This is a genomic window from Microcoleus sp. PH2017_28_MFU_U_A (assembly GCF_020738035.1).
Classification (GTDB): Bacteria; Cyanobacteriota; Cyanobacteriia; order Cyanobacteriales; family Microcoleaceae; genus Microcoleus.
Map to the genome: position 1 here is coordinate 1 of NZ_JAEQCX010000030.1, position 57526 is coordinate 57526.

Consider the following 57526-nt stretch of genomic DNA (forward strand, 5'->3'; position numbering starts at 1 on the left):
ATGTCTTTATCTCCACATAAACTGCCTAATTATCAACAAGGCATAAGAGCTATGAGCCTTATTCTATCAGCGTTATAGGCGACTTGTCACCCCGACAGCATAATGCTACAGCATTTTTATTCACAGAAAAACCATTAACTCAAAGGATGATCGCACTCAACGTCCCATCTGGTCTCTTGAAGAAATAGAAACCAAGATCGGCTACGATCTATTCCCTCTTCTTCCTCAAGAAATAAAACAAGATATCAAAGATATCAAATACATCTTTCCCAGTAAAGAATCTATTGGAGATACTTGGGCTAGCCTTCCTTGGAAATCAAATCCACCGCCACTTCCCGAAGACCCTACAGATCCGGAAGAGGAACTTGAGGAACTTGAGGGTGAATCTGAGGAACTTGAGGAGGAATAATAAATAATACCGAATCCGCGTTAAAATCCCCTTTATGTTCTTCCCCAACTCTCTCGATCTCCCTCTCGGCCCTAGTCGCGCTGCGGTTAATTATAAAAGGGATATTTAACGCGGATTTGTATTAATTTATCTGACGCCTATCGACACAGAAATATGATGAATATTCAAACGGAGGGTAGATATGTTTTCAGCAATGTTTAGCATTTATCGCTCTGGGCAATTATCGTTTCGGATCGTTCCATCTGGCATGACAGTATTGCACAAGGTAGCGTCTTCCCATTCTCCGCAAAGATTGATTATTGTATTTGGGCCATATTCAGGCTCTCCTCTAGCTCCCATCAGATTAGCATTGCACAGATTTGAACCATCAAATGATGTTTCCTCTAGAATCGCACCACTGAGGTTTGCTCCAGTAATATCTGAATTAGTAAACCCTGTTTGATGCAACTGGGTGTTACTTAGATTCGCGCCAATTAGAGTTGCTTTATAAAAACCAGCTTCAGTGATATCTGCATCGCTGAGGTCGGCTCCAGTGAGGTTTGTATTTTGACAGTGGAGCCGAGATAAAAAACCATTTTTCAAATTAGCTCCACGCTCGGTTGGCATCAGTTAAGTCGGCATAGTGCAAAGTTGCATTTTCTCTCGCAGGCATTACTTAGATTGGCTCCACTCAAGTCAGCCCCTTCCAACCAAGCTTCTCTCAAGTTAGCACCACTGAAGTTAGCATTAATCAACTGAGCGCCATCCAAGTTCGCATCGCTCAAGTTAGCATTACTCAAGTTAGCATTAATCAAGTGAATACAATCCAAGTTAGCCTCGCTCAAGTTAGCACCACTAAAGTCAGCACCACTCAAATGAGTACTCGTCAAGTTAGCATTAATCAAAATAGCATTGGCGAGATTGATATCAATGAGCTTTGCCTTGTTCAAATCGACACCGCTCAAGTCAACCCCAGCAAAGTCTCTTTCTCCACTGGTATACCGTTCGAGCAATTCTTCAGCGTTCATAAATTATCTAGTCAATTATTTTAATTTTTGAATTATAGTATAATTATCCTATGTTTTGCTAGTCCAATTCGATCGCACTCAACCTCCTAGTCGCGCTGGTGCAGTTAACGACCGAGGGGAGATTTAACGCGGATTTGTATTAATTTATCTGACTCCTATTGAAACATAAATCAGATGAATATCTGTTTTCAGCAATGTTTAGCATTCATCAAGCTGTACAATTATCATTTCGGATGGTTCCATCTGGCATGACAGTATTGCACAAGGTAGCGTCTTCCCATTTTCCGCAAAGATTGATTGTATTTGAGTCGTCATATTCAGGATCGGGTCTAGCTCCCATCAGATTAGCGTGGCACAGATTTGAACCATCAAATGATGTTTCATCCATAATTGCACCACTAAAGTTAGCTCCAGTAAGATCGGAATTCCAAAACCCTGTTTGATGTAGTTTGGTATTACTTAGATTCGCGCCAATTAGAGTTGCTTTATGAAAACCAGCTTCACCGAGGTCTGCATCGCTGAGGTCGGCTCCAGTGAGGTTTGTATTTTGGCAGTTGAGTCTAGATAAAAAACCATTTTTCAAATTAGCTCCACGCTCGGTTGGCATCAGTCGCGTCAGCAGAGTCCAAAGTTGCATTTTCTCTCGCAGGCATTACTTAGATTGGCTCCACTCAAGTCAGCCCCTTCCAACCAAGCTTCTCTCAAGTTAGCACCACTAAAATTAGCATTAATCAACTGAGCGTCACCCAAGTTCGCATCGCTCAAGTTAGCATTAGACCTCTGGCAAAAGTGCGAACGCTCTAGTAAAATAAAAGAAAAAATTAGCTGAATAATATGAATTACGAACAATTACAAAAGTCTACCCCCAAGGACTTCAAACGCTACTGTGGAGTACATCAAGAAACATTCAAGGAAATGGTAAAAATAGTCAAAGCGGAAAAAATATTTCAAAAAAAATCTGGAAGACCAAGCAAATTGTGCTCAGAAGACCAAATCTTAATGACATTATCCTATTTGCGTGAATATCCTACTTTTTTTCATTTAGGAATTAAATGGGGTATCAGTGAATCAAATGCTGATCGAATTGTAATTAGAACTGAGAAAGCTTTAATAAGGTCAGGTTTATTTAATTTACCTGGCAAAAAGATTCTTTATCAAAGTAACAATGAGATAAAAACTGTAGTATTGGATGTGTCAGAGCATGAAATAGAACGTCCCCAAAAAAAGCAAAAAAAATATTATAGTGGCAAGCAAAAATATCATACAATAAAATCGCAAGTTCTAGCCAACCCAAAAAGTGCTGAAATAATATGTACAGCTTTTGGTGACGGGAAGACGCATGATTTTAGTTTGTTTAAAAAAAGCAAGATCGGGATAAATCAAAACCTTGAATTGCTAGGTGATAAAGGTTATCAAGGAATCACAAAGATTCATACTAATAGTAGAACACCGTTCAAAAAAAACAAAAACAAAAAACTGAGTCAAGCCGAAAAACAATTCAATCGACAACTGGCAAAATCCAGAATTATCATGGAAAATATACATCGAAGTTTAAAGATATTTAGAATACTTTCATCTAGATATCGGAATCGAAGAAGACGCTTTGGATTAAGATTTAATTTAATAGCTGGTATTTATAATTATGAACTTTCTTTAAAGACAAATTAGCAATCGCCTGAGACTTTCGCAAGAGGTCTATTGAATCCTCCACCGAAACTCGGTACTACGTCACATCATTAACCGAAACAGCCGCTTCCCTTGCTCAAAGAATTCGAGGCTATTGGGGAGTCGAAAACAAGGTTCATTATGTCCGTGATGTCACCCGGCGTAGAAGATGCTTGTCGCATTCGCACTGTTGGACTCGTTCAATGTTGGACAATCGATCGCAATTTTTCCCTAAATTTGTATCGCGATCGTGGCTTTCAAAACATGGCTCAAGCTCAAGGTCTGGCTGGCTTGAGTTTTAACATACTTAAAGACATCTGTAGAATCAAATAGCCCTGGTGTGGTGTACATCGCTTGACATACACCTTGACCTGTCTGGCACTGCAAACCCTATAAACTAGGGTTATTTTATAAGACTTAAAGGGCTTGAATTTGCAATTGCCAATTACCAATCACCTAATTCCAACGCTTCTTGCGTTGTCGCTGGTTCGCCACCGCCTCCACCAGTCCCAATCCGAGAAAATTACTCAGCAGCGACGCATTCCCGTAACTAAGGAAAGGTAGCGGAATTCCTGTAACCGGGGCTAAGCCGATGTTCATCCCAATATTTACGAATACCTGAAAAATTAACATTGACAGTACGCCGATCGCCAGCAAGGAACCAAAATTGTCGTTTGCAGTTTGTGCGATCGTCACCAAGCGGAAACAAATGATCCAGAACACCAACAGCACTGCAATGCAGCCAATAAAGCCCAATTCTTCGCCGATCGCAGAAAAGATAAAGTCCGTATGCTGTTCGGGAATAAAGTTAAGCTGAGTTTGGGTTCCGTGAAACAAACCTCTGCCTTTGAGTTCCCCGGCCCCGATCGCAATCCGAGATTGAATCAAGTGATATCCGCTGCCTAAAGGGTCTTTCTCGGGGTTCAAAAACCCTGTCAGGCGCATTTTTTGATAATCCTTGAGGACGCCCCAAAATACGTGTCCGACGTGTCCAGAAACCACATTCACCAACACAGCACCGAAAGTCCCCAGCCAAGGCCAAGGTAGGCTACGCCAAGCAATAATACCCGCCACGACTACCCAGGCTACCCAAATCGGTGTGGACACGTTATTGAGGAGAACTGAGAAGAGAGGAGAGAACAACAATATTAACCATCCGGGATTGACATTTCCCCAGTAAAACATCCCCATTGTGATCGCGCCAAACACCAGCGAAGTACCTAAATTTGGTTCAGCAAAGATCAATCCCCAGGGTACGGCCATAATCGCCAGCATTCTCAACATATCGCGCACCGTAGGGACAGTCTTCTCGTGCAGGAGGGCTGCTAAGGTGATAATCATCCCTACTTTGGCAAATTCTGAGGGTTGCAGGTAGAAGCCGCCGATATTGATCCACCGCTGGGCACCGAGCCCTGTAGTACCAATAAACCGCACTGCAATCAGGGACAAATTAATGAATATGTAAATCGGCCATTTCCACTCAATCAGTATTTGGTAGCGACAGCGGGAAATGATGATGGCGAGGAACAAACCGACTCCGCCAGTTACCCAGTGCCGCCACCAGTCGATCGAGCCCTGGTTGATTTCGACGCTGCGGATCATGATTCCGCCGAAGATGGTGAGGCTGATGCAAGCGGCAAACAGCCAAGGATCTGCTTCTTCCCAGGGTTTGAAGATCGATGTCCAGCGGTTTCTGACTTGTATTCTTTGGAACATGAGGATTTTAGATTTTAGATTTTAGATTTTAGATTATCGAGCCGATTTTCGGAAGTTGTGGATATATAGCAGTTGACAGTTGACAGTTGACAGTTGACAGTTGACAGCAATCAAACCGTTTATGCTGTGGGTTCTCGTCTCCATTCATGGAAGTCATTTATGCCCTCACGCCATGTGGCGGTTGCTATATTTTGGATGCTGAGCCTGCACTGTAACTTTAGAAGATTTGGTGTCAGTACGTCACTTTATTCGGCGAGTTGTACGGAGGTTCCGGGCAGTCTGCAACTGGCCGAGGTGCGCAGTGTGCACAAATCTGTAGGGTGCGCAGTGTGCACAAATCTTGTAGGGTGCGCAGTGCGCACCTTACGCGGATTTAGCTCGCTCCGCAAGTCCTAGAATCGGTCAAGTCGGCTCGTAAAGGTACTCAAAACCGTTACCGTCGGGGTCTCTGCCGTAAAAAGACGCTGTACCGTCGCGGTGTTCGTGAATCTGGGTGACGGAAACACCTTCAGTTTTGAGTTGTTCGTAGGCGGATTCCATTTCGGTGCGATCGTCAAATACAAACCCAAAATGCGGCCCTGCTTGGTCGTAAGTCGGACTCAACAGCGCCAGTCCATCATCTCCTGCTTTTAAATAAGCCCAGTCTGCATCTTTCCAAACTAACTCCATTCCCAATTTGCTGTAGAACTCAGCAGCTTTCTCTATGTCTTGCACGCAGACGGCTACGTGTCCCAATCGTTTTAGTTTCATGTCTAGAAATTTTATTGTTGTGCTTTACTTTATTGTATCTTTTTTCCTTTGTTTCTCAGTTAATTAGGGATTTTTTCGGGATTTTTGGTAGCGGCAAACTGTACTTTTTCTACTTGTTTGCTGGCGTCCATTTCGCTGAACAGTTGAATGGCGCGATCGAAGTTTTCTTGGGCTTTCTCGATGTTGCCGAGTTTTTGTTCTGTCAGTGCGAGCTGATAGCAAGCTTCGGCTCGGTCTAATTTAGCGCTGGGCAGATCGAGTATTTCTATTGCTTCTGCATGGTGCTGCATGGCTTGGTCAAATTCTCCTCGTTCTCGGTACAGGGCAGCTATACCGCTAAGAGCTTTGGCTTTGACGGTGCTGTAAAGGTTTTCGTCGGCCTGGGCGATCGCCTGACTGTACAAGCTCAAAGCTTTTTCTGGATCTCCGAGGTTTTTATAGGTGGTGGCTAGAAACACTAACTTGTATCCCGTACCCACTAACTGGCTCTCTTCGCGATCGGCATATAGTTTGTCGGCGAGTTCCTTGGCAGCTTTTTTGACTCCCACACAGGAGTTGAGAAAAGCTAACCCGACCTCGATCGAATAACTGTTAATCCCGATAATCCCGATTTCCTCCCGCGAATTTTTCATTTTGACAAATATCTCCAGAGCTGGTTCTAATTCCAGCATTTCTATTTTGCAAAACCCTATATTGATTGCAGCGTTAAGTTTCCAAAATTCTAGATTAGCTTTTTGGCCGTTTTCCGGTTCGCTATTTTTTGCTATATTTTGCAGACATTTAGTGGCTTTTCTTTCGGATATTTGGTGACATTCTATGGCTTGATTGATGTCGCCCAATATTCTGTAAGAAACGCCTAAAATACTGTAAAGACCGCTCAAATAATAGTCAGAAGTCACATTGTTGACGATGCGAGTAGTTGCTGAAATTATTGGCTGCAAGAAACCTAGTTTATAGAGAGCTCGTCCGAGTTTGTAATCTTTGGCAAACTGGATATTGATTTTTTTGAGGATGACGCTAGCGGCCTGCTCGAAACAGCTAATTGCCACGTAATGATAGTAAGCTTCAAAAGCTTTCAGCGCATCTTCTACGGTTTCAATAATCTCGACGCTATCCGTCCAAAACTCGGCTGCTTTGCGGTTGGCGGTGTCCCAGTCTGCGGGCGAAAGCCGATCGACTGCTTCTTCCCGAATTGCTGGATGCACCCAGTATTCGCCTTTTTGGGACTCGACTAGCGATCGGTGCAACAGCGATTTAATGATTTGTCTGCGTCCGGCTTCGGGCACGTCCCACAGCAGGCACAAAAGTGCATCACTAGGGACTGTCGGCACGTCTTGATAGCGGTAACAGCCCAAGCGGCAAAGGAGTTGATAGGCTTCGGGATCGAGTTCTTGCAGGCGGTTGAATTGACTGGTAACTAAATTTTTTAAGTCGGTTTCCACCAGCGGATCGTCGCTGTTTTCCAGCCAGTAGGCTGCCATATCTCCGTCAAAATCTTCTCGGATTGTCCCCCAAAGAATGCCCATGGCTTTGGCATTACCGCCGTAAACTTTGTGCATTTCCTGGAGTGCGACAGGATCTATTTTGATGTTGCGATCGCCAAAATACTGCTGCCAAGTTTCCACGTCCAATCCCGGAAGCAGGTAGTGTTCGACGGTTACGTCAGAATCGCAAAGTCGATCGCGACTGGTAATCAGCGTTACCGACTGCACCGCGGCATCAGCCAAAACTCGCAAGAGTTCGACGTACAGCCGGTGGGGTTCAATAAACTTACCTTGTCCGTCGAGGGCGGCTTCCAAATTGTCAATCAATACGCCGACTTTGAGAGTCTGAAGTTGCCGCTTCAGCCGCCCGAGGGTGACACCAAAGTCTGGCCCTGGTTCTTCTTGGAAGTCTTGCTTGAGCCATTCTTCGATCGCACTCTCTAAGGCTGTGAGGTTTTCTGTCTCTTTTGCCATCAGCAGTTCAATTACGCGATCGAACCCTTGAGATTTCAGGTACTGTCTGGCTAAAGTCGTTTTGCCCATACCGCCGGCACTTTGGATCACAATCACTTTAGCGCCTTGGGCTACCAGAGTATTCAGATCCTCGATCGCCTCAAACCTGCCCAAAAAGTTCGGATTTTCGATTTCCAAGTCCGAATCTAGCCCCAGGGACGATCGGGGCGGAACAATTTGCCCCGACTGCGGTTCTAGTTTCGAGTAGCTGCGCCAATATCGATCTATTACCGCTTGCAGGTTATCTCTTTTAACTTTTTCACCTTCTCCAAACAAAGCTGAAAGGCGCTTCCACAAATTAGAGGCAGCATCCTTAACAGTCCCTACTCCATATCCTTCACTCTCTGCAACCTGTTGGTACGTCCTGCCTTGCACCCCCATCCATGCTTCGCGAAAGATCGCGCTGTCAAGGTTGTCGAGAGTTTTCAGGTTTCGAGCCACAAGTAACGAGTTAGTAAAATCCAGTGCTTGATCCGCTTCCATTGAGTCACCAGGTTTAGCGTTACCTATTATCAAACAACTCTAACAGACTTTTTCCGACTCGCTTACGGGCTCAAACAGCCGACTTATAAGGACTTTTGCCGACTGACACAGCCATGGTTGACCTGCGAGACTGTTGAGTGTGGAGGGGAAGTTGACCGACAAGCTTCTGACATCCGCACCAATCAAGTCGAACTTACATTCAGGAGCCAGCAGCTATGTCTATTAACACTGATGAAAAGGCGATCGTCGATGAAGCAATTCGCCCTCAAGAATGCGGCCGGGTGCGCTTTCAAAGCACTTGGTGGCCTGCAAAATGCGATCGAGACATAACTTTTCACCCCGGGGATGTGGTTCGAGTTGTGGGAATTGACAACATTACCCTGATTGTCACAGCCTAGCTTTGACAGTTGACAGTTGACAGTTGACAGTTGACAGCAAGAGGGCGACCTCTACCTGGAAATTGGTAACGAGTCGAGCAATCAGTTTTTCGCATCTCAAACTTCAGCCAAACTTATAATCAGGAGCCAGCAATCATGACTTTTGACAATTCCGAAAAAGCGATCGTCGATGAAGCAATTCGCCCTCAAGAGTCCGGCCGCGTGCGCTTCCAAAACAGTTGGTGGCCTGCAAAATGCGAGCAAGAGATGACTTTTCAACCGGGTGACGTGGTTCGCGTCATCGGAATTGACAACATTACTCTGATTGTGGCAGCCTAGCTGCCGATCGAGCCAGTGAATCGAGTCCTGCAAGTTTTTACCTCTCAAGAATCCGACGAATCTGCACTCAGGAGTCCTAAAGTTATGAGTCTCAACCATTTGAAAAAAGCCGTCGTAGAAGAAGAAATCCGTCCAGGCGAGTCCGGTCGCGTCCGATTCCAGAGCACTTGGTGGCCTGCGAAGTGCGATCGACAAATAACTTTGAAACCCGGTGCTGTGGTTCGTGTCCTGGCACTTGAGAACGTGACTCTGATCGTTGAAGCGTAGTTGGGAATTAAGGATTTACCGAGTCTGGTTATAAGTTTATCGCCTTTGAAGGTTACGAAAAATTTGAAATTGGGAGCCAAAAATATGACTGTTAGCTATTTGGAAAAAGCGATCGTAGATGAAGAAATTCGACCCAATCAGCCCGGTCGCGTCAGCTTCCAAAACAGTTGGTGGCCTGCGAAGTGCGACGATCTACAAATAACTTTGAAACCCGGTGCTGTGGTTCGAGTCCTGAGACTTGAAAACATTACTCTAATAGTTGAAGCTTAGTTCGGAAAAACTCTGAGGTGGGGAGTAGTCAGTTGATTTTAGATTTTAGATTTTAGATTTTAGATTTACACTCTCATTAAATCTGAGAGTTTGAAAGTCAGTCTAAAATCAGGGATCTGCCAGACTCAAGTTGAGGATTTGTATCGGTTTGTAGAAGGCAGAATTTAACTTCCCGCTTGCAATTGTTGGGATAAGAAATCTGACCATTTAATCAAACTTAAAAAGCGCGAGCTTTTCGCATCCAAAAGTCAAACATAACCTATCTTCAGGAGCCATCCACCATGTCTACTAACTATGTCGAAGAAGCAAGCTTTATTGAAGAAGAAGGAATCTTAGCCTTCGCTGATCAGGAAAAAGTGGGCAGTGTTAATCAAGCAAAATCAGCCGTCTCCGGTGCGGAAAAGTCCAGCACCGATGTAGCAGAAGAGACGGCGGTCGGTGAGGAAAAACCCGCTGTCGGCGATGCAGAAACAGTCCATACTCATCTAGCGCCAAAAGATATCGCCCCAGACCAAAAAGCGATCGTCGAAGAAGAAATTCGTCCGGGAGAATCTGGTCGCGTCCGTTTCCAAAGCAGTTGGTGGCCTGCAACATCTGACCAAGAAATTACTTTTAAACCCGGAGAAGCGGTTCGAGTCATCGCCATTGACAATGTGACTCTGATTGTTGAAGGGTAATTGCAAAGCATCTTCCGATTTTAGATTTTGGATTTTAGATTTTAGATTGGAGGATTTGGGGATTGGGAGATTGATGAATGGTTTATTAATTGGTAAATACCTCGGAAACTGTTCGCCTTCAAAACAATTCCAACCAATTTTTAGGAGTAGCAATCATGTTTTTTGACTATTTTGAAGAAGCAATCGTTGCAGAAGAAATTCGACCGGGTGAATGCGGCCGCGTCCGCTTTCAATGTAGTTGGTGGCCCGCTAAGTGCGATAAAGGCATAACTTTTAAACCCGGGGAACTGGTTTATGTGGTAGGAATTGACAAGATTACTTTATTGGTGGAGGGTATAGCTTGAAATGCGGGAATTTGCGATCGCGCTGCCGCCTAGGCGGATCTCTCTTCAAATCTCTTCAAAAGCGCGATCGAACTTCTCACCTCTGTTAATTGCAATATTCTAGAGTTTAACCTCAACAACTACTCACCGCTGACAGTCTTGTCGGCGGTTTTTTTTCAGTAGGAAGACGGTACCGTGCCTATTGGTGAAAACTTAAGCCTGAAAGCCTTGATAAATCTCGTTTTTACCTGAGTCCAGATCCCCCTCGCATCCCCCGCATCGTTGCGGGGACTTTGAGACAACTCCTGTCCCCCCCGACTATCCGGGGGGCTAGACAGGGTTAATTAAAGGTACGTAGTTGCGATGAAAGCGCTCTTTCCTAATATTATAAAGAGCGCTTTCATCGCAACTACGTACCTAATTTGTATGACGACAATAAATTTGATGTTAAGTTGACACTCCGAAAGGCTCTTGGAGTGTCCCTAATTACCCACAGCCTATGTATCATGCTGAGTGAAACGAAGCATCTCCCTCAATGCTTCGCCCAAGTGCGTTTAGGACTTTTCATAACGGACCAGAAGATGCCAGAGAAAAATATCCGGATCGTCATGCTGGATCTGAGCTTTAAACATCGAAACAAAAGGCTCATAGTCCAAAAACTCCATCTCCAAACAAAGTTGTTTTAATCCCGCTTCTTTAAAGATGCGATTCAAACGCAAGGGAGTGTAATAAATCTGGGCATCTTGCCACTCAGCGTCCCAAACTTTATTGCAGTATACATCGATAAATCCCTCTGTAACACAGTGAGCGTGTTTGCGACTAAAATAGGCAATTTCTAAGAAGCATAAGGTAGTTGGAAAATATCCGTATATCTTGCCACTGGGCTTGAGAACTTTACCAAATTCCCGAATCATCTGGCGGTTGGTTTTATCCTCACTGGAAACCACAGAATTTGCGAGGAGCACGTAATCAAATTTATCGTTCCACTCCGGTTTTTGTTCGATGATTCGCGTGGAGTCTACTTCCTCAAACACGATTTGCTGGTTGTTGAGTCGGGCATCTCCATCTGCTTTTCCCCAATCTGCTCGTGCTTTTTCAATCGCTGTTTTGGAAAAATCGGTACAGTAGATTTGTCCAATTTGGGGGCAAAATTCTAGTAAAGTCTTCTGAAGATAAATTTCCGAGCCGCAACCGGGAATTAGGACTTTGATGTCAGGCGAGTTGGGAATATCATAGCCGGGAGAACGCTCTGGACGGATTAAGTTTTTGCAGATTTTGGGGTTTTGGGTAATGCTGAAAGCGGTGTTGGTATAATCTTCGTGGTTGTTATCCCAGAGAGCTTTCTCTTCTTCAAGTGATTTCGAGCCAAGGTTTTGAGAAGAGGGGATTAGCCATTTGTAATCATTTGTATCGGTCATAATTTTCAACTCCAAAATGTTCAGTACAAGTTAAATCTGCGTGTCAATCACTCACCACCAATCTGCCGTTTTCCATCACATACGTGACATCCGCACGCAACGCATTAGCCATGCGGTGGGTGATGAAAATCACCGTGCGTTCTTTGGTAATGCGCTCGATGGTGGTGAGGATTTTGGCTTCCGTGGCGGGATCGAGGGCGGATGTGGCTTCATCGAGAATTAGAATTGCTGGATTTCTCACCAACGCCCTCGCCAGGGCGATTCTTTGGCGTTGTCCCCCTGATAACTGTCCGCCCCTGTCACCAACAGGTGTGTCGTAGCCTTGGGGTAAGGACAAAATAAATTCGTGAATCTCGGTGGCTTTGGCTGCGGCTTCGACTTGTTCGTCAGTGGCTTGTAGATAGCCCATGCGGATGTTGTCTCGCACCGAGCAATTAAACAGAATTACATCCTGAGAAACCAGTCCAATTTGAGAACGGAGGGAGCGTACTGTGGCATGACGTAAATCAATTCCATCAAACAGAATGCGTCCTTTATCTGGATCGTAAAATCGCGTTAGCAAGTTGACAATTGTACTTTTGCCTGCTCCACTTTGACCGACAAATACCACAAAGTCTCCTTGGCGAATCTTCAGGGATAGATTTTTCACTCCTCCTCTATCTTGGGAGTAGCTAAAGGTAACATCGTCAAAGTAAATATCGCTGAAAAAGTGAGGTAAATCAATCGCGCCTGGTGCATCCTGAATCGCCGGAGTTTCTGATAAGATATCGCTGATGCGTTGCAGCCCTGCCACTCCATCAATAAATGCCGGTATTGACGAAGTTAAACCAAGAATATTGAGATTCAACCCTAGCATTAAAACTTGAAAGGAGGCAAGGGTGCCTACGGAAATGATATTCTGGTATGTCATGACAGCACCGATACTTAAAACGATAAGCTGCGTCAAGACAAAACCAATCATGGGGACTTTCTGCACTAAGTAGGAGAGAAAGGTTGCCCGGACATAAACCTGTTTTAAGTCATTCAAATCGGTGGCAAAATCTTCAGTCATTTGGTTCTCCAGCCCGAATATCTTGACAACGGTTTGCGAGAGGATATTCTCTTCGATAACGCTGGCAATCTGTCCTTCTTTTTGCAGCAACTTATAGCCGACTTCGGTGGCAAGGCTGGCAATTTTTGCTGGAGCAATGGTACAGATAGTTAAACCGATTAAACTGAGCAGGGCTAATTGCCAGTTGAGGAGGAAGAGGAAAACCATAGAAAATAGGAAGTTAGACAGTTGTAAAACAACAACTGTCAGCCCCATTGTAATTACACCATTTTCCACCTTTTGGACATCGGCGATCAGACAATTGACAATATCCCCGGCTGAACGCCGTCCAAAAAACTCCATTGAAAGGCGTTGGAGATGCTCGAATAGAGAGTATCGGATATTGTTAGTGATTAAAATGCCCAAACGCGCTCCTAGGAAAATTCCTAGCAAACCGATGCAGGCATATAGAATTGCTCCCACGACTAGCAATGACAGGATTAGAACCAGAAGACTATAGTTTTGGGGAACGATGGCGGCATCGATGATAAATTTTAAGCTGGCTCGGAAGACTGAATCAAATGCTGCGTCGCATATCAGGCAGATAAAGAGTAAAATGAATTGCCATTTGTAGGAGGCAATATATTTGTTGAGGGTTTTAAAGAACCAAATCAGTTCCATGAGTTATGGGAGTTTGTCTACAGGCAAGATTTATACTTTGACTTGTGCAATTTCAATTGGATAGCCTTCTTATTAAGCAGGGTGGGCATTGTTCACCCTACAGGGATTTTCAGTTGTAATTTCTCAGCACCATCACTAGGATTTTACTGATTAACTTTTAAGTTAAAAATAACGGAATCGCACAATTTCTCTCCTTTTTGTTGTTAGCTTACTTGTTGTCTTGATTGAGTTTTTGTCCTCAACTTTCTCAATATTAGTCGAGATTTAATAGGTTTGTCAAGCTTAAGAAACAGAGTTTACACAAACTTTATCTTACCGAAAAACACAAATAAATCAACAGGAAATAATCCGATGCTATTATTTTAAGCTCGGATTATTTCTCTTTATTCTGCTGTTTTAAATAGCAGATGTGAGGCAAGTAAATGGAAGGTGGTTAAAGAAGCAATGCTCTCTTGACTCCTGAATTAGAGTGTGTTGAGGCGCGATCGCCTTTAAGGGTTGCGTCAGACTTTTACTCCTAAAAATGCTTTACACTCTGAAGACGATTACCAGCGATAATTTCTGAATTTCTAGAGTTGACAAAAGCCTCGACTAACGATTCCTAACTGAAAAAATCATTTTGGGATAGGTGGAGTGCGATTGCACTTCCTTATCAAAGGTTAAAATATCAAACAGAAGACACTCTACGCGATCTCCCAGGAATCGATTGGCTCACAAGCCCTTAAATTAAGGCTGTTACTGTATATCCAGGTGAACATTGTGAAATATATTGCTCAGCTAAATCGTGTATTCGACCGTTAATCACGCTACAGGGAACATACCAAGGGCTATCTATACATTGAATTTGAAGTGTTTCATTCGATGGATTATAATTCCATGTGACCGTGAATCCATCCTGAGTATATGAACCACTCTTGCCCGAAATATTATATCCTTGGGATCTAGCTGCTGCCTCTAAACAATCCAGAAGGTTTTGAGTAATGTTACTGAATGTTTGTAATGCACAAGCGCTCATAAAGTATCCTTTTTTTTGTTGTTCATCCTTAAGACGAATCCAGAGATCGATTTCTGAATTTTTCGAGTTAGGCGCTGTTTTTTCCTAACTCAATGCACCCCATGAAACCACCTCAAACACAAGAACTATAATTTCCACCCATTGCACTAGATTTTGTCATTGAATTAACATCAGCAACAAAAGATGTAGGATAGGCGCTGACGGCAGTGCCTACCCTACATCTATTTTCAATTACCGAGCGATTTTCGCTCAGAACTGATTTTTACTTTTAATAACGAAATCTAAATAGCATTATTTTTCTCCTTTTTTAGATGAATTTGATGTGCTTTCTGTGGAGACAAAATTTTATTTTTGTCTCTACACCTATAAGACGAATCCAGAGGTCAATTTCTGAATTTTTCGAGTTAGAGGCTGTTTTTTCCTAACTTAATGCACTCTCAGAGGTTCAGATCCCCGACTTCCCTAAGAAGTCAAGGATCTACGCTTTAGCACGATCGCCCTTTCGCCTCTTACCTTTCAACCGTTTCACAGCCTCCTCAACCTCACCGCGAAAAGGGTAGAGCAACCGCCGACTCAGCGCACTTCGATAGGCCTCCACAGCCTCCCTCACATCCCCCAAGCCCAACAACGCCCTCCCTCGCCAGTAACCAGCCATAGCCGGGTCAAACTCCATCAATTCCTGAGCAAACTGACAAGCCTTTTCCAAGCATTTCCGGCTCGCCACCTCATCCCCCAACACTCCATAACTCTCCCCCAGCCACACCGCAGCAGATACAGATTGCAGATAACCCCCCTCTTCTGGTAACAACTCCCATCCTTGCGCCAAAGCCTCCACCGCCGCCCGGTGTTTGAGAGCCAATGCCAACACCCGCCCGTGAGCAAACCAAGCATCAGGTAACTGCGGCTCAAGTTGCGTCCCCTTCGCAGAGACAGCACACCCCCGATCGATCTCCTGAAAACTTTCCACCAACACCCGCCCCGCCGTCGTCCAAACACTCCAGCGATCGGGAAAACGATCGAGCATCTCTTCTACTATTGATGTCAGGGTTACTTCACGGTTCGATCGCCCTAAATCCCCCAGGGCTGTTTGATTTTCCGTAGGGGCCGTGCCCCCGTGCCGGCCCTCTTGGTCTGACCTGCCGATCGAATCGTCTGGGTCGGGGGTAGGCACGGGGGCACTACCCCTACAAAATTCACGTTTTTGGTGAGAATGAAACTGCGCTGTGGGCTGGGGGCGATCGAGAGAGGCTGGGGAAGAAGTCATCCTCGCAGCGGGCAAAATCTCGCACAACGCCCGATAAATTTCACAATCCAGGGGATACAGACGATAAGCTTTCAGCATCGCCGCCGCCGCCCTCTGATATTCCCCCGTGTGGAACAAGTAACGCCCGTAGGAATACCAACCCCTCGGATGATTCGGGTGTTCCTCGGTAAAACCTTCCAACACCGCAACCCCGTTAGCCGACTCCCCCCGGAAAAAGTGATAATATGCCAGCAACTCATGACCGTCCGCCGCATCAGGAGCCAGTTGCAGCACAGAAGCGATCGTCTTTTTAGTCTGCTTCCCCTCCTCACCCGATACCAATCTCATCCGGCAACGAGTATCCGCCAGTCGTTTGAGTACCCCAAAATCACCCGGAGCCACCTCTAGCGCTTTGCTCAACCGCTGCTGCGCTTGGCGCACGTTCCCCACCGCCACCAGAGCGTCATAGCTGCCGATCGACGCGACAATATCCTCTGGGTGCAGTGACAAAACGGCATCAAAGGCTCGCAAAGCTGCAACCGCATCGCCTCTCCCCACCTGCACCTGGGCCAACGCCAGCCAGTGAGCTGCATTGTGAGGTTCAAGGGAAGCCGCCGACTCAAAAGCGAGTATCCCTGCCTGAGTATCACCTCTACAGAGTGCGATCGCTCCGCTGATATGCTGTCGAGTCGCCTCATTGCGTGCATTCGCCGAGGCACTTTCATAAACCGCTGCTGCCTCAACCTCTTGTCCCATAAGCTGCAAGAGTTTTGCCAATTGCAAGCGGACGCCGATCGATGGTGGTTGCTGCCGATCGATTACTTGGCGATATTCCTCAACCGCCTGCTCGATCTGACCCATTTCAGACAGCAGATTCGCCAATTCCAACCGTTTCTTCCACCCAGAGGGAAACTGCTGCACGTACTCACTTAATGTTTTCAGCTTCTGCTCTTGTCTGGTTGGCTTCGAGTCTGCAACCAGGTAAGCATTCAACTCCACCCCAGAGGACTGAGTGAGGGATACCACCCGGAGTGTAGTGTTTCTAGACATGATGCTGTTACCTGATAATTAATTGTCTCGCCAATGTTCTGAGGGATGGGGGCGATCGCGGGTGGGGCGATCGTTTCATCGGATTGTAGGGGCAATCCCCCCGCCCCAGAATCTTGACAGGGTAGGCACTCTTGCACTACCCCTACAGTAAATTCATCTGCGATCGGGGCAACTTCCCCCTTTTGAGAAGACTCGGAGAAATCTAACAGAGCATCATCCAACCCTGACAAATACCTGCTCAAACGCTTTTGCAGAATCTCTCGCGCCTGTTGGATGCGCTTGTAAACGTTATTGAGCGAGAGAGCAAGTTTTTGGGCAATATCTTGATAGGCAATTTGGTGGCAGTAACGCAGGATAAACGGATTGCGTAATCGAGAAGGAAGAGTATCAATAGCGCGGCGAATGTAATGTCCCAACTCATGATGTAGAAGTGCCTCTTCAGGAGAGTCCAAACCAGAAATAACTGCTGAATTTCCTGTAGCAGCTAATTCTTCAATATCCTCCATCTGCATTGCTTTCCGGCGGCGTTCTCGGTGTATATCTATACATAGATTATGGGTTAAGCGAATCAGCCAAGCTCGGAGGTTGGTGATTTTTTCGGCATGGTTTGGCAATTTATCCCAAGCTTTAAGCATGGCGCGACTGAGCACCTCTTCGGCATCAGTAGGATTCCCCCCCATCCACTTGACACAGCAACGGTAAAGATAATCTCGATTCTGTTCCCATAGCTGCCAAAATGCTTTCTCCATATCTTCTGGAGAACCCCAAATGTCTTTTGCACTAACTGATTGAGAATTTGACATGATTTTAAAAGTGGTGAAAGATAGATGTGAAGGAACATTCCTCTATTCCTTTTTTCGTTGCACCCCAATCCGGCAAAAATCTAGCTCAGTGCGATCTGAGTATTTATACTAAATCCGGGTTATCCATCCCCTTTATAAATCCTCCGTTATTAGCAGAGTCTTTGCGATTGCTTCGCTGTCGCTCGCAATGACAATAACGGGGGTGGTAAACCCGGATTTGGTATTATCCGGCTAAAGATTCGATTCAGTATCGTTAGCCAATATTCAAGGTTGATTGTTGTCAGGGTGATTCATCAATCACCCCGACTCAGCAAAATCAAGCAAAAGGAACTGAGAAAACGATACCGCCCTCGGTATAAGGCGCTATCATCAAACTAATACCTGGGAAGTTGCGATCGGTCATCTCTTGATAGTTCCCCACTGCGGAAATCGCATTCAAAGCGAAATTATTCGACAAACCCAGACTTTCACCCACAGTTCCTTCCACTCCCAAAAAGCGGCGGACAACTGGATCGGAACTATTGATTTGCTGGCGCACATTTTCAGAAGTTAAACCCAGCTCTAACGCTTCATAAACAGAATAAGTAACGCCTGTTACCACATCCTTCCACTGGGATTGATTCTCGTCCACCACCATTGCTAAAGGCTCCTCTCCCAAAACATCGGGAAATGGCTGATGTTTGTCTCGCTGGTCGGGGGGTAAGGTGAGAAGACTAGAGATAATCAGATTCCCATTGCCGGTGAGCGCATCCAATTCGCCCTTGATATAACGATCGAATAGGGCCTCCAAGCTATTTAAGGCTACGACTTCCGCATTAATGCCCGCAGCTTTCAGCTTTTCTCGCAGGGTTACCTCAGAATTGGTATTTGCACTCACGCCAATTCGGCGACCGGCAAGCTGTTCAAAAGAGGTAATTCCGCTGGCGGTTGGTGTTACCACAAATTGAGCATCGTAACTATTAATGGGGGCAAAATCTACCCCCAGCAAAGCATCCCGCTTGAGGTTGTGGCTGGCATTGCGGCTAGTTACATCAACGATGCCATTGGCGACATCGCTGAAGCGCTGAGGACCAGTTTTCTGAATCACGAATTCCACTGCGTTGGGGTTGCCAAATAGGGAAGCTGCTAGTGCCCGACCAAAATCCACATCAAATCCGCTGAAGTTGCCCTTGGAGTCAGCAAAACCAACTCCTGGCGCGTCATTTCTCACCCCGACACGCACGAAACCCCGGTCTAACACTTCCTGTAAAACGTTGCGGTTGTCGTTATTTACCAAGGGCACGGTTAATTGGTCAGTCCCCGAAAAGGGTAGATAATAAAGCAGTCCCCCAGGCTTGACAAACATTAGCTCATTGAGCCCGCGCGGCAGCACTTTGGGATTGAAATTGCGATTGTAAATTTCTTCGTAATTACCAATTTGTTTGATAACTTTCAACGCAAAATCATTTTTGAGTCCCAGGGATTCTCCTAACTTTCCTTCCACGCCTAAGAAGCTCTTGGTGGCGGAATTTTTATTAAGAAATTCATTCACATTCTGGGAGTTAATACCAAAGAATTCGGCTTGGATGGGAGCGCTGACCACCCAGCGCACCACATCAGCCCATTCAGACTGATTTTCCGGCACGACGAGTGCTAAAGGCTCTTTAGAAATGGCTTCATCCAGGATGACTTGATTTCCCGGATTGGATAAGGTGGGAATGCGATTGCTCAGCACCCCGCGATTAATGGAAACAGCGCCCAATTTCCCCGCATCGTAGGCAGCAAATAAGGTATCTTGAGAAGGAAAAGTTTGGATGTTGAGGGCGATTCCGGCACGTTTGGCGACATCTATTAAATTTTGCTGAGAGCGCGTTCCTGCTAATACGCCGATGGTTGTTCCTGGTAACTGCTTAACAGAACTAATTCCACTATTACCGCGCACCAATACCGCTTGAGTGTCGAAGAAAACCGTAGGCGAAAAATCTACTCCTAAACTGCCATCGCGGAGCATAGATTGAGTGGGCAAAGTGGCGGCAATATCGACTGCGCCACTGGCTACGCTGTTAAAGTCTTTGCCCGCCTCGACGACTACGAATTCTACTGCTTTCGGGTTATCGAACAAAGCGGTGGCTAAGGCGCGACTAAAATCAATGCCAATCCCACTAAATGAACCGTCGGATTCCCGCTTGCTAAATCCGATCGCATCGTCGTTAACTGCAACCCGCACAAACCCGCGCTTTAAGATTTCTTGAAGTTTAGGGCCTGTGGGTGTGGTACTGGCAACTGGTTTTCGACCTTCAGCCGCTCCAAACCGCGCATAATGTTCAAATCCGCTTGATAAACTACCCTTGGCAACTGCTGCTGCTACCTCGGGGTTAGCATCTAGATAAAATTGCTCGTTGAATGAAATTTGTGGCTTTCTTTTTTCAGTAAAACCAAACTTTACCCAATGCTCAAACCCGTTGGGAATAAGGCCAGAAGCTACGGCTTTTGCCACTTCTGGATTTTCTTGCAGATAGGTGGTCTCGTTGTAGTTAGGAATGGTCATAATGCTGGTAATTAGATAATTTGTGTGTTCAATTGGCAGGGTTTTTGATAAAGGCTCATTACTGCTCCAACCGCAGCGGATTCCCGCAGGTTTCTGTTGTTGGATGGTTTTGAATTTTATCAAAGCTGAAAACCCTTATTTTTCTGGCGGGTTGTTCGATCGCGGTAAAAAACCCGGTTATGAAGGTCGGAGTGCGTAAGTCATGATTTAATTAGGATGTGCTGGGAATTTTTCGTCGTACTGCTAGCAAAGTAATGTCTCTGTTTTAGGTAATAACCCACAGTTTTACTGCTATTTTGAGAGATAGCTAGCTCAACAAGCAGTAGACTTTCCCTAGTTTTAAATTATGTCGGTCGCATCCTCTGGAGATCTTGTCCTAACTGTGACTTGTACGATGGACAGTAAATATATTGCGATTGCGATTTCCCAGCCACTCGTAAGCAAATTCATCTACATTTTGAATAGCTAAATAAACTCCGAGTCCTCCAATCTTTTTTTCGTGCGGGTGTTTGTCTAAGTCATCAGGTAGCGCTCGATCGAGGGGATCGTAGGTGACTGCTGTATCCTCAATCATAATTGTCAAGTTGCGATCGCTAATTTCGGCACGCAACTCCAAATCCCCTTCTCTACCAGATTCTTCATAACCGTGAATGATGATATTTGTGGCAATTTCATCGACTGCAAGGCGCAGCCCGTAAGATGCTTTTTGATCTAGAGCTGCCTCGGCTGCTGCTACGAGGACATACTCAGCTATCTGACTTAAAGAATCTAATTTTCCCGGCACTATTAACCGGTGCATAAATGATACAATGCCTCCGGCAAAAGGCGATAAGGGGTATAGCCGGGATACTGGCAAAATAGAACAGTGCAATTTGTTGAATTTTTCGCAGTTCATAGTCGCTATCCAAAGCTCTGATTGCGTATCCATTTCTATACCTTAAGGACGATGACACTAATCAGTTTCTGAATTTTGACTCAAAAGAAACGAAGCCTAATCTTGATTCCTGAGAGACTCTTGACAAGGGAGTGAAAATATGAAATACATTACACAGGAGGAGAGAGGGACGATCGCACAAATTCTCCAGTAATTTGCCCCGCCTGATGCCTCCTAAACAATTCAGCCACGGGGGGAATGCTCCTACTATCTGTTTGCCGATAAAATTAAATTGGTATAATACTAAATCCGGGTTACTCACCCTCTTTTTTAGTTCGCGAGCTAATTTCTCCCCATTCCCCGATCTCGCCCTCTCCCCATCTTCAAAAATCAAGGGGTTTTTAACCCGGATTTGGTATAGCCTCCCGTCAGCAGTCGCTACAACAGAATCCGACTTCGACTGCTGCTGCGATCGCACTACCTCAATTAATTCCTCACTCACCACAGTCTCCACTTTCTGCACTGCAACTGAAACTACCGTCTCACCTGCGATCGCTTCAACTGCTGCATTCCCTTGGGACATTTCCCCAATTGCCGATTCCGTTGCTGTCGGTGGAACAGATTTATCCGTATCCGCCCTCTCCTCTCCGATAAAATATCCCCTCAATACCTCTCGCAGAATTGCGCGCGCCTGGGAGATGCGCTTGCAGACATTCTGGTAGGAAATCTCTTGCTGTTGGGCAATCTCTTGATGAGAAAGTTCCCCATAAAAGTGCAGGATAAACGTCTCGCGCATCCTGAGCGGTAAGTTATCAATTGCACGGCGAATCACAATCTTTTGCTCGTGAGTCTCCAATGCCCAAAGGGGCGTATCGTCAAAGGAAACCAGTCCTTGTTTCTGTGGAATCGCTTCTATATCCTCAACTCGATTCGCACCCCGACTGCGTTCTCTATAAATATCTATGCAGAGGTTATGAGTCAGTTTTGTCAACCAAGCCTTAAAATTAGCAATTTCGCCCGCTGCATACTTTTGCACCTTTTCCCAAGCTTTCAGCATCGCCCGACTAAGTGCATCTTCAGCATCAATAAAGTTCCCACCCATCCACTTGATACAGCAACGGTAAAGAGAGTTTCGATACTGTTGCCATTGCTGCCAAAAAGTTGTGATTAGATCTAACGAGCAATCGCGCTGCTTTGAAAGCGTAAATGATTGAGAATCCAATGTCATTTCTAATACCTAAAGTTAATAAAAGTTTTGCAATAATTCAACTGCCCGACAGTTTTTGCCAAGGACAATCCGAGCCTTTCCACTGAGGAAAGACAGAGCGATGAGTAACGATTGTTCTGGTTGTAAGCTTCAAGTGTTCTTTGAGGATGCGGTTAGTAGTCACCACCGCGATCTTTCCATCAAAGCTGCTTCTTAACACCAGGGTTTAGTAAAGCACCCTAAATATTCGGTAAAACTACACGCTAAATTTTCATAGGCCGGATGTAGAAGCAGTTTTACCTGCTTTACCCGATCGCAGTTTAATTCAGGCTTACCAATAATATTGGCTAGCCAGACAGTATCATTTTGCACTGCCGAGACCGATCGCACCACTCAAATTTAGCTATTTAAGATCGCAACTTAAGATTTGCGATCGGCAATTAACCAAACTCCCCCGGAGCTAGGGTTTGGCGCATTTGTAAGTTTTTCTATCTAACTGCTAAGTTGCTTAACTTGATAAAATTTTTATAATCTTGGGAAATCAATCATCATCACATGATAGTGTTACAAGCTCAACACAAAGAAAAAGATAAGCGCCAACGCGGTGTAATCCTTACCCTACAAGGATTAGAGAAATTAGAGGCAGCCAAAACAAAGGCAGAATTCGAGCAAAATAGCGGGAATCGGTATACTTTGGAACAAATAAGCGATCGCACGCGGTTAGCTGTGAATACTGTGATGAAAATATACACTCGCGAAGCTGGTGTCGATCGCAACACGCTAAAAAGGTGCTTCAGCGCTTTTAGTCTGATTCTGGAGCCCAGTGATTATGCCAGGGTGTTTCCTCAGAGTGACGGGGTTAAAGCATCCCATACCCCGCCCAAACCAGAAAAAGACATAGAGTTGGAATTACCATTAGGCCAAGTTCCCCTGGATTCGTCTTTTTATGTGGAGCGTCAGCCAATTGAATCTCAGTGTTACAAGACAATTTTGCAACCGGGAGCGCTAATCCGCATCCAAGCTCCCAGGCGGATGGGGAAAACCTCCCTCATGGCAAGGATTCTAGAGAAAGCTGCCGAGCAAGGCTATCAAACGATTGCGATAAATTTTCAGTTAGCAGATAGAGAAATCGTCCTAGATTTAGATAAATTCTTGCGGTGGTTTTGTGCCAACGTCGGTTTGGGTTTGCAACTGGAAAATCAGATGGCGGAATATTGGGATGAACTTTTTGGCAGTCAGCTTAGTTGCAAGATGTATTTTGAGGAGTATCTGCTGGCTGCAACAGATAAGCCTATAGTTTTAGCTTTAGACGATATCGATCGCTTGTTTCCCTATTCCAACCTGGCGAGCGACTTTTTCGGGCTTTTGCGAAGTTGGCACGAGGAAGCAAAGAATCGGGAAATTTGGCGAAAACTGCGGTTAGTCGTAGTGCACTCGGCTGAGATATATATTCCGCTGAGTGCGAATAGATCGCCGTTTAATGTCGGGCTACCGATCGGACTGCCACCATTCAATAGCGAGCAAGTACAGAATTTAGCCAAACGGCAAGGACTGGATTTGTCTGCTGAAAATGCTAAACAACTGGTGGCTTTGGTAAACGGAAATCCCTATTTAATACGATTAGCTCTTTATCATATTGGGCTCGGAGATGTGACTCCCGAGCAAGTGCTGCAAACCTCTGGTATTGCAGCGGGAATTTATAGCGATCGCTTACAACGAGAATTGTGGAACCTACAACAGGAGCCTGAATTGCTAGCAGCCTTTGTGCGAGTGGTGAAAAGCAGTATACCTGTAGAGTTGGGTTTAGTGGAGGCCTCTAAGTTGGAAGGTATGGGGTTGGTAAATTTACAAGGCAATCTGGCGGCGGTGAGTTGCCAGTTGTATTGGGAGTATTTTGGCTATCGATTCAGTAGCATTGGAGGAGGTTGCGTTTGAAAACGGGTTCTTTAACTGTTGTTGGTACCGGGATTCAATTGGTTGGTCATCTGACCTTAGCTGCAAAGGCGTCGATCGAGCAAGCCGACAAGGTTTTGTTCGCTGTAGCTGACCCGATTACTGGAAAATGGCTGCATACACTCAACGCCACGGCCCAAGCCCTGCCTTACAATACCGACAATCAGCGGCGCAGAGAGACATATCGGGAGATGGTCGATCGCATTTTGGCTGAAGTTCGTCAGGGATTGAATGTGTGTGCTGTTTTTTACGGTCATCCGGGCGTTTTTGCTGACCCCACCCATGCAGCGATTAAACAGGCGCGTCGTGAAGGTTTTAGGGCGCAAATGTTACCGGGAATTTCAGCGGAAGATTGCTTGTTTGCTGACTTGGGTCTTGACCCAGGGCGCAACGGATGTCAAAGTTTTGAAGCCACTGACTTTCTGATTCGGCAGCGTAAATTTGACCCAACCAGTGCTTTAATTTTGTGGCAGATTGCGACGATCGGCAATCTGGGTTTTTATCGGGAAGAAAGCCAACTGCGCGGCCTAACGGTGTTAGCTGAAGTGTTAGAAACATACTATGGTTCTGAACACGAAATAATTGTTTACGAAGCAGCAGTTTATTATCCGGTTTGCGAGCCAGTTATCCAGCATATTCCTCTGTCTAAACTGGCAGGAATTCGCGTTACTTTAGTTTCGACACTTTACGTTCCGCCTCAAGCGCCAGCACCTGTAAACAGTGAAATGATGGCGCGGTTGGGTATGTCTTTTGTTAAAGAAACTTAAGGTATTTTGCCAAGAGAATGTAGTAAAAACTACACTTTTTATCTGCTGGACAAAAAGTGTATGTGTTAGAGGAGAAAAAATGTGGTAAGGTCGCTTTATATAGAACAAAACCCTGACGATGCTAAGGCTCTGGCTCATAGTGGTGAAAACCAGCGGCTGACGGGACATTTTGAAGCAGCTTTAGACGATTTCAACCGATCGATCGAGTTGCAGGCTGACAGTGCTTGGGCGATCGCGCACCGAGGCGAAACCTATTATCTGATGAAACGCTATGAGGAGGCTCTAGCAGATTTCAACCGCGCCATTGAACTCAATCCGGATTATATTTGGGCGATCGCGCATCGAGGCGTAACTTACCGCTTTCTGGGAGAAGCATACTACACAAAGGCACTGACCGATCTGGATCGAGCGATCGAGCATCAATCGGATTACGTTTGGGCGCTGGCTTATCGCTGCCGCATCTATGAATTGATGAAGTGCTACAAGCAATCGCTGATTGATTTCGATCGAACAGTCGCCTTTGACAAAACCATTTTTGGTGGGAAAAATTGGCTGATTGAGAAAGGATTAATCTTTTGCTATGACGGCCAATATTCTGAGGCGATCGCCTGTTGCGAACAAAGGTTGCTAGAGGTTGCTGACGATACTACAGCTTTGTACTGTATCGCAATATCTAAGGCGCGCTGGCAGGGATTGGACAAAGCAGCAAGCGAAATCGAGCGATCGCGAACGGCTTTGCTTGCTCAATGGGAAACGGGCGATCGGGGAAATATTCTGTATCGCCTCTGCGGCTTAGAAATTTTGGAAGGTAACTGCGATCGAGCATGGCAGTATTTGCAGGAAGCTATTCCGATTAATGATGAAGCCATTGAGTTAGTCGGCCACGATCCGGCTTGGTTGGAGTGGCGGGATCACCCGAAAACTCTGGCATTGCTCGCAAGTTAAGTGTTTGAGAAAACAAATTTCAAGTAATTAAACATCAAGTGTCTTTTCAGGATAATTTTATGCAGATGGATATCAGCGATATGATGATGGCTCAACAAGCAGAAACTCTTCGCTTGTCAGGGGCTTACGAACAGGCGATCGAGATCTTTGAACAACTCCAAATGTATCCTGACAATGCTTGGGTTAATGCTCACTTAGGAGCAACCTATTACCATTTGATGGATTATGGGAAAGCAGAACATTATTTAAAGAAAGCGATCGACAAAAACGATAGGTATTTCTGGGCTCATGCACAGCTAGGTGAAACCTATCGTCTTCGAGCAATTACGGAAAATAACAAAAGGCCAGAATATGTTGAATTAGCTATAGATAATTTCCAAAAAGCGCTTGATGCTAGATCGCCAGAAGACTGCAACTACGCGTGGGCATTAGCTCACTTGGGGGCAACCCATCGCCTGTATATAACTAAGGGTATCAGCCAATTCCTGAATGAGCCGATATCTCAGCAACCTAATCCAGAGAATTCTTGCGGAAAAGAAAAGATACAACAACACGCAGAAGACGCTTTGAAATGCCTTAACAGAGCGATTGAACTCATGCCTACATACGCTTGGGCATGGGGTATGCGATCGACAGTTTACAGATTGGCTCAAGACTACGAAAATTCATTCTGGGATGTGGAAGTTGAAGCTGTAATAGCTCCGAATATGGAGATTATGCAACAGTCTTCTTCTCCCGTTCCATTCTTAAAAAGTGGCAGAGTAAATCTTTACGAACACGCTTTCTTGTCTTTTTATTTGACCAAGAAACAATCAGACCCAGAGGATAAAAAAAGACACTACGTTAGGGCGATCGCTTTTCTCCAACAAGCTTTGATACTTAGTCCAGGTGACTTGATGGCTAAGCTAATTCTCACCATAATTGAGGCTAACCAAAAGAAGGAAGAAAGAGGGTCATTAAAACCAAATGACATTAAAAATATTCACAGAAAATTAGAGCAGTTTTTTGAAGATACAGAAGTGGAGTTTTGCCAAAAATGTAAAAAGCTATTGCGACATCAAATTAATGTTCCAAAACCGTCAGTTAGTATAGAACAGTTGAAATTGATAAATAGTCATGCTGAGGAGGGACATAGATTAAAGAAGCTTGTTTTAGAAGATGTGATAAAACAACCTGATTTAGGTGTAAAAAAAACAGAGGCACAATTATGGCTATGGAAAAACTTTGAGCTGACAGAGATGTGGAGTTATATTCTTTTCTTTCTTTGTGAAGTAAGCCATCTTCTGGGAAACAAAAGTAATATTGGTACAGAAACAGCTTATCTAGAGCTTGCATTCCTCATCAATCCTTACTACGTTACAGAAAGGCTTTATCAAACTCCAGTGTTTTCACATGAAGACAGAGCAAAGATATTTAAAAAGTTGCACGATGATGGAATAGTGTTAAAATTTTCTGAACCCAATTAATGAAACCCTTAATTGCCAGAAAATCAACTGAAAAAATTAATGACGATTAGTTTAGTTCTTCACTGTTCGCGACCTGAGAGATTTAGGAGAATATCCCATGAGTAACCTATTGGATTTATTAACAGATTTAGCACTTGACCCCAAGAAACAAAGTGCTTTCATCAATAACCCCAGTTCCTTAATGGACGAAGTGGGTTTAACGGAAGCAGAACAAACCGCAATGATGAGTGGTGAAAATGCTACAATTGCCGCAATCTTTGCAGAGGAACGAGTTCCGTTTGCTATTACTTTAGTCGATCCCGGCCGCGATCCCTTGCCAGATCCAGACCCTTTTCCTCCTTCTCCACCGCCAGACCCCGAACCTGACTCTGACTAGAATGTGGATTTGAAGTCAAACCACTAATAATTTTCTACACTTGGGAAAGTAGATTGATATTTGACCATCTCAAACCGCACTTGTTGCGGTTTTTTATCATAAAAACCTTACTATGCACAATTACCAAATTACTGAAAAACTGCATGAGAGCAGTAACTCCTTAGTCTATCGCGGATATCGGCAAGCAGACAATCTGCCTGTTATCCTAAAAATGCTCAAACAAGCCTATCCTTCCCCTGAAAAAATTGCCTGGTTTAAGCGAGAGTATGAAATAACCCAAAACATTAACTTACCAGGCGTCATAGATGTTTACAGATTCCAAAACCTAGAAAATCACTGGGTAATTGAGTTAGAAGATTTTGGCGGCGAATCCCTCAATCAGATAATCGCTAAGAAGCAATTTACAATTGCTGAATTTCTCAATCTGGCCATTGAGATTGTTGACATTCTGGGTCAGGTTCACCAGCAGTATATTATCCACAAAGATATTAACCCATCAAATATTATTTTCAATCAGCAGACAGGTAAGCTGAAGCTAATTGATTTTGGAATTTCCACAACACTGTCGCGAGAAAACCCAACCTTTCTTAACCCGAACGTGTTAGAAGGAACGCTAGCTTATATCTCGCCAGAACAAACAGGTCGCATGAATCGATCGATCGATTACCGCACTGATTTTTACTCGCTGGGGATAACTTTTTATGAATTACTAACCGGACAGTTACCTTTCCCTAGGAATGATGTTTTGGAATTAGTCCATTGTCATATTGCTAAACAACCTATCCCACCGCACGAACTCAAACCAGAAGTTCCACCAATTATTTCGGCGATCGTGTTGAAATTAATGGCAAAAAATGCTGAGGAACGCTACTTATCGGCATATCAGCTAAAGGCAGATTTACAAGAATGTCTCAGACAATGGCACAGCAAAGAGCAAATTGACCCTTTCCCGATCGATCGGCACGAGATTTCCGATCGATTTCAAATTCCCCAAAAACTGTACGGGCGAGAGCGGGAAATTTCTGCCCTATTAGCTGCTTTCGAGCGAGTCAGCCAAGGAACCAGTGAAATGATGCTGGTTTCTGGATATTCTGGGATTGGAAAAACAGTATTAATCCAGGAGATATATAGGCCACTGACTCGCCAACACGGTTATTTTATTGCTGGTAAGTTTGACCAATTTCAACGAGATACTCCCTACGCATCCTTAATTCAGGCATTTCGTTCGTTAGTGCGGCAGTTACTAACAGAAAGCGATGCAGAAATTAGCAAATGGCGAGAGAAGTTACAAGGGTCATTAGGGGAAGCTGGAGGGGTAATCGTTGAAGTTATTCCTGAAGTAGAACTAATTATTGGTTCCCAACCACCCCTACCAGATCTCCCGCCAGCAGAACAGAGAAATCGCTTTAATCGGGTTTTGCAAAAATTTATTAATACATTTACTCAGCCCGAACATCCATTAGTAATTTTCTTAGACGACTTACAGTGGGCAGATATAGCCTCGCTGGAATTAATTCAACTGCTGATGACAGTAGCAGATAATAAATATCTATTTCTCATGGGCGCATATCGCGATAATGAAGTAACCGAGGCGCATCCGCTAACTCAAATTTTGGAAAATATTGCCAAAGCAAAAGTAACAACCATTAATAAAATATTGCTGGCACCTTTAGCCTTAACCGATATTACGCAACTTTTAGTTGATACGCTTTTTGCGGAATCAAAAAATGCTAAGCCACTTGCCGAATTGCTCCAGCAAAAAACTGGTGGTAATCCGTTTTTCATCAATGAATTCTTAAAGTCACTGCATTCTGAAGCATGGTTGTCTTTTAACTACAAATCTCAGCAATGGCAGTGGGACTTAAAACAAATCAAAGCACAACCCCTGACCGATAACGTTTTAGATCTGACTGTAAACAATGTCAAAAAACTCCCGACAGCAACTCAGGCAGTATTAAAATTAGCAGCTTGCGTGGGGAATCAGTTTGACTTAAAAACACTGGCAATTATCTATGAAAAATCTCTCCCAGCAACAGCAACAGATTTACAGTCAGCACTTCAATCCGACCTCATCCTGCCCCTCAGCCGTGCCTATCAGTTGGCGGAACTTGATGTAGCAGGTTTGTCCGATCGGTTAGTTGCAGAATACAAATTCGCCCACGATCGCATTCAACAAGCAGTTTACTCTCTCATCTCCGAAGCAGATAGACAGTCAGTACATCTGCGAGTGGGAAGGTTGTTACTCCAAAATACATCATCTGAAGAATTGTCACAGAAGCTGTTTGATATTGTCAATCAGTTAAACAAAGGCCGCACACTAATCGCTCGACAAATAGAGCGATACGAGTTAGCTCGCTTAAACTTACAGGCAGGTAAAAAAGCCAAATCTTCAGCGGCTAGTCAACCCGCTTTCAATTACCTTACGCTCGGCTTAACTTTGTTAAATAAAAAGAGTTGGTCGCAGCAGTACAACCTTACCTTAGATTTGTATTTAGAAGCAGCAGAAGTAGCTTATACAATTGCTAACTACGATGAAATGGAGCGCTTATCTGGGGTAGTTTTGCAAAAAGCCCAAACGCTGTTAGACAAAGTAAAAGTCTATGAAATTAAAATACAAGCTTATTGCGCCCAAACGAAATTTATGGAGGCGATCGAAATTGGGCTAGAAGTTCTGAAATTACTTGGGGTAGAATTACCGCAACGACCGAACCAATCCGATCTGGCACAAGAGATGGAGCAGATAAAATTTGCCTTAGCAGGCAGGCAACCCCAGGAGTTAATTGACTTACCGCCAATGACCGACCCGTATAAACTAGCAGCTATGCGGGTGATGAACTACTTGTTGAGTCCTGCGTTCGTCGCAATTAATCAATTGAGCTTGTTAATTTGGTGCCGACAGGTGAATTTATCGATTCAGTATGGTAATTCTGCTAGCTCTGCTTATCCATACATAGGTTATGGGCTGATCCTCTGCTCGTCAGGAGAGCTGGACGCTGGCTATCAGTTCGGTCAACTTGCTTTGAAATTACTAGAACGATTCAAAGATAAAACATTCAAAACAAGAGTTTATGCAATATATAAGGGATTTCTCAAGCATTGGAATGATCCTCTCAGAGACACATCTTCTTTTTGCATAGAAGCTTATCAAAATGGAATAGAAACTGGAGATATTGAATATGCTAGTAGCATTAGACTTAGCTATGCTTTCGCTTTGTACCTCAGCGGTGTAGAGCTGATCGATGCAAAAAAAGAGATGGCGAAAGCAATTGAAGTTACTAATCAAACTAAGCAGGAAGCATACAGTCATTGGACTCAAATCTATATGCAGGCAATCCTGAACTTGATCGAACAAGTAGAAAATCCCTGCTGTTTGATTGGTGAAGTATACGATGAACAAAAGATGATACCAGTTCATCAAGCAAGTGGCGATCGAACTGCGCTCATGCACGCTTATTCACATAAAGTTATCCTCTGTTATATTTTCGAGGAATTTCAGCAAGCTGTTGAGAATGCAGACAGCTTTGAAGAATATTCAGCTAATGCAGCTTCCTTGTTTATTCTCCCTGCTGTCTATTTGTACGATATGTTAGCGCGACTGGCGCTATATCCTAATTCCTCAGAGACGGCAAGAGAAGAAATCCTGACAAAGGTAGCTGCGAAACAAGAAAAAATGGACACATGGGCAAAGCAGGCTCCCATGAATTACCTGCACAAATTTTATCTAGTGGAAGCGGAACTCGCCCGCGTATCAGGCAACGATAAAGATGCCAGAGAATATTACGACAAAGCCATCATCCTAGCCCGCGAAAACGAATATCTCAACGAAGAAGCCCTCGCTTACGAACTAGCTGGCAGGTTTTATTTAGCCAGAAATCAAAATCATATTGCCCGTCACTACTTGCAAGATGCCCACTATGCCTATCAGCGCTGGGGGGCTGTAGCTAAGGTAAAGGATTTGGCAGCGCGATACCCGCAGTTTTTAGCACTCCAGTCGATCGATTCAACTCGAACAGATGCCCGAGACAATCAGCAAGATTGGGTTACAACAGGCAACAAATCGGGCGAAGTGCTGGATTTTGCCGCCATATTGAAAGCATCCCAAGCTATCTCGGGCGAAATCGTCCTCAAACAATTGTTAAACCAGGTGATGCAAACTGCGATCGCAAATGCAGGCGCCCAAACAGGTTTTCTCATCCTGGATCGAGGCGGGAATTGGGCGATCGAAGCCACAGCAGCAGTAGAGGGCGATCGCACAATTCTGCAATCCATTCCCGTAGATGCCGTCGAACCCGCAACCGGAATTCCCCTGCTGTCAACCGCCATAGTTAACTACGTCGCTCGCAGCCGCGAAAATGTAGTATTAAATAATGCCGCCGCCGAAGGACAATTTACCCGCGATACTTACATTACCGCCACTAAACCCAAATCAATCCTCTGCATTCCCCTGCTCGATCGAGGCAAACTAACTGCCATTTTATACTTAGAAAATAATCTGGCGATCGGCGCATTTACCCCCCAACGCATCGAAACTTTAAAAATCATTGCTTCTCAAGCCGCCATCTCCATTGAAAATGCCAATCTCTACGAACAATTAGAAGATTACAACCGAACTTTGGAGCTAAAAGTAGAAGAACGCACCCAAGAATTGTCGCATACCCTAGAAATTCTCAAAGCAACTCAAGCCGAATTAGTAATCGAAAATTCCCTGCTGAAAAGTGCGGAAGAACCGCCGAATTTCGATTACCAAGTCGGCGGCAGTTTGCCAATGGATGCACCTACATATGTAGTGCGATCGGCCGACAGACACCTATACAAAGCTTTAAAGTTGGGCGAGCTTTGTTACATCCTGAATGTCCGACAAATGGGCAAATCCAGCTTGCGCGTGCAAATTATGAAAAAGCTGCAAGCAGAAGGCTTTGCTTGTACCGCGATCGATATTTCTGTAATTAGCAGTCCTCAGAGCACTTTAGATCAGTGGTACGCAGGCTTTGCCTACCTTTTAGTTAGTGGTTTGCATCTGTTAAATAAAGTCAATATCCGTACTTGGTGGCGCGAACGCGAATTATTATCGCCCGTCCAACGTTTGTCAGAATTTATCAATGAAGTATTGTTAGCCAATATTTCTGAAAGAATTATTATTTTCATAGATGAGATAGATAGCGTCCTCGATCTTCAGTTTGACAACAGTGTATTTTTTAGCCTCATCCGAACTTTCTATAACAAACGTGCTGATAGTTCTGACTATCAGCGTCTGAATTTTGTCTTGTTAGGCGTGGCGACTCCTTCTCAATTAATTCAAGATAAAAACTCTACTCCCTTTAATGTGGGTCAAGCAATTCAACTCAAAGGTTTTCAAGTGCATGAAGCTCAACCCTTACTGCAAGGATTAACGAAACGAGTAACAAATCCGCAAACCCTACTTACAGAAGTAATCACCTGGACAGCCGGACAGCCTTTTCTCACCCAAAAAGTCTGCAAACTGATTTGCACTTCTGACTCTCCTATTCCCACTAACAATGAAGCAGCTTATGTGGAGGAGTTGGTGCGATCGCAAATCATAGAAAATTGGGAATCGCAAGATCAACCAGAGCATTTGAAGACAATTCGCAATCGTCTATTGCAAGATAAACAGCGTGCTGTTGAACTCCTAAAACTTTACCGAGAAATTTTACATCAAGGACAGGTTGTGGCTGTTGATAGTCCAGTAGAAACGGAATTGCTGATGTCGGGTTTAGTCGTCAAGCGAGAGGGTTATCTCCAAGTCAACAACCGGATCTATGAATTGGTATTTGACGATCGTTGGGTAGAAGGGATAGATCGGGTGCATCTGGTTTTTGAAGAGGGCGAAGCATGACCGCATATAAGTTATTAGTTATAATCCCATATTTTCTGCGGTCATGCTTCGCCCCTACACACGTATTTGCCTTGCACAGGTCGCTGCACCCGGTAGATCTAGGGCAGAAAATTCAGGAGAATTAAGCAAAAAATCTCAAATCTACCTGCAATCTCTGTTTGAACAATTATAAAATATCAGCAGACAATCCTCACTGCGAAGATAATACTTTTTTATATAATGTTAAGAATAATCTGCCCTCGATCGTGCTATAATCTGACATCAATATGACTTACGCACGGCCGCTCGGAAACCTGTTTTTTCACCCGAAGAGGCGTTACAGCCGGCAACAACGGCAAAAACCCGGTTTATGAAGGTTTTGATGCGTAAGTCCCGATCCATTCACTTTTCTTCTCAATCGAGTGCGTGCAGTTATGCGAATAGGTAAAAATTTACAAAAGTTTCTGCTTTTGACAATAGCGTTATTTTTTGCAGCATCGCTACTGATTAACGTTACTAAATTCCACAATTATTTTGGCATCAACCGCGCCGATACTCAAGAGAAAGTGGTGGCGCTTACCTACGACGACGGCCCCTATCCTCCCTATACAAATCAACTTTTAGATATCTTAGACCGCTATCGAGTTAAAGCAACTTTTTATGAAATCGGCCGCAATATAGAGAAACATCCCGAAATCGTCAAAATGATTGTGGCGAGGGGCGATGAGTTGGCAAACCATTCCTACTCTCATAAGGATATGATGTTTAAACCCCGGGAATATTTGCTGTCTGAGATTGAAAAAACGGACAAACTTTTGCAGGAATTGGGCGTTAAGCAAAATAGTATTAGTTTTCGGCCACCTTGGGGACGGAGATTTGTAGTTTTATCTTATTTACTTGCCCAAATGCACAAAAAACTGATTATGTGGGATGTGGATTCTCAAGATTATGAGAAAACTCACACGGTAGAGGATATCGCAAATCAGGTGATTAACAATGTGCGATCGGGTTCGATTGTGGTGATGCACGACGGCGGAGGCGATCGCTCGAAAACCGTATTAGCAACTGAGATAATTGTCAAGTCTTTGCAGTCAAAAGGTTATCAATTTAAAACTGTTTCTGAGTTGTTGAAATAATTAGACCTCTTGCAAAATAATTTTATGCTATAATGAAGGGTTTGGCTTAAGTGGAGCAGATTGCAGGTTAGATCAGCACTTTACAATTATGAGTTAGCTCTCAGGTCTAAAACTCAAAACCTTTAATTGTAACTCCGTGATTTTTTTTGCAAGAGGTCTATTATCAACATTTCGGATCAATCAGGGAGACAAACATCCGGCGCACACAAACTGTGAAAATCCAAAGTTGTGACCTCCAAAGTATCCAACTCAATTCGCCGAATCACGTGATTGTTCGTATCAGCAACAAACAAATGAGACCCGATAGCGCTCAAGCCTGAAGGTTCAAAAAATCGAGCTTTGAGACCTTTAGCATCTACCAAACCAGCTTTACCATCTCCAATCATCGTCATGCAAGTACCGCCCCGGTGGTCGATTCGCTTAATTTTGTGATTGTAAGTATCAGCAACCCAGAGGTAATTTTGAGCGTATTCAACACCCAAACAGTGCTGCAACCTCACCTCCTCACCGCGACCATCTTTATCCCCAAAACCAAACAATTCACCGCTACCGCAGACAGTGCGTACCTTCGGGTCTTCATCGATACCGACGGCGCGGATCGAACTAATTTCGCTGTCAGCGACAAACAACTCCGATCGATCCGTAGACAGGCCGCTGGGCTGAGAAAAAGCAGATTCCGCCAGACTACCGTCAACACAGGATTCTCGACCAATACCTGCGTAAGTGGCGATCGTACCAGTATCTAACTGCATCTCCCAAATTTGGTGCGAACCCGCCATGGCGATAAAAAGTCGATCGCCAACTCTTTCTAAATCCCAAGGCGAATTCAATGGCGTCTCTAAAGCCTTGCCGCTGCGGGGAGCAATTTCGTGACTTTGTTCGCCAGTACCAGCAACAGTTTGCACCCTTTGAGTCGTAAAGTCGATCGTTCTAATAGCGTGATTTTCCGTATCAGCAACATAGAGAATTTGAGTTTCTGCATCAAAAGCCATACCTTGAGGTGCAAAAAACTCAGCTTCTTCAAAGTTGCCATCAGTCAAACCCGGTTTCCCAGTACCAATGACGTGCAGTATCTCACCCTCGGTACTGCTGACAACAATTCGATTGTGTCCCGAATCGGCAATAAACAAGCAAGAACCGACCAAGTTTTGGATAACTGAATTAGCAGGCCCGGGCAGTACAGTTTCATCTAAAGATTCATTGTCCTCAGTCATTTCGCCCAACAGCGCCTCATGTTGGTGAAGCTGTTTTGCCTCCGTTGGCGCGATCGCAAATGCCAGCACTTTACCAGGAAAAGCCAGCGGTGTTGACACAGGTTTGCGCTGTTTTTCTAAACTGAAGCGAAGTTCTTGAAAGGCGATCGCATTTTTATCTTTGTATTCAGCAATTAACTTGCCAACTAACTGATCTAGTGCTTCTCTATTGCCTTCGCCCGAAACAAAGCCGACGACATAACTTTCTGGATCGATCACCATTAAAGTCGGCCAAGCGCGAACCGCGTAGCTTTGCCAAACTTTCATACCGCTGTCTACGATTACGGGATGTTCGATATCGTAGCGGAGGATAGCTTGGCGGATGTTTTCTACATCTTTTTCGTTTTCAAATTTAGCCGAGTGAACCCCGATTATCGTCAGGGAATCTTTATATTTTTGTTCCAGATATTTTAAGTCTGGGAGGACGTGCAAGCAGTTGATACAGCAGTAAGTCCAGAAGTCGAGGATGACGACGCGCCCTTTTAAGGATGCAATGGATAAAGGTTTTTCGGTGTTCAACCAGGGGTACTTTACGGGGAATTCTGGTGCTCTGACGCGAGGCATGGATATCTCCTTGGTGCGGGCTGAGTAAGTTTTACACTTCTTTAATTTAGCGAGAAGTTTGGGAGGATGGGGAAAAGCTGGTTAAATCTGGGCTTTTCGGCATAGGCAAGATGGCTGTGGCATAGGAGGGGGGAGAGTTCAGTGTTCATATTGCAGCATTGAATACTTTAGTCTGTAGAACTTTGGTATTCAAAACCTTACTATCTTTCTCTATGCAACCTAGCCAACTAGACCAAACTTTAGGACTAGAAATACAACGTCGTCGCATAGAGAAACGTTGGTCACAGGAATATCTGGCAGAAGTCACAGGTCTGCACAGAACCTATATCAGCCAGCTTGAGCGAGGGCTGAAAAGTCCATCTGTGAGGGTTCTTAGTCACATTACAAATGCTCTGGACATAACAATGGGTGAATTTTTACGAGCCGTAGAGGAACTCTTGAGTGCTGACAGAAAACGAAATTGAAAGATTGAGGCAAGCCATTATTACTACCATTGCATCTCCAGTTATCGGCTCGATAGAGGATTATACTTGGGAAGCAATTTTTCATTATGTCAAGGATATTCCTTTATCAGATCCAGCATTAGGACGTAGCAAACTCCTCTATGATGCTGTTGACACCACGACTGCAACTGGTTGGTCACTCAAGTCTCTTCAACTGAATAGTCTTACGGTTGTCAATACATTTTGGTTTGTCATTCAGAGAGCAGATGTTATCAAAAAGGCTACCCAACTTGGTTTTCCTGGTTTGACTGAACAATCCTCACCTGCTGAACTAGGAGCAGCTATTGTTCAGCATTGGAACGAGAAAATTATATCGAGTCAGGCAGCACAGAGCATTATCAATAGCTATGAAGGCATATTGCTGAAAACCATTAGAGGATATGAATATATTTACTGTGAATTCTCTCTTAATCCACTTGACCCAAATGCTTTTTCTTGGGCTTGGACAGTTGATAGAGTTACTGGAAAATCAGGAGCAGGGCTACAAGGCAGTATTGCAGGTAAGCCAGAGTTAGTTTGGTACAAGAATCAAAAGCAACTTTTCAGAGCTAGAACCATCTCTCCAGAAGCCGTTCACATCAGGGTTGAGCGAACTCGTCTTACACTTGATCGATATGTGCAGACTGTGCTCTCAGCTTTGCAAGATCAACTCAGTACACAGTCTTTTGACGGTGAACTTCGAGAATAGATGCAGCTATTACTTTGCCTAGAAGTGGGGGTACTGATTCTCCAATTTGAGAAGCCATATCAGTGTACGTTCCCAGAAAGTGAAAGTTATCTGGGTAAGAGTGCAATCTTGCAGCTTCACGGATTGTAATTGTCCGATTTTGGGTTGGATGAAAAAACCTGCCAGATCCTGGATGGAAAACCCACCTTGTGATAGTTCTTGCTGGTTTATCCCAGTAAAGCCTTCCATATGCACCGCTATAGTGCTTTTTAGGGGCTAATTCAGGTGGCAAGTCTCTAGCATCTTGCCCTTCACTAAGAAGACGCGCTCTTGACATTTGAATGGGACTCAAAGCACGAGCAACGTGATTGAAAAGTTTCGTACTTCCATTACGTATCATTGCTTGGTACGCAGTTTGGGGTGGCAAAGGATAAACTTCAGCATTATATTCCTCTCCTGCATTCAATGACGGCAAATCTCCAATCGCATCTCTAACTGTGACGACTGAAGAAATGTTTGATTTTAGGAGACTCAGTTGGTAACAAGATTTCGTAGCTCTGTAATCGCTTCTAATCTCGCCAGCGTGTGTAGGTTCAGGAAATTGAAGTGGTTTATCTAAACTAGCCACGAAAAAAGCCCTTGATCTGGTCTGCGGTACTCCATAATGCGCGGAGTTTAGCGATCCATAAGTTACTTTATAACCTTGCAATTCAAGTTGTTGTATAATTTCATTCTTAACTACACCACCGTAAGCTTTCAAGATTTCAGGTACGTTCTCCATAACAACGTAAATGGGTCTAAATTCTTGTACGAATTCTAAAAATGTCCGATATAACTGATTGCGAGAGTCGCTAAGATATCGATAGTCAGCAGGAATATTTCTTGAAAATCCTTGGCATGGGGGGCCACCTATCAACACTGTTAGTTCCTCCCTCTGCAAACCCAAACATAATCGCAAATCCAAAGGATTGACCTCGCGTATATCCTGATGAACAATTTTGGTGTTTGGGTAATTGTGCTTATAGGTCGCTAGGGCTTTAGCATCCACCTCGATCGCACATAAAGATTCAAAACCAGCTAGGTGAAATCCTGTAGTCAAGCCACCCGCACCAGAAAATAAGTCAATAGTCTTATATGTCATACTCGAATACTATAGTATTAGGACTTGCTTGTCAACCAACTTCAGCAATTGGCGTCTCTTGCTTCTCCTAAATTTTATGCTTGCTTTTCCCTGCAATTATTTTCCCAAATAACCCATACACCATAAAGATTTGAAAGAGGCAGCTATAGCCTTTCTCAAAAAGATGAGGTACTCATGGGGATAGGCCTCCGTGGGTTCCGTGGCCTCCGTGGCCTCCGTGGGCATACCTCACTTTTTTGATAACCGCTATATCTCTGCGGTGAACGCTACCTCCCCATTCCGAAATAAATTTAACAGCAACCGCCGCCGTTATAATGCCAAGTCGAATCAGTAATCAACACCTGATCCGGCATCAATCCCCCCAACTTCCCAGCCGTTTTATCGCACACCGCCGCCGGAACTCCTCGCTGCAAAACGTGACCTGCTCCGTCATCAAACAGCTCTTCAGACCCCGCATAAATCGCCGTCTTGCCCGTGAAAATGCAAGCGCCATCCGGGGGGATGTCCACTTTAAAGGACACTGTATCGAGGCTTTCTAACAACAGATCCGCATCCAATTTGTAATTGTGTTTGTCCAGCAGCCTGTAAGGACGGCGCGCCCGGACTTCCACTTGCCCAAAGCCCACGTCTACAAGGTGTTGAACGTATTCTGCGTATGTCAGAGCACCCGACAAACACAAAGCCCGCAAGCGCTGATCGTCTTTCAAATGCTGCGGAATTGCGCGAGTTGCGATCGGATCGCTCATCAACAACCTGCCCCCTGGCTTCAACACCCGATAGGTCTCTTTTAATGCCTTAGCTAAATCCGCAGGTTCAAAGATATTAAACAAGCAATTTTGTGCGACAACATCAACAGAAGCATCCGGTACCGGCAACGCAAAAGCATCGCCTTCTATAATTTCCACAAAACTCTCGTCAAACCAATCATTTTCGTGGGCGGCAATTTGCAAGTTGCGTGCAGCCGCGTCTCGCATTGCTGCAACCGGATCGACGGCAATAACCGATCCATTGTGCCTAGAAAAATAAGCAAATTGCAGTGCTTCCAATCCGCCGCCGACGCCGACATAAAGCACGACTGGATTTCCGACAAGTTCGGCGGCGTGAACGGTGGTGCCGCAGCCGTAGTTCATTTCTTGCATTTGTTCGGGAATTTTTAATCCTGGCAGTTGCAAGGGGCTGCTTTGGACGCAGCACAGTCCGATTTGGGGGGTTTCGGCAACGTCGCTATAAAATTGGGCTGCTGTTTCTAAATATGTCATGTTCGATTTCCCTGAGTTTTTTTTACCGCAGATGTAGGCGGATTTACGCTGATGCACGCAGATGAATTCTGAAATATTTTTTAGGTTTCAAATTCGACTTTTTCTTCGGATTTGGGTATGTTTTATGGTTTGGAAACTGTTGTTTCTGGAACTTCTAATTCGGCGCTTTGGGGATCGATAACTGACGGCGCTGGTGCTATTAGATTGGGAGATGCTTCTGGTATGGCAGGAGCGACTAATTTAGGCACAGGAGCTTTGTCTGTTATTTCTGGCAGGGCTGTCTGTACTGAAGGATCGGTAGGTTCGGTAACTTGATTCAAAAAGTTGCGGAACCGATTGTAGTATCCTTTGTATTCTTGTTTTTGTGTTTCGGGAGATGGTGTTGGTTTTGGCTCTATTATTTTAACGGGTACAACAACTTTGGGGGTTTCTAACTCTGGGGTTGCTGTTGGTTTTGGTTCTATGACTTGAAGTGGTTCCACAACTTTGGGGGTTTCTAGCTGTGGGGTTGCTGTCGGTGTCGGTGTCGGTTCTATGACTTGAACTGGTTCTACAAGTTTTGGTGCTTCGAGTTGGGGGGTTGCTGTTGGTGTCGGTTCTATTGTTTGAACGGGAGCAACTTTTGGCTCTAAGCTCGGCTCGGTAGCTGGGGTTTCTGGAACCGCTGGTGAGGGTTCGGCTACTGGTGTTTTTTCTAATGCAGGTGTCGGTGTCGGTTCGGGTGTTGGTTCGGGTGTCGGTTCGGGTGTTGGTTCGGGTGTTGGTTCGGGTGTTGGGGTTGGTACTTGGTAGGTACGATCGACTATACCGCGAGTTTCTGCTACTGTGATCTCGCCCCGCACTAATTTAGAAAAAGTATCTTGCCCCTGGGGTTGGTAATCTATCAGTCTGACTGTATTATTAAAGGCGTTTTTGACGGTATTTCCCTGTTCGTCGATTAATTCTAGCTGCACCCAGTTTTTCCCGGGTTTGAATCCTTTAAGATATATAGGTTGCAACTGGTCGATCGCGAAACTTTCCCCGTTCACTGTGGCTCGAATTTTCCAATCGAGTATGTCATCTTGGGAATTTGCTTGAGCCACTTGGTGCAAAGGCGCATTTGTCAAGTAAAAATCGAGCAGGATTGGTTCTGCCCCGTAGCTGCCTTGCGGGCTGTTGTACGTTAGTAGGGGCAATGTGCGATCGGGATTGTTGTCCTGTGTTTTGGTAAAAATGTGAAAGGTGGTTTGGGCCAAAGCACCTTCGTTTTTAAAGCTTTCTTCCCAAGGTCGAGCTGCGAACACCCGCAGGGTATGGGTTCCGGGTTCTAAGTTGGAGAGCGTTAAAGTTTGGTTGATGTCGTAAACTGCTGCATAAGGTTGGTTGTCTAATAAAACTTGCAGGTGGGGCCCCAAACCCAAGTTTGCTTCTTTGAAAATGGGGAAGTCCTTGACTTGGAACTTAACAGACACATTTATATCCTGAAGCACTTCGTCAGGTTTTGGATTCAAAATACTTATTTGAGGCTGGTAAATTTCTAGAGCCTGACGCAGTTGTTGAATGGCTTCTGGGGGAGAAACCTCTGAGATTCTGTTTACCTCGGCGGTAGCTGAGCCGCTCTTGTTTCCTGATTTGGGCATGGAGGGATGGCCCGCGCCACAACTTGCTACACCCAAAATCAATACTGCTGCTGCAAACAATGCCAGCAGCCTGCCTGCAACCGTTCTCTGCCAATTGATGCCAATCACGCAACTATACTCCTAGAAGCCTTCTCATAGGGAACTATAGCCCAAAACTGAATTTAGTATTGCCGAATTGCCGATCGGCAATTGGGGGCCCCCCTGTGTCGCGGATTCAGGCTGTGCCGGCAACCAATCCGATCCCACTAATAACTGCCCCAGCCATTTTCTTAAACATCTCTCTATAAATGAGTATTCCTCAATTGCTTTATCTTTGAGTTTTGTAAACTTAATGGCAATACCCCTTGACTTTTTTGAGGGACTGTGGAAATTAAAGGGGGTAATTGCATCAAGAATTGAGGCTTTTTTAAGTATTGTTAACAAGCGATTAATACTTCTCTAGCAGGCTTATAATTCATAAAACTCCCTCAAAAGGAGCAGCCGCATCAAACCTGAATCAAGGAGGCGATCGGCAGCTCTGGCGAGAAGAGTTGGCAGTACCCAGGGACATTGTTAGCGACACTGGGGAACTGGCTTCTTTACAAAGAAGCAAAATGCTTGGGGAGACGATCGACCTGCGTGTAACTCTGGAAAGAGCGAAGTGCAAGCTGTTTCGGGGAACCGAGAATCCCCCGCCTAATTAAGCGTGGGGAGTGTCAGATACAGTATTCAGTTCTCGTTCCTTGTCTTATCGAGAGGAGAGTCTTCATGACCATTAGTCCTCCAGAGCGAGAGGTAAAAGTTAGAGTAGTAGTCGATAAAGATCCGGTTCCAACTTCCTTCGAGAAGTGGTCAAAACCAGGTCATTTCGATCGCACTCTAGCTAAGGGGCCAAAAACCACCACTTGGATTTGGAACCTCCACGCTAACGCTCACGACTTCGACAGTCATACAAGTGATTTAGAAGACGTTTCGCGCAAAATCTTTAGCGCTCACTTCGGCCACTTGGCAGTAATTTTCGTATGGTTGAGCGGCGCATATTTCCACGGCGCTAAATTCTCCAACTACGAAGCTTGGCTGACAGATCCTACAGCCATCAAGCCCAGCGCTCAAGTGGTTTGGCCGATTTTTGGTCAAGAAATTTTAAATGCAGATGTAGGCGGCGGCTTTCACGGGATTCAGATCACCTCTGGTTTGTTCCAACTGTGGCGCGCCAACGGCATCACTAACTCATACCAGCTATATTGCACTGCGATCGGCGCCTTGGTAATGGCAGCCCTGATGCTATTTGCCGGTTGGTTCCACTATCACGTCCGCGCTCCGAAACTGGAATGGTTTCAGAACGTAGAATCGATGATGAACCACCACTTGGCAGGTTTGCTAGGCTGCGGATGCTTGGGCTTTGCAGGACAACAAATTCACGTTGCTCTGCCGATCAACGCTTGCATGGACGCGATCGATGCAGGCTCACCGTTGACAGTAGGTGGCAAACTGATTAAAACAGTTGCCGATATCCCACTGCCACACGAGTGGCTTTTCAACTCAGCCTTGATGGCTGACATCTACCCCAGCTTTGCTCAAGGTTTAACGCCCTTCTTCACCCTCAACTGGGGCGCCTACAGCGACTTCCTGACTTTCAAAGGTGGTCTGAACCCCACCACAGGCGGTTTGTGGCTGAGCGATACAGCACACCATCACTTAGCGTTGGCAGTGTTGTTCATCATCGCCGGACACTTCTACCGTACTAACTGGGGCATTGGCCACAGCTTCAAAGAAGTTTTGGAAGCTCACAAAGGCCCCTTCACTGGCGAAGGCCACAAGGGGATGTACGAAATCTTCACGCAGTCTTGGCACGCCCAACTGTCGTGGAACTTGGCCTGGATGGGCTCTATCAGCATCCTCGTGGCTCACCATATGTACGCGATGCCTCCGTATCCGTACATCGCGACTGACTACCCAACTCAGCTATCCCTGTTCACCCACCACATGTGGATTGGCGGATTCCTGATTGTTGGAGCAGCAGCTCACGCAGCAATTTTCATGGTGCGGGATTACAATCCGGCTCAGCACGTTAATAACTTGCTCGACCGCGTACTCCGCCATAGAGATGCAATCATCTCTCACCTTAACTGGGTTTGCATATTCTTAGGCTTCCACAGCTTCGGTTTGTACGTTCACAACGATACAATGCGAGCTTTCGGTCGTCCTCAAGATTTGTTCTCAGATACCGGTATCCAATTGCGTCCGATATTTGCCCAATGGGTACAAAATATCCACGCTTTGGCACCAGGTAACACAGCGCCTAATGCTATGGAAATCGTCAGCCACGCTTTTGGCGGCGGTGCAGTAGCAGTCGGTGGCAAAATAGCGATGATGCCGATCGAGTTGGGTACGGCGGATTTCATGATCCACCACATCCACGCTTTCACCATTCACGTTACAGTTCTGATTCTTTTGAAAGGCGTGTTGTTCGCACGCAGTTCTCGCTTGGTTCCTGACAAAGGCAGCTTAGGCTTCCGGTTCCCTTGCGACGGCCCAGGCCGTGGCGGTACCTGCCAAGTTTCTGGTTGGGATCACGTGTTCCTCGGCTTGTTCTGGATGTACAACTGCATCTCGATCGTGATTTTCCACTTTAGCTGGAAAATGCAGTCGGACGTGTGGGGAACAGTATCGCCAGACGGCACAATTTCTCACATCACCGGCGGCAACTTCGCACAAAGTGCGATCACGATTAACGGCTGGCTGCGGGACTTCTTGTGGGCGCAAGCTTCTCAAGTAATTCAGTCCTACGGTTCGGCACTGTCGGCCTACGGTCTGATGTTCCTAGCTGGACACTTCGTGTTCGCCTTCAGCTTGATGTTCCTGTTCAGCGGCCGCGGCTACTGGCAAGAACTGATTGAGTCCATTGTTTGGGCTCACAACAAGCTCAAGGTAGCTCCTTCCATTCAGCCTCGCGCTCTGAGCATTACTCAAGGTCGGGCTGTGGGCGTAGCTCACTACCTCCTAGGAGGAATTGTCACTACGTGGGCATTTTTCCTAGCGCGAATCATCTCGGTAGGGTAAACTACCTTTAGGTTTTGGATTCAGGATTTGGGAGCAATCTCAAACCCAGAATCCAAACCTCGGAACCGAACCTCTTCAACGTTCAGGATTCAGGATTAATCAAGGCTTATGGCAACGAAATTTCCAAAATTTAGCCAAGACCTTGCCCAAGACCCGACCACACGGCGGATCTGGTACGGGATTGCCACAGCGCACGACTTTGAAAGCCACGATGGCATGACCGAAGAAAATCTTTACCAAAAGATTTTTGCTTCTCACTTCGGCCACCTAGCAATCATTTTCTTGTGGACTTCGGGCAGCCTGTTCCACGTAGCATGGCAAGGTAACTTTGAACAGTGGATTAAAGACCCTCTAAACGTCCGCCCGATCGCTCACGCGATTTGGGACCCTCAATTCGGTGCTCCAGCAGTAGAAGCTTTCACTCAAGCGGGCGCTTCTAACCCAGTGGACATCTCCTACTCTGGTGTTTACCACTGGTGGTACACCCAAGGGGTTCGGACAAATGGCGACTTGTATCAAGGAGCTATCTTCTTGCTACTGTTGGCTTCTGTCATGCTGTTCGCAGGTTGGTTGCACCTCCAGCCGAAGTACCGCCCGAGCTTGTCTTGGTTCAAGAATGCTGAATCTCGCCTCAACCACCACTTGGCTGGTTTGTTCGGTGTCAGCTCTTTGGCCTGGACTGGTCACATGGTTCACGTTGCTATCCCCGAATCTCGCGGACAGCACGTAGGTTGGGAAAACTTCTTGTCTACCCCTCCTCACCCGGCTGGTTTGGCTCCGTTCTTCACTGGTAATTGGGGCGTATACGCCGAGAACCCAGATGCAGCAAGCCACGTATTCGGTACTGCCGAAGGCGCTGGAACTGCAATTCTGACTTTCTTGGGCGGCTTCCACCCTCAAACAGAATCCCTGTGGCTCACAGACATTGCTCATCACCATTTGGCGATCGCAGTTCTGTTTATCGTTGCCGGTCATATGTACCGGACTAACTTCGGTATCGGTCACAGCATCAAAGAGATGTTGGATTCAAAAGCTGGTTTGGTAGGCGGTAAGAGTGAAGGTCAGTTCAACCTGCCTCACCAAGGCCTTTACGAAACCTACAACAACTCGCTGCACTTCCAACTGGCATTTCACCTCGCTGCTTTAGGTGTAATCACCTCCTTGGTCGCTCAGCATATGTACGCGATGCCTCCTTACGCTTTCATAGCGCAGGATCATACGACAATGGCTGCGTTGTACACGCACCACCAGTACATTGCTGGTTTCATCATGGTCGGTGCTTTCGCCCACGGAGCTATCTTCTTGGTGCGGGACTACGATCCTGAAGCTAATAAAGGCAACGTGCTCGATCGCGTGTTGCAGCACAAAGAAGCGATTATCTCTCACTTGAGCTGGGTGTCGCTGTTCTTGGGCTTCCACACTCTCGGCTTGTATGTTCACAACGACGTTGTAGTCGCTTTCGGAACTCCTGAAAAGCAAATCTTGATTGAACCAGTGTTCGCACAGTTCATCCAAGCTGCTCACGGGAAGGCTCTGTACGGCATGGACGTGCTACTTTCTAACCCAGACAGCATTGCGGCGACTGCTTGGCCAAACTACGGCAACGTATGGCTCCCAGGCTGGTTGGAAGGAATCAACAGTAGTACAAATTCTCTGTTCTTGGCGATCGGACCTGGCGATTTCTTGGTTCACCATGCGATCGCACTTGGCTTGCACACCACCACCTTGATTTTGGTCAAGGGCGCTCTGGATGCACGCGGTTCTAAGCTGATGCCGGACAAAAAAGACTTCGGTTATGCTTTCCCTTGCGACGGCCCCGGCCGTGGCGGTACCTGCGATGTCTCTGCTTGGGATGCGATGTACCTGTCTGTCTTCTGGATGTTGAACACCCTAGCTTGGGTAACGTTCTACTGGCACTGGAAGCACCTAGGCATCTGGCAAGGTAATGTGGCTCAGTTCAATGAGTCTTCTACCTACCTGATGGGCTGGTTCCGCGATTACCTCTGGCTGTATTCTTCTCAGTTGATCAACGGTTACAACCCGTATGGTACTAACAACCTGTCTGTCTGGGCCTGGATATTCTTATTCGGACACCTAGTTTGGGCAACTGGTTTCATGTTCCTGATCTCTTGGAGAGGTTACTGGCAAGAGTTGATCGAAACCTTGGTTTGGGCTCACGAGCGCACTCCTTTGGCCAACTTGGTTCGCTGGAAAGACAAGCCTGTTGCTTTGTCGATCGTCCAAGGTCGTTTGGTTGGCTTAGTTCACTTTACTGTGGGCAACGTCTTCACTTACGCAGCCTTTGTAATTGCCTCGACGGCCGGGAAATTCGGATAACTCTGAACTCTGGTTTCTAGGTAATTAAATTAAATCCCCTGCCTTCGGGCGGGGGATTTTTTGAATTTTATTGTGGAATTTTGTACAATAGAAGCAGACAAAATTGTGTTAAAAGTTATAAAATTTTTATGGAATCATTGAATTTAATCGTCATTAACCTCGTCTTATGGGCTTTCCCCTCTGATCCTAAAGTTGCTGTGGGTGAACTCACCGAAAGCCAAAACCTTACAATAAGTCGGTTGCGTCAAAGGATTACCGATAAGTTAAAAGAAAACCCAAAAGCAGGAAGTGCTATATTTGCTGCTGAACATGGTTCAAAATCTGATTTGCAGCAAGTTGCTGTGTATTTACAAGTGGCAATGTATGAAGATGCAGAATTTGCAGCCGAAATGAAAGCGATTTGTCAAGAATTAGGGACTATTTCAGATGATAAAACGGAGAACAGACAAAAACTTATTCAGACCATTGGAAATCAGATGATTGTTGGGGCATCAGGCGGTGCTTTAATCGGAAATATGGTGGTTGGAATACCTGGTGCTGTACCCGGTGCTGTAGCTGGTGCTGCCCTTGGATTGTGGTACGGGAGAAATTCTCGATCGTCCGATAGGACAGAAGATAGTAGGGATGTTAAATGAGTCAGAACCAAATTTTAGTCTCTAGCTGGGCTTGTTTAACATTTGTGACCATAGTTTTAGGTATCAGTTCGTTATATGTTCGCCGTAGACCTATTGTTTTCAAGTTGGCAGACTTTATGAATTTAGCTTTGGCTACAACAGCGATTATATCAAGTTGTAGCTTGATATACCGAGCCATTACTTTGAAAGAATTGGAAACCCTTTTAGGTTTTGATATTGTGACATTATACTTGGGAGCGATCGCTGTAATTTGGTTGTCAACACAGCAGATATGGCAAATCTTTAGATAATTTTCTTCTGCTACGCCGAATTCAGTAGGTCAAACTATTGAGCAAGCAGAAGCTGACGCCGATGCGATCGAAGCCACTATCCAGGAAGCGAAAAGAGATTTTAACCTGCCATGAGTGAAACACCCAAACTCCCCGATCCAGAGAAAGTTAAGCAAACTGTTGCTATGCTTCGGGACAGCAACCGAATGCTGGAAGCTTGGACTCAAACACTAGATGAACTAATTGCAATGGTTGAAGCTGATATTCGCAACAGTCCGATTAATGTTTATCGGCGGGAGAATGCGAAGCGGTTGGCTGAGTCTGTCAAGCAGGAATAAAAGTACGATCGCATTCTCTATCTTTAACATGAGGATTTAGGTAGTTCACATAGTCATATGCACCCTGAGACAGAGGAACTAATCAACAAGTTCAAAAACTATGCGAAAAGTTTGAACCCATTTTGGTGGGATACAGAGCGTAGAGGAAGCCTAAATGCCTGGAATCTTTTAGTCTCAGAAGGCTTTGTTCAGCTTGCAGACTTAGATCGAGCGATTACAGCGTGGAAAGGGATCGAGCGACGTGGATTGCCCATTGACCCCAAGGAATATCCTGGCTATGAATACGCACCACCTCGACGAAAACGTAAAGATAAATCCTGGAATCCATATTTACAATCACAGCATTTCCAGTATTACAATGCTTTAGCATACTTCTTAAAAAATAGTTTGCAGAATCTTAAAGTTTACAGTTTGAGGAGTATTCAAAGTAGCCTCAACTATCGTCGGGGGTCGGGCCAATTTAAGATTTATATAATTGTTGGTCAAACTCCAGATTCGGACTGGATTTGTCTTGCTCCTACCGTTCCGGATCAAGTTTGGAATCGATACGAGTTATCATATCATCCAGCTTTCGCATCACTAACTTCCTGTGACTCACCAAGCTTGGTAACACAAGATTTACATGATAAAATTTGCAAAATTATTGCCAAATTTAAACCTATTCAAGTAACTGGTTACTACAACGAATACAGCCACCATCATCAGATTTTTTGTACAGCAGCTTCTGAGGAAGCTACAGCAATTGAAAAAGCTCTGAAGGTAGGCAAGTTTTTGGATGATGACATTTACTATTTCAATATAAATTATCTTGACTTTTCTGAGGAGGAACCTACTAATCAGTTAGTGCATGAATACCTGCAAGACCAAAAACAATATATGTTTTGCTTCTGGGATGTAGGATGCGGATACAAGTTTGGCTGTACCGCACGCGGTGATTGGATTGGCTTGAAATATTTGAGCTTAATGGACTACAATCCTTGACAGCGGCACAACTATTCTGTAGGAGCGGACTGAATCGCATTCCCCTCTTTTCACCAAAAGCCCGATCGCCCTCAACCCCTCAAATCTCTCCATTTACCTGCATTTGATGCACCTTGTCCGCCAACTCTTGCAGGCGCTTTTCGTCCAACTCGTCGATCGCCAGCATCCCGACATATATAATTTCCTTCAGCGTTAGTCGGGTTGCTAGCGCCTTTTTCTGCACTATATCCTTGATGATGGGGCTGACTCCGATCGCGGTACTGGCTCTAGTCACAAAACTAACGGGAGATTAACAACTTTGACTAAATCTTAGCACCTTTAAGCTGAGTTTCTAGCTGCGTTGCAAAACGTTTAAGCGCGTCTTGACAAGACGCAGCGTGAGGTTTATAGTGGAAAGGTAGAAAGGTCGATCGACCTATTCCTCCAAAATCTCCACCAAATCCTCAATCATCACATCAAAAGTCCGAGCTAACCTGTGCAGGTAGGCAAAGTTAACGGTTGTCATGCCTTGACATTGGGCGTAGTTCCTAATGGTACTGTAACCAACGCCCGATCGATCTGAAACTTCCTTAAGTGTCCAGCCATTCTGGTCTGCAAACTCCCGAATCCGCAACCTCACTAAGCCTTTACTCATACTTACTTGACAAATGACAATCTGCTGTCGTTTAATATTAGATATCTGAAAAAGCGATCGGCTCACGTCTGGACAACTAAGAGCGATCGCCCTATTCCTCCAAAACCTCAACCAAATCCTCAATCATCACATCAAAAGTTCGAGCTAACCTCCGCAGGCAAGTAAAGTCAACCATTGCCATTTCAGGACGACGAGCATAGCTTCTGACGGTGCTATAAATTACCCCAGAACGATCGGATACTTCCTTAAGCGTCCAGCCCTTCTCAGCAGCTAGTTCCCGAATTTTTAGCCTGACTAAACCCATGCTTGACAGTTGATGCAATTGCGTCGTATAATTGTATATGTAAAGAGCGATCGCCCCCCGGCCTCGAAAACTAAAGGGCGATCGTCTTAAAAACTCAATCTAGACAGATTATTTCTTTCTATCAAAAGCGCATTTGCCATATCCAGAAGTCTACTAACCATATCCAGAGGTATACTAGCCATGATATCAGAAACTCCGGCAAAATCGCGGACGATCGCAGAATCCAAGATAATTCACAAATCTCCAATCCTGCATCCGCTGGCGAGATTCGTCACAGAAGACACAGTAGCACTGCTGTTCAACATCTCAACAGACGACATTTACCGGATCGAATGCTGCCGCTACATGGTGTATGTCCACGCCAAAGGCATCAGCCGGTTTGTCAGCTACGCCGATTTTCCCCCAATCTTACGAGTCAATCCGCCTTCCCCTCAAGATTTTGGCAGATGGTACAAACGCTGGAAAAGCAAGCTAGCACCGGGATTTTGGACTAAATTCTATACGCACAAGTTCAAAGAGGCTGTGTCAGTTGACAGCTTGCTGGAGTGGGGAATGTTGGTAGCTAAACTTAAATCGGTGATTTCTGCTTCAGGGCTGCAACAGCTACGAGATGTTTATTCCCAAGAAAAAGATTTGATGGAAAGATTTTAAAGTGCGATCGAATACTGATAATTTTGATTTGTTTGTCAATGGTGGCGGACAAGTATTGATGATTAATATACCGATTGCATAAGTCTTTGATTGGTACAGAAACCGCAGATGTCAGACGGATAAACACAGATGCGACGCAGATAATTTAAGTAATTGGAAACGAAGTAATACCAGATATATAATGTTCATAAGCTTGGCAAGATCTATCAAAAATACGTAAGGTGCGCGGCGCGCACCCTACAATCTCAAAGCTTAGGAGAAAAACCCCGCATTAGGATAAATTGAAACTTAAGCAGGTTCTAACTTGGCAATTACCTTTTCCATGTACTCGGCAACTTTGGTTTCTTTTTCCACAGAGTTGGTTTCCATGTAAACGCGCATCAAAGGTTCCGTTCCCGAAGGCCGCAGCAATACCCAACCGCCGTCTTCAAGATACAGTTTAATCCCGTCTTTGCGGCCGATTTCCTTAACGCCAATACCCGCTATTTCCGTGGGTGGATTCTTGGTAAAAGAGTCCAAAACGGCTGCTTTGTGCGCTTCTTCTAGGTGTAAGTCCAAGCGTTTGTTGTACAGGGGGCCGTCGGCTTCTTTGATGGCTTCTTCTACTAGCTGAGATAGCGGTTTGCCTTCGTAGGCGATCGCCTCAGCAACTAGCATATCAGCCAAAATCCCGTCTTTTTCGGGGATATGACCCAAAACGCTCAAACCGCCAGACTCTTCGCCACCGATGAGTACGGCTGTTTCTCGCATCTTTTCGCCGATGTATTTAAAGCCGACTGCGGTTTCGTAGATTGTTAAACCGTATTTGGCGGCCATATTATCTAGCAAGTGGGTAGTTGCGACGGTACGGACGATCGCCCCAGTCAAGCCTTTATTCTTAACCAAGTGACGCGCCAACAGCAACAACACGGTATTCGGAGTCAAGACATTACCCAACTCATCAACAATACCAAAGCGATCGCTGTCGCCATCCGTAGCCAAACCTAAATCGGCTGAATCCTTCTTAACAGCTTCCACCAACTCGACTAACTGTTCGCCCTTGGGTTCAGGCATTCCGCCCCCAAACAGCACGTCGCGGTAGGTGTGAAAACTTTCCACATCGCAGCCGCAGTGTTCCAAAACACCGTCGAGATAGCCGCGAGAAGTCGAATAAAGAGCGTCGTACTTCACCTTCAACTTAGCAGAGCGAATCCGCTCCACATCAATCAAAGTATAAAGAAACTTCAGATATTCAGGTTTCGGGTCAAAAGTGGAGATTTTATCGTTGTGGCTGCCTATGGCTGGGGCATCAGAAGCACCAGTAATATTTGCCACAATGGTATCCGTAATTTCCGGGGTTGCCGGCCCTGCGTAGTCGGGGATGTATTTGATGCCGCAGTAAGGTGCGGGATTGTGCGAAGCCGTGAACATCAGGGCTCCTGCGGAGTTGAGATGCTTGGCGCTGTAGGCGATAACTGGTGTCGGACAATCTCGATCGACTACCATCACCGTCCATCCCAAATCTGCCAAGACTTCCGCCGATGTGCGGGCGAACTCGTCTGCCAAAAAGCGGGTATCGTAGGATACTAGCACTGGACGGTCTTTGGTGTAAGCGGTTTCGAGGTAGCTGGCGATCGCCCGGGTGACTTTTCGCACGTTGGCAAAAGTAAAGTCATGGGCAATCAGTCCCCGCCACCCATCGGTTCCGAACTTGATTTCTTCTGTTGAATTGCTGGCGCTCATTTTATCCACTTCCTCTCGTCCTACTAATCCTACCCGAAAGGCATCGCCTTAAAGATGCACTCCCTGTCCTGTTTGTAACGATCGATCGCCCGTGAGGCATTGAAACCCACTCCTATCGTTGTAGGGGGAAGGTACCTCTTCCGGCAGAGGACTTCAACTAGCCAGAGTTTGTAGAGTGTGGGGACGATCTGGTGAGTCGATCGAGATTCCGGTTTTGAATGGTGGTTGGGCGATCGGGAATCTAAAAAAACTGAGCGCAAGAAACCGCGCTGACAATGGCATTAACGAAAATCAAATAAATCTGATTGTTATCTCAAATTTAATAATTTATTTATAAATGCCGCTCGTTGAATGTGTTAAGGTTTCCTAACGAATGTCAGACAAATTTTTTGGGCTTCACATAAAAAAATAAATCAATCAAAGTCACCGCTCGATCGTGATGTAGCCTAGATTCTTTGAGAACGTAGGGCGATCGACATAAGCGACAAAACAAAGATAAAATATCTCAAAGAGCAGTTTTTTCAAGGCAGACTAGAGTTTAATTCTGAGCTTTTAAAACAAATTGAATTTATTTTTGCCGTCTTTACAGGTAAAGAAAAAAAATCGGTTACGATCGCATAGTGACTGTGATCGAGCGCACAATAAATAGCGTTATTAACGTGCAAGTTATATAGGATGGATGCAGTGCAGCCAAATGGCTCATAGTTTTAAGCACAATGGCGGATGACTGTCAGGGTATAAATGCAGAAGATTATATTTAGTAACTTTAAAAATTAGGGGAATCGATCGGGTACGGCTTTATAAAACAACGAGGTTTCTCATGGCTGGTATTTCACAACTATCTTCAAAGTTTTTATCGGTGGGCGACGAACTGCAACAGGACGACAGTTTTGCGTCACAGGCTATTACGGAATCGGACATTCACAAGATCCCAGGGGCTAAAGGAGTTAGCATTTCTTCCTTGGCAGTTAGCTGGGCAAAAAAATATTACAGTACAGTAGCGGGACGAGAAAACCAAACACATCAGCAAATCTCCGAGAGCCGAGATTTAAGCAATTTTGATGGCAATCGAGCCAAAATAGTTGACAAATTGACAGATACTCTGAAAGTTGCCAGCCAGATAGCTTGGAATAAAGTAGAGACTGTTTTAGGGGAACAAATAGAGCGACACGCGATCGATCCTAGCTTAATTAATCAAGAAGAAATTGTCGCCGACACTCGCAGCTTATATCGGAAAGCAATAGACGCTTACGGCGATAGGGAACCTGTTTTCCGCTTGTCAGTGCTGGTGGGAAAAGATATTGTCCAAGTAAGACGGAAATACTCAGACACAGATCCGTTAGTGCTGGGATTTGTGACGTTGGAGTTTCAATACACTAGCAAAATCTTGTTAGGATGCCTTTCGGAGTCAGAGCGATCGGAATTTGCACCCTACTTAAAAGTTATAGATGACTATCTGCACATTCCCCACGGAGAGATTAACGAGGCTGCGGCGGATCATACCCCGAATTCAAAAGCTCTCTTAGCCGTTCAGCATTTGTTGCAGCAGACAACTCAGATTGCTAGTGCAGTGTACGCTCGGGCTAGTTCCCAGCATCCAGGATACCGCAGCAGCAGCGGTTATTTGACCGATCCGCAGGTCAAAATTTCTGGCATTCGGGATGTCGAGATTTTTCAAAGTTATTTGTGCTGGTGCGTTTTGGAAGAAAGCATTCGCCCGGTACAGCAAGAATTGTTTCCAATCTGCGTGATGCTGTACCCGAGACTTCATGTAAGTTGGGAATTAGTGCAGGATATGCTGCTAATTTTGTTTTGGGAAATATCCGATCGCCTCCCGGCTGCCGATGTTATGGTATTTTTACCTTACTTGCGGACTGTGACAGATATGTTTTCCAGCGATGTCTTTGACAATTAGGGAATTGGGCATAGGGCATAGGGCATAGGGCATAGGGCATAGGGCATGGGGTCGAAAAGCGGAGTTCTCGCGGAGGGATTTGGCATTGGTAATTGCCAATCTCTATTTAAAACTCCAAGCAGCAACTGCCAAACATCCCCAACCTACAATGTAAGCAACTCCTCCCAAGGGGGTAATTGCACCCAGCCATTTGATGTCAGTCAAACTCAGCGCGTACAAACTGCCTGAAAAGACGATTGTGCCGACAATAAAAGCCCATCCAGCCACTGCAAAAAAGGTTTCAGACTCTGGGGCGCGGCTTAATAATAAAGCGACGAGTAATAAAGCCAGGGCGTGGTACATTTGATAGCGGGCGCCGGTCTCAAAAATGCCTAAAGCTCGATCGGTCAATTGATTTTTCAAAGCGTGGGAGGCAAAAGCCCCGCCCGCAACCGACAAACCTCCGAATACGGCTGCGGCTGCTATGAAAATGCGCGTTAGGATTAGCGTTGACATAATATTTTTTTAATGGGCAATTGGTAATTGGTAATTGGTGAACATAAATATACTTGAGTTGGATTCATTCACAAACTATATTTAAATCATCTGCGTTTATCTGCGGTTTCCCTATCAATGAATCCCAGAATATGGATCGCTCCTCTAGGTACGTAGTTGCGCTTGGGCGCTCTTTCATGAAAGAGCGCCCAAGCGCAACTACGTACTGCACACCCTATTTATGATAAATCAGCTTTTTGCAGATATTTCTAGTTTATTTGCGTACAGCTTCCAGCAAGCGCGAATAGTAAAAGCTAGTGCTATTCATGGCTGTTCTTTTAACAACAAAACCGTTGCTTTCTAGGATTTTGATAATATCAGCTTCGCGGTGCTGGTAAGCGCGGGTAGTTTTGCTCGGGCCGGGGAAAAGTTCGCCAAATTTTTTGAGCGCGGTAAGTGCTAAAGTTTTGGGGGCAAAACTGAGAATTAGTCGCGATTGGGCGATCGAACTTAGGTGAGCGATCATTTCCGCAGCCTTACTTTGAGGATAGTGGATCAGCACGTCCAAACAAATAACCGTGTGAAATTTGCCGGTTAAAGCTTCCAAATCCTGGGCGGCGAAAGAGATGTTGTACATCTTGCCGGGAACGGCTGTCGATCGATCATAAGCCTCTGCTACCATCTTTTCAGAGATATCGCTAGCACAAACAATTGCCCCAGCCTCAGCCAGAGGAATGCTGAGAGATCCAACACCACAGCCGGCATCGCAGACTGAAAGCCCGCGCAAATTGCCGTCAGCTTGCAGCCAGCTAAGCACTGTATCCACCGTTTTCTGGTGCCCGGTGCGGATGTCTAGCTGCACTTTATTGACTTTGCCGTCGCCGTAAATTCGCTGCCAGCGATCGAAGCCCGTCGAGTTAAAATACTGTTTGACAATATCCTTGTCATTTACCAAATTCATCTTTCCGCCTGCTGCTGAGTTATTGCCAACGATTAGACATTATAATTTTAATTAGCCCTAACTTAAAAAAATATGGTGCTACAAGATCATTTCCGCCCGCCGCTGTCAGCGCGCCGTCACTGGCACGCCTTTCACAATGCTTGGGCGACTTATATTGCATCTGACTTGAATGCCAAATTACCCGAAGGTTATTTTGCAGAACCCAACGTGCAGTTTGAAATTGAAATTGATGTAGCAGCTTTTGAGGAACCTCTACCGGACTTTGATTGTCCAGAGACGGTAATTAATTTGCCAATAGATTTACCAAACAATTGGATGTCGCCCCCAGCACAAAGCGTGCCTTTTTTACCTGTGGCAGAATCTGTGCAAGTCAATATTTTTAACACAGAAGGTGGCCCGGTTTTAGCAGGTGCAATTGAATTAGTAAGTCCTGCCAACAAAGATCGTTCTAGTCATCGCTGTGCTTTTGTGTCAAAGTGCGAGACGTATTTGCGACAGGGAATTGGGTTGGTAATAGTTGATGTTGTGACGGTTAGGAAGGCAAATCTTCACAATGAATTGTTAGCCCGTCTAGTGGGAGGAATTGCTTCGCCCTTCGACGCCGATCTCTATGCTACAGCTTATCGCCCGATCGAGCGAGACGGCAACCAATGCCTAGATATTTGGCAGGAAAACTTAGCTGTGGGTTCCACGCTTCCAGTTGTACCGCTATGGCTGCGGGGTGAGATTTGCTTGGCTGTGGAATTAAATCATATTTACGATCGAACTTGCCGAGAACACCGAATTTCTGTTAGCAGCGCTTAGTTTGACACTCCCCGGCGTGAACGCACGGGGATTCTTAAGACACTACCAAATGGCAATCCTTAATGGCGCTGTCAAGACACCTCTACCAACTCCGCTAAGGTCAAAACCTAGCATTGTCGCTACTTTTCGCATAATGTTGGCTGCACCATTGCAGTCGGCGTTAATACACCAGTTTTGTAAACCAGTTCGATACAATCCACGCTTAATTCGTCTACCCGACTCTTTCCACCCATCGGGTTTTGCACCGATTGTAGGCAGGAAGTCATTGTCAACGAATGAAGCTTTTGATGTGTAGCTTTCCTCTGTTTCTGTAAATCGAATTCCATACTTTTCGCAGAGCTGAGAGATTCTAGTTTTCAATCTACCAGTAGGAATTTGTACGAATTTCTGATTAATTTTTACTCCCATATTTACGCCATTTTTTTGACCCTTATTCCAGCCAAAAACAACAGTACCAATTTGGTTTTCTCGGCAGTGATTGATAACTGTTTTGGCCGCTTTATTTACCGCATCACGCATTTGACGATTGCGCTTTTCAGTTAATCGTGCTAATTGATGCGACCAAAAGCCATTAGGCTTTCCACCCATCAATGCAGCTACTCGCTTGTTATACCACTGATTTAGAGACTTCAAATGTTTTCCGTCAACAATAAAGCTTGTGTTCGCATTGCTGACACAGGTTAACCAATTATCGATACCATGATCGATACCTAAAACTTTTTTACCGTCAGTATTGACCTGGACGCTGACTGACCAAAGAGCGAGACGCAAGCCCCTGGCTTTAGACATGGGGATAAGTCGGTAGCGGTTTCAACCGCCTTCTGTATTTAACAAAGCTTAATAAAGAAT

The 57526-nt window shown here is 45.2% G+C and carries 51 protein-coding genes; 25 read left to right on the forward strand and 26 right to left on the reverse strand.

Annotation, left to right across the window (positions count from 1 at the left end; translation table 11 throughout):
- Positions 1-613: 613 nt before the first annotated feature.
- From JGK14_RS04425 to JGK14_RS33980, 4 genes are all read right to left on the reverse strand, one after another.
- The gene (locus JGK14_RS04425) at positions 614-1015 is read right to left on the reverse strand and encodes a pentapeptide repeat-containing protein (protein ID WP_293230909.1); all 402 of its coding nucleotides are present in this window, start codon (positions 1013-1015) and stop codon (positions 614-616) included.
- Complete coding sequence (locus JGK14_RS04430) at positions 1015-1416, reverse strand: pentapeptide repeat-containing protein (RefSeq protein WP_293230906.1); 402 nt, start codon at positions 1414-1416, stop codon at positions 1015-1017. The genes JGK14_RS04425 and JGK14_RS04430 overlap by 1 nt, the downstream gene beginning before the upstream one ends.
- A 208-nt stretch (positions 1417-1624) precedes the next feature.
- The gene (locus JGK14_RS04435) at positions 1625-2053 is read right to left on the reverse strand and encodes a pentapeptide repeat-containing protein (protein WP_293205711.1); all 429 of its coding nucleotides are present in this window, start codon (positions 2051-2053) and stop codon (positions 1625-1627) included.
- Positions 2032-2265: a pentapeptide repeat-containing protein gene (locus JGK14_RS33980; RefSeq protein ID WP_363319120.1), complete on the reverse strand. Its 234-nt coding sequence runs from the start codon at positions 2263-2265 to the stop codon at positions 2032-2034. The genes JGK14_RS04435 and JGK14_RS33980 overlap by 22 nt, the downstream gene beginning before the upstream one ends.
- Here JGK14_RS33980 and JGK14_RS04440 point away from each other — a divergent pair.
- Both JGK14_RS04440 and JGK14_RS04445 read left to right on the forward strand, forming a co-directional pair.
- Complete coding sequence (locus JGK14_RS04440; RefSeq protein WP_293205713.1) at positions 2251-3084, forward strand: IS5 family transposase; 834 nt, start codon at positions 2251-2253, stop codon at positions 3082-3084. The genes JGK14_RS33980 and JGK14_RS04440 overlap by 15 nt on opposite strands.
- A gap of 138 nt (positions 3085-3222) precedes the next feature.
- Positions 3223-3414, forward strand: coding sequence for a hypothetical protein (locus tag JGK14_RS04445; RefSeq protein ID WP_293205715.1), 192 nt, complete (start codon positions 3223-3225; stop codon positions 3412-3414).
- Positions 3415-3537: 123 nt separating this feature from the next.
- On the opposite strand, the gene rodA is transcribed toward JGK14_RS04445, so the two are convergent.
- From rodA to JGK14_RS04460, 3 genes are all read right to left on the reverse strand, one after another.
- The gene (rodA, locus tag JGK14_RS04450; RefSeq protein ID WP_293176851.1) at positions 3538-4797 is read right to left on the reverse strand and encodes a rod shape-determining protein RodA; all 1260 of its coding nucleotides are present in this window, start codon (positions 4795-4797) and stop codon (positions 3538-3540) included.
- A gap of 402 nt (positions 4798-5199) precedes the next feature.
- Positions 5200-5547, reverse strand: a complete 348-nt coding sequence (locus JGK14_RS04455; RefSeq protein WP_293176849.1) for a VOC family protein — start codon at positions 5545-5547, stop codon at positions 5200-5202.
- A gap of 59 nt (positions 5548-5606) precedes the next feature.
- Entirely contained in the window at positions 5607-8027 is a 2421-nt protein-coding gene (locus JGK14_RS04460) for a tetratricopeptide repeat protein (protein ID WP_293176847.1), read from the reverse strand.
- Positions 8028-8242: 215 nt separating this feature from the next.
- Between JGK14_RS04460 and JGK14_RS04465 the strand changes: the two genes are divergently transcribed.
- The 6 genes from JGK14_RS04465 (at position 8243) to JGK14_RS04490 (ending at position 10301) form a co-directional block, all read left to right on the forward strand.
- Positions 8243-8425 (forward strand): NfeD family protein, encoded by a 183-nt coding sequence (locus JGK14_RS04465; protein WP_293176845.1) that lies wholly within the window; start codon positions 8243-8245, stop codon positions 8423-8425.
- Between the two features lie 135 nt (positions 8426-8560).
- Entirely contained in the window at positions 8561-8743 is a 183-nt protein-coding gene (locus JGK14_RS04470; protein WP_293144766.1) for an NfeD family protein, read from the forward strand.
- A gap of 84 nt (positions 8744-8827) precedes the next feature.
- A complete protein-coding gene (locus JGK14_RS04475; protein ID WP_293226157.1) occupies positions 8828-9010 on the forward strand; it encodes an NfeD family protein in 183 nt (60 codons plus the stop codon).
- A gap of 84 nt (positions 9011-9094) precedes the next feature.
- The gene (locus JGK14_RS04480) at positions 9095-9280 is read left to right on the forward strand and encodes an NfeD family protein (RefSeq protein WP_293176841.1); all 186 of its coding nucleotides are present in this window, start codon (positions 9095-9097) and stop codon (positions 9278-9280) included.
- Between the two features lie 281 nt (positions 9281-9561).
- The gene (locus JGK14_RS04485; RefSeq protein WP_293205717.1) at positions 9562-9957 is read left to right on the forward strand and encodes an NfeD family protein; all 396 of its coding nucleotides are present in this window, start codon (positions 9562-9564) and stop codon (positions 9955-9957) included.
- Between the two features lie 155 nt (positions 9958-10112).
- A complete protein-coding gene (locus JGK14_RS04490; protein ID WP_293176837.1) occupies positions 10113-10301 on the forward strand; it encodes an NfeD family protein in 189 nt (62 codons plus the stop codon).
- A 533-nt stretch (positions 10302-10834) separates the two neighbouring features.
- Here the strand turns inward: JGK14_RS04490 and JGK14_RS04495 are convergent.
- From JGK14_RS04495 to JGK14_RS04525, 7 genes are all read right to left on the reverse strand, one after another.
- A complete protein-coding gene (locus JGK14_RS04495) occupies positions 10835-11698 on the reverse strand; it encodes a class I SAM-dependent methyltransferase (protein ID WP_293205719.1) in 864 nt (287 codons plus the stop codon).
- Between the two features lie 43 nt (positions 11699-11741).
- Entirely contained in the window at positions 11742-13409 is a 1668-nt protein-coding gene (locus JGK14_RS04500; RefSeq protein WP_293196632.1) for an ABC transporter ATP-binding protein, read from the reverse strand.
- Between the two features lie 1493 nt (positions 13410-14902).
- Positions 14903-16717: a tetratricopeptide repeat protein gene (locus JGK14_RS04505; RefSeq protein WP_293241918.1), complete on the reverse strand. Its 1815-nt coding sequence runs from the start codon at positions 16715-16717 to the stop codon at positions 14903-14905.
- Positions 16657-17520 carry an RNA polymerase sigma factor gene (locus JGK14_RS04510; protein ID WP_293196634.1) on the reverse strand — a complete coding sequence of 288 codons (864 nt, stop codon included), beginning with the start codon at positions 17518-17520 and terminating at the stop codon, positions 16657-16659. Before JGK14_RS04510 ends, JGK14_RS04505 begins: the two co-directional genes overlap by 61 nt.
- Before the next feature lie 316 nt (positions 17521-17836).
- Complete coding sequence (locus JGK14_RS04515; protein ID WP_293196635.1) at positions 17837-20170, reverse strand: amino acid ABC transporter substrate-binding protein; 2334 nt, start codon at positions 20168-20170, stop codon at positions 17837-17839.
- A 253-nt stretch (positions 20171-20423) separates the two neighbouring features.
- Positions 20424-20942, reverse strand: coding sequence for an ATP-binding protein (locus tag JGK14_RS04520; RefSeq protein ID WP_293281411.1), 519 nt, complete (start codon positions 20940-20942; stop codon positions 20424-20426).
- 61 nt (positions 20943-21003) lie between these two features.
- The gene (locus JGK14_RS04525; RefSeq protein WP_293218866.1) at positions 21004-22149 is read right to left on the reverse strand and encodes an RNA polymerase sigma factor; all 1146 of its coding nucleotides are present in this window, start codon (positions 22147-22149) and stop codon (positions 21004-21006) included.
- 534 nt (positions 22150-22683) lie between these two features.
- Between JGK14_RS04525 and JGK14_RS04530 the strand changes: the two genes are divergently transcribed.
- The 7 genes from JGK14_RS04530 (at position 22684) to JGK14_RS04560 (ending at position 34604) form a co-directional block, all read left to right on the forward strand.
- The gene (locus JGK14_RS04530; RefSeq protein ID WP_293281414.1) at positions 22684-24063 is read left to right on the forward strand and encodes an AAA-like domain-containing protein; all 1380 of its coding nucleotides are present in this window, start codon (positions 22684-22686) and stop codon (positions 24061-24063) included.
- Positions 24060-24848, forward strand: coding sequence for an SAM-dependent methyltransferase (locus JGK14_RS04535; protein WP_325314804.1), 789 nt, complete (start codon positions 24060-24062; stop codon positions 24846-24848). The genes JGK14_RS04530 and JGK14_RS04535 overlap by 4 nt, the downstream gene beginning before the upstream one ends.
- An 81-nt stretch (positions 24849-24929) precedes the next feature.
- On the forward strand, positions 24930-25793 hold the full coding sequence (locus JGK14_RS04540) for a tetratricopeptide repeat protein (RefSeq protein WP_325314805.1): 864 nt from the start codon (positions 24930-24932) through the stop codon (positions 25791-25793).
- Between the two features lie 59 nt (positions 25794-25852).
- Positions 25853-27259 (forward strand): tetratricopeptide repeat protein, encoded by a 1407-nt coding sequence (locus tag JGK14_RS04545; RefSeq protein ID WP_325314806.1) that lies wholly within the window; start codon positions 25853-25855, stop codon positions 27257-27259.
- Between the two features lie 97 nt (positions 27260-27356).
- Complete coding sequence (locus tag JGK14_RS04550; protein WP_293230870.1) at positions 27357-27635, forward strand: hypothetical protein; 279 nt, start codon at positions 27357-27359, stop codon at positions 27633-27635.
- Between the two features lie 112 nt (positions 27636-27747).
- Positions 27748-33489 carry an AAA family ATPase gene (locus JGK14_RS04555; RefSeq protein WP_325314807.1) on the forward strand — a complete coding sequence of 1914 codons (5742 nt, stop codon included), beginning with the start codon at positions 27748-27750 and terminating at the stop codon, positions 33487-33489.
- Between the two features lie 413 nt (positions 33490-33902).
- Positions 33903-34604, forward strand: a complete 702-nt coding sequence (locus tag JGK14_RS04560) for a polysaccharide deacetylase family protein (RefSeq protein WP_293196639.1) — start codon at positions 33903-33905, stop codon at positions 34602-34604.
- A gap of 176 nt (positions 34605-34780) precedes the next feature.
- Here the strand turns inward: JGK14_RS04560 and JGK14_RS04565 are convergent, their stop codons facing one another.
- On the reverse strand, positions 34781-36421 hold the full coding sequence (locus tag JGK14_RS04565) for a thioredoxin-like domain-containing protein (protein ID WP_293232131.1): 1641 nt from the start codon (positions 36419-36421) through the stop codon (positions 34781-34783).
- A gap of 212 nt (positions 36422-36633) precedes the next feature.
- Between JGK14_RS04565 and JGK14_RS33985 the strand changes: the two genes are divergently transcribed.
- Positions 36634-36885, forward strand: coding sequence for a helix-turn-helix domain-containing protein (locus tag JGK14_RS33985; RefSeq protein ID WP_293176859.1), 252 nt, complete (start codon positions 36634-36636; stop codon positions 36883-36885).
- Positions 36863-37612 (forward strand): hypothetical protein, encoded by a 750-nt coding sequence (locus tag JGK14_RS04570; RefSeq protein WP_293196641.1) that lies wholly within the window; start codon positions 36863-36865, stop codon positions 37610-37612. The genes JGK14_RS33985 and JGK14_RS04570 overlap by 23 nt, the downstream gene beginning before the upstream one ends.
- Here the strand turns inward: JGK14_RS04570 and JGK14_RS04575 are convergent.
- From JGK14_RS04575 to JGK14_RS04585, 3 genes are all read right to left on the reverse strand, one after another.
- Positions 37575-38732 carry a DNA cytosine methyltransferase gene (locus JGK14_RS04575; RefSeq protein WP_293176801.1) on the reverse strand — a complete coding sequence of 386 codons (1158 nt, stop codon included), beginning with the start codon at positions 38730-38732 and terminating at the stop codon, positions 37575-37577. The genes JGK14_RS04570 and JGK14_RS04575 overlap by 38 nt on opposite strands.
- A gap of 290 nt (positions 38733-39022) precedes the next feature.
- The gene (gene arsM, locus JGK14_RS04580; protein ID WP_293196642.1) at positions 39023-39991 is read right to left on the reverse strand and encodes an arsenosugar biosynthesis arsenite methyltransferase ArsM; all 969 of its coding nucleotides are present in this window, start codon (positions 39989-39991) and stop codon (positions 39023-39025) included.
- A gap of 122 nt (positions 39992-40113) precedes the next feature.
- Positions 40114-41718 carry a hypothetical protein gene (locus JGK14_RS04585; RefSeq protein ID WP_293176797.1) on the reverse strand — a complete coding sequence of 535 codons (1605 nt, stop codon included), beginning with the start codon at positions 41716-41718 and terminating at the stop codon, positions 40114-40116.
- Positions 41719-42357: 639 nt separating this feature from the next.
- Between JGK14_RS04585 and psaA the strand changes: the two genes are divergently transcribed.
- The 5 genes from psaA (at position 42358) to JGK14_RS04610 (ending at position 49212) form a co-directional block, all read left to right on the forward strand.
- Positions 42358-44652, forward strand: a complete 2295-nt coding sequence (gene psaA / locus JGK14_RS04590; RefSeq protein ID WP_293176795.1) for a photosystem I core protein PsaA — start codon at positions 42358-42360, stop codon at positions 44650-44652.
- Between the two features lie 108 nt (positions 44653-44760).
- Positions 44761-46989, forward strand: coding sequence for a photosystem I core protein PsaB (psaB, locus tag JGK14_RS04595; RefSeq protein WP_293176793.1), 2229 nt, complete (start codon positions 44761-44763; stop codon positions 46987-46989).
- Positions 46990-47117: 128 nt separating this feature from the next.
- On the forward strand, positions 47118-47624 hold the full coding sequence (locus tag JGK14_RS04600; protein WP_293176791.1) for a DUF6861 domain-containing protein: 507 nt from the start codon (positions 47118-47120) through the stop codon (positions 47622-47624).
- Between the two features lie 400 nt (positions 47625-48024).
- Positions 48025-48231: a hypothetical protein gene (locus JGK14_RS04605; RefSeq protein WP_293176789.1), complete on the forward strand. Its 207-nt coding sequence runs from the start codon at positions 48025-48027 to the stop codon at positions 48229-48231.
- Positions 48232-48288: 57 nt separating this feature from the next.
- Positions 48289-49212, forward strand: coding sequence for a nuclease A inhibitor family protein (locus tag JGK14_RS04610; protein ID WP_293202922.1), 924 nt, complete (start codon positions 48289-48291; stop codon positions 49210-49212).
- Between the two features lie 79 nt (positions 49213-49291).
- On the opposite strand, the gene JGK14_RS04615 is transcribed toward JGK14_RS04610, so the two are convergent.
- The 3 genes from JGK14_RS04615 to JGK14_RS04625 form a co-directional block, all read right to left on the reverse strand.
- The gene (locus tag JGK14_RS04615; protein WP_293190080.1) at positions 49292-49486 is read right to left on the reverse strand and encodes a hypothetical protein; all 195 of its coding nucleotides are present in this window, start codon (positions 49484-49486) and stop codon (positions 49292-49294) included.
- A 141-nt stretch (positions 49487-49627) separates the two neighbouring features.
- Positions 49628-49846 carry a helix-turn-helix domain-containing protein gene (locus JGK14_RS04620; protein WP_293190082.1) on the reverse strand — a complete coding sequence of 73 codons (219 nt, stop codon included), beginning with the start codon at positions 49844-49846 and terminating at the stop codon, positions 49628-49630.
- Between the two features lie 91 nt (positions 49847-49937).
- Positions 49938-50150, reverse strand: a complete 213-nt coding sequence (locus tag JGK14_RS04625; protein WP_193974409.1) for a helix-turn-helix domain-containing protein — start codon at positions 50148-50150, stop codon at positions 49938-49940.
- Between the two features lie 180 nt (positions 50151-50330).
- Between JGK14_RS04625 and JGK14_RS04630 the strand changes: the two genes are divergently transcribed.
- Positions 50331-50801 carry a hypothetical protein gene (locus JGK14_RS04630; RefSeq protein WP_293176780.1) on the forward strand — a complete coding sequence of 157 codons (471 nt, stop codon included), beginning with the start codon at positions 50331-50333 and terminating at the stop codon, positions 50799-50801.
- 288 nt (positions 50802-51089) lie between these two features.
- Here the strand turns inward: JGK14_RS04630 and JGK14_RS04635 are convergent, their stop codons facing one another.
- Both JGK14_RS04635 and JGK14_RS04640 read right to left on the reverse strand, forming a co-directional pair.
- On the reverse strand, positions 51090-52523 hold the full coding sequence (locus JGK14_RS04635) for a phosphoglucomutase/phosphomannomutase family protein (protein ID WP_293176776.1): 1434 nt from the start codon (positions 52521-52523) through the stop codon (positions 51090-51092).
- A 29-nt stretch (positions 52524-52552) separates the two neighbouring features.
- Positions 52553-52783 (reverse strand): hypothetical protein, encoded by a 231-nt coding sequence (locus JGK14_RS04640; protein WP_325314808.1) that lies wholly within the window; start codon positions 52781-52783, stop codon positions 52553-52555.
- Between the two features lie 560 nt (positions 52784-53343).
- Between JGK14_RS04640 and JGK14_RS04645 the strand changes: the two genes are divergently transcribed.
- Positions 53344-54438 carry a hypothetical protein gene (locus JGK14_RS04645; RefSeq protein WP_293176772.1) on the forward strand — a complete coding sequence of 365 codons (1095 nt, stop codon included), beginning with the start codon at positions 53344-53346 and terminating at the stop codon, positions 54436-54438.
- A 102-nt stretch (positions 54439-54540) separates the two neighbouring features.
- Here the strand turns inward: JGK14_RS04645 and JGK14_RS04650 are convergent, their stop codons facing one another.
- Together JGK14_RS04650 and bchM are read right to left on the reverse strand one after the other, a co-directional pair.
- Entirely contained in the window at positions 54541-54933 is a 393-nt protein-coding gene (locus tag JGK14_RS04650; RefSeq protein WP_293190086.1) for a DUF423 domain-containing protein, read from the reverse strand.
- Positions 54934-55186: 253 nt separating this feature from the next.
- Positions 55187-55873: a magnesium protoporphyrin IX methyltransferase gene (gene bchM, locus JGK14_RS04655; protein WP_293176766.1), complete on the reverse strand. Its 687-nt coding sequence runs from the start codon at positions 55871-55873 to the stop codon at positions 55187-55189.
- Positions 55874-55945: 72 nt separating this feature from the next.
- On the opposite strand from bchM, the gene JGK14_RS04660 reads away from it, so the two are divergent.
- Positions 55946-56677: a DUF4058 family protein gene (locus JGK14_RS04660; protein WP_293176764.1), complete on the forward strand. Its 732-nt coding sequence runs from the start codon at positions 55946-55948 to the stop codon at positions 56675-56677.
- Between the two features lie 42 nt (positions 56678-56719).
- Here the strand turns inward: JGK14_RS04660 and JGK14_RS04665 are convergent, their stop codons facing one another.
- Positions 56720-57466, reverse strand: a complete 747-nt coding sequence (locus JGK14_RS04665; RefSeq protein WP_325314809.1) for an RNA-guided endonuclease InsQ/TnpB family protein — start codon at positions 57464-57466, stop codon at positions 56720-56722.
- Positions 57467-57526 lie beyond the last annotated feature (60 nt).

Coding starts and splice junctions, on each gene's coding strand:
- JGK14_RS04425 (WP_293230909.1), bottom strand. CDS start 1,015: ATGCCAACCGAGCGTGGAGCTAATTTGAAAAATGGTTTTTTATCTCGG.
- JGK14_RS04525 (WP_293218866.1), bottom strand. CDS start 22,149: ATGACATTGGATTCTCAATCATTTACGCTTTCAAAGCAGCGCGATTGC.
- JGK14_RS04455 (WP_293176849.1), bottom strand. CDS start 5,547: ATGAAACTAAAACGATTGGGACACGTAGCCGTCTGCGTGCAAGACATA.
- JGK14_RS04610 (WP_293202922.1), top strand. CDS start 48,289: ATGCACCCTGAGACAGAGGAACTAATCAACAAGTTCAAAAACTATGCG.
- JGK14_RS04560 (WP_293196639.1), top strand. CDS start 33,903: ATGCGAATAGGTAAAAATTTACAAAAGTTTCTGCTTTTGACAATAGCG.
- JGK14_RS04625 (WP_193974409.1), bottom strand. CDS start 50,150: ATGGGTTTAGTCAGGCTAAAAATTCGGGAACTAGCTGCTGAGAAGGGC.
- JGK14_RS04460 (WP_293176847.1), bottom strand. CDS start 8,027: ATGGAAGCGGATCAAGCACTGGATTTTACTAACTCGTTACTTGTGGCT.
- JGK14_RS04620 (WP_293190082.1), bottom strand. CDS start 49,846: ATGAGTAAAGGCTTAGTGAGGTTGCGGATTCGGGAGTTTGCAGACCAG.
- JGK14_RS33985 (WP_293176859.1), top strand. CDS start 36,634: ATGCAACCTAGCCAACTAGACCAAACTTTAGGACTAGAAATACAACGT.
- JGK14_RS04505 (WP_293241918.1), bottom strand. CDS start 16,717: ATGTCTAGAAACACTACACTCCGGGTGGTATCCCTCACTCAGTCCTCT.
- JGK14_RS04445 (WP_293205715.1), top strand. CDS start 3,223: ATGTCCGTGATGTCACCCGGCGTAGAAGATGCTTGTCGCATTCGCACT.
- JGK14_RS04545 (WP_325314806.1), top strand. CDS start 25,853: ATGCAGATGGATATCAGCGATATGATGATGGCTCAACAAGCAGAAACT.
- JGK14_RS04600 (WP_293176791.1), top strand. CDS start 47,118: ATGGAATCATTGAATTTAATCGTCATTAACCTCGTCTTATGGGCTTTC.
- JGK14_RS04470 (WP_293144766.1), top strand. CDS start 8,561: ATGACTTTTGACAATTCCGAAAAAGCGATCGTCGATGAAGCAATTCGC.
- JGK14_RS04430 (WP_293230906.1), bottom strand. CDS start 1,416: ATGAACGCTGAAGAATTGCTCGAACGGTATACCAGTGGAGAAAGAGAC.
- JGK14_RS04630 (WP_293176780.1), top strand. CDS start 50,331: ATGATATCAGAAACTCCGGCAAAATCGCGGACGATCGCAGAATCCAAG.
- JGK14_RS04490 (WP_293176837.1), top strand. CDS start 10,113: ATGTTTTTTGACTATTTTGAAGAAGCAATCGTTGCAGAAGAAATTCGA.
- JGK14_RS04500 (WP_293196632.1), bottom strand. CDS start 13,409: ATGGAACTGATTTGGTTCTTTAAAACCCTCAACAAATATATTGCCTCC.
- bchM (WP_293176766.1), bottom strand. CDS start 55,873: ATGAATTTGGTAAATGACAAGGATATTGTCAAACAGTATTTTAACTCG.
- rodA (WP_293176851.1), bottom strand. CDS start 4,797: ATGTTCCAAAGAATACAAGTCAGAAACCGCTGGACATCGATCTTCAAA.
- JGK14_RS04465 (WP_293176845.1), top strand. CDS start 8,243: ATGTCTATTAACACTGATGAAAAGGCGATCGTCGATGAAGCAATTCGC.
- JGK14_RS04485 (WP_293205717.1), top strand. CDS start 9,562: ATGTCTACTAACTATGTCGAAGAAGCAAGCTTTATTGAAGAAGAAGGA.
- JGK14_RS04475 (WP_293226157.1), top strand. CDS start 8,828: ATGAGTCTCAACCATTTGAAAAAAGCCGTCGTAGAAGAAGAAATCCGT.
- JGK14_RS04660 (WP_293176764.1), top strand. CDS start 55,946: ATGGTGCTACAAGATCATTTCCGCCCGCCGCTGTCAGCGCGCCGTCAC.
- JGK14_RS04605 (WP_293176789.1), top strand. CDS start 48,025: ATGAGTGAAACACCCAAACTCCCCGATCCAGAGAAAGTTAAGCAAACT.
- JGK14_RS04435 (WP_293205711.1), bottom strand. CDS start 2,053: ATGCAACTTTGGACTCTGCTGACGCGACTGATGCCAACCGAGCGTGGA.
- JGK14_RS04510 (WP_293196634.1), bottom strand. CDS start 17,520: ATGTCAAATTCTCAATCAGTTAGTGCAAAAGACATTTGGGGTTCTCCA.
- JGK14_RS04530 (WP_293281414.1), top strand. CDS start 22,684: ATGATAGTGTTACAAGCTCAACACAAAGAAAAAGATAAGCGCCAACGC.
- psaB (WP_293176793.1), top strand. CDS start 44,761: ATGGCAACGAAATTTCCAAAATTTAGCCAAGACCTTGCCCAAGACCCG.
- JGK14_RS04635 (WP_293176776.1), bottom strand. CDS start 52,523: ATGAGCGCCAGCAATTCAACAGAAGAAATCAAGTTCGGAACCGATGGG.
- JGK14_RS04665 (WP_325314809.1), bottom strand. CDS start 57,466: ATGTCTAAAGCCAGGGGCTTGCGTCTCGCTCTTTGGTCAGTCAGCGTC.
- JGK14_RS04440 (WP_293205713.1), top strand. CDS start 2,251: ATGAATTACGAACAATTACAAAAGTCTACCCCCAAGGACTTCAAACGC.
- psaA (WP_293176795.1), top strand. CDS start 42,358: ATGACCATTAGTCCTCCAGAGCGAGAGGTAAAAGTTAGAGTAGTAGTC.
- JGK14_RS04495 (WP_293205719.1), bottom strand. CDS start 11,698: ATGACCGATACAAATGATTACAAATGGCTAATCCCCTCTTCTCAAAAC.
- arsM (WP_293196642.1), bottom strand. CDS start 39,991: ATGACATATTTAGAAACAGCAGCCCAATTTTATAGCGACGTTGCCGAA.
- JGK14_RS04575 (WP_293176801.1), bottom strand. CDS start 38,732: ATGACATATAAGACTATTGACTTATTTTCTGGTGCGGGTGGCTTGACT.
- JGK14_RS04550 (WP_293230870.1), top strand. CDS start 27,357: ATGAGTAACCTATTGGATTTATTAACAGATTTAGCACTTGACCCCAAG.
- JGK14_RS04520 (WP_293281411.1), bottom strand. CDS start 20,942: ATGAACTGCGAAAAATTCAACAAATTGCACTGTTCTATTTTGCCAGTA.
- JGK14_RS04555 (WP_325314807.1), top strand. CDS start 27,748: ATGCACAATTACCAAATTACTGAAAAACTGCATGAGAGCAGTAACTCC.
- JGK14_RS04565 (WP_293232131.1), bottom strand. CDS start 36,421: ATGCCTCGCGTCAGAGCACCAGAATTCCCCGTAAAGTACCCCTGGTTG.
- JGK14_RS04480 (WP_293176841.1), top strand. CDS start 9,095: ATGACTGTTAGCTATTTGGAAAAAGCGATCGTAGATGAAGAAATTCGA.
- JGK14_RS04650 (WP_293190086.1), bottom strand. CDS start 54,933: ATGTCAACGCTAATCCTAACGCGCATTTTCATAGCAGCCGCAGCCGTA.
- JGK14_RS04645 (WP_293176772.1), top strand. CDS start 53,344: ATGGCTGGTATTTCACAACTATCTTCAAAGTTTTTATCGGTGGGCGAC.